This is a genomic window from Thermosyntropha lipolytica DSM 11003 (genome assembly GCF_900129805.1).
GTDB classification, from domain to species: domain Bacteria; phylum Bacillota; class Syntrophomonadia; order Syntrophomonadales; family Syntrophomonadaceae; genus Thermosyntropha; species Thermosyntropha lipolytica.
Genome location: NZ_FQWY01000013.1, coordinates 1 through 54,803, shown reverse-complemented (window position 1 = coordinate 54,803; position 54,803 = coordinate 1). Strand labels below are relative to the sequence as shown.

The following is a 54,803-nucleotide window of genomic DNA, read 5'->3' as shown; positions in this document are numbered from 1 at the left end:
GCATAAGTTGCCAGACGAACCCCTTTATCTTCATCAAATGTACTTATAGCCTTTATTAGTCCAATAGCTCCAATCGAAATCAAATCCTCCATATCTTCTCCGCTGTTTTCATATTTGCGCACCACATGAGCTACCAGCCGCAAATTATGCTCGATTAACCTGTCGCGAGCCTCCTCATCCCCATTCTTAAAACATCTTAAATAATCTCTTTCTTCTTCTTCCGTAAGCGGCCTAGGGAAAACCTGGCTGGTAAGGTAGCCAAAAAGTAAAATGCCTCCCTTTATCAATGCCAGTAATCCTAAAACCAAACTTAGAGTGCTCATAATTCCACCTCCATAAATAGTACCGCTTTATACTATATGAAGGCAGAATACAAATTGTGACTTTTGTTGACAGGTAAATTATGTTATTTTCTCAAAAAAAACTTAACAAAGATTAAATCTATTAGGTATAATAAACAAAAACCAAAAAGGAGAATGCCCTTTGTCCAATCAATTCCAGGTATTTTGGAAAATAATTAAAGCCTCCATCAGAAATATAATATTTTTTATCCTGGCTACAGCTGCCATAGCTCATTTAGCTTCTATACCTGGTCTCAAAAATCTTGCTCTCCTGGCTGCAGTTTTGGAAAGCTTTATTATTTTTATCACCCTAAGTGCTCTTATCTATTTTATTTACTATACGATAACTACCTACCCTGCTATGCGCAAAAACCATCCCGAGCGCACCTTTACTCAATTGTACGGTTATACCCTAGGGGCTTTTGTTTTTAGGCTGATAGAAGTATTTGTATATATTTATATACTCATTTTTCTTTATAACCTTTTTTTAGGTAATAAATAAGGCAGCTCAAAGCCTTAAGCCTCTTGCTGCCTATTCTGCCTATTAATTTATCTTATTACTCCTCGTCCATATATTCATCTCCTTAGCTGCTTTTACCAGTTCATCCCGAAAATCCGGATGGGCTATACTGATAAGCGCCTCGGCTCTTTCCCAGGTAGACTTGCCTTTAAGCTGTACTATGCCATATTCAGTCACTACATAATGTACCAGCGAACGAGGTACAGTAACAATCGACCCCGGGGATAAAGTTGGTTTTATCCGGGAATGGACTACCCCATTTTTATCGGTGTAAGTGGAATTAAGGCAGATAAATCCTTTGCCTCCTTTGGAAGCAAAAGCTCCAAAAATAAAATCCAGCTGCCCACCTGTACCTGAAATATGCCTAGTTCCTGAGCTTTCCGAACATACCTGGCTGAAAAGGTCTATTTCTACCGCACTATTCACGGCTATCACTTTATCATTGAGAGCAATTATGCGAGGGTCATTAGTATAATTAACCGGATAAATAGCGCACATAGGATTATTGTCTAAAAAGCTGTACAGTTTGGAAGTTCCCATAGCAAAAGTATAAACCATCTTATATTTATCAATATTTTTACGCGCTCCGGTAATCCTTCCCGAATTATACATATCAACAAAGGAATCTACCAGCATTTCCGTATGCACACCTAGATCTTTTAAATCGCTTTTGGCAATCTTCTCACCTATAACATTGGGAAGTCCGCCGATCCCCAGCTGCAAAGTAGCTCCATCCTCGATCTCTTTCATTATATACTCAGCAATAATATAGTCTTTTTCCGTAGGTTTAACTGGTGGCAGCTCGAACAGAGGCGAATTTTTCCCTTCCACTATGTAATCAACATTAGATATGTGGATAGATTCACTATTTCCTCCTAGGCAAACAGGGACCGAATTATTAACTTCCACAATAATCTTTTTCGCCTTACTTAAATAAGCAGGCGTAACTGAATTAGAGGTCCCTAAATTAAAAAATCCTTTAGGGTCAACAGGAGCTACCATTACAAACGCATAGTCTACTTCCTCATATTTCTTAACTATGCGTGGCCCTTGATGATAAGATATAGGAATATAATTGCAAAGGCCTTTATCATGCAAACTGCGGGAAATCCGGCTAAAATGCCAGTCTTCCATGATAACATGATTGCGTTCCGGGTCCAATTCAACTATTTTCGGCACCTTTGTGTAACATACACTTCTAATCCGCAAATTTTCCAGCTCATCTACCCTTTTGGCCAGGGCTTCATCTAAAGTCTCGGGAAACATAGCAAATTCGCTGTACCATATCTTATCTCCCGACTTTACCATCGACACTGCCTGGTCTGCCGTTATCAGCTTTTGTTTGTACTGCCATTTGACAATATCACTCATAATCCAAATTCTCCTTTCATCTTCAATTTGTATACCATTCTGGTTATTTTTATAAGATTGAATATTTGCGTCTTTAGTTTTATAATTAGAAAATAAAAATTAATGACAAAAGTTAATCAAGGGATTTATATCTGCTATATTTTTAGCGTATCATTTAAAAGGAAATAGAAAAATCTATCCCGTTCATCACCTCCATATTACAAATTACGATTTGTATATTTTTATGTTTTTTTATTCGATTCGTAATTAGTTGTCATCAATTATATCCTAGTTTGTTAACAAATGCTATACCTGTTTGTTTAATTACTGACTAAAAATCCGAAAAAAGTTTAAAAAATTTTTCTTAAGCTATTTAATCTTGACAACTAACCTGTATTTTTCGCATTATTAATAAGTGTTAACCAATAAATTCTTTAAGGAAGGGGTATATATGGAAGATTTCACAACTTTTGTTTGCTACCAGTTAAAAGCCACTATGAAAAAAGTAGAAAAATATATAACCCAGGAGATGAGCCAATTTGGCCTTAATATGGCTCAATCTTTCATCCTTTTCACCCTGCTGGAAAAAGACGGGTCAACTCTTACGGAAATCGGCAATCGGGCGCAGATTGAAAATTCTTCCCTGACTACTATGGTAGATAAGCTGGAAAAAGAAGGCCTGGTAGAAAGAAGGCTGTATCCCGAAGACAGAAGGGTGGTAAAACTTTATATCACCCCCAAAGGCAGGGAATTGGGGGAAAAAATACTGGCTGAAGGAAGCAAATTCAACAAATATTTGCGGAACAACATGCCGGGAGATGTAGAAGTCTTTTTCCAGAATCTTAATGCCATCTCGGAAAGCATAGACCGCCTAAATGAAGATAAAAAATAAATCAGGCAGAGAGCAGTTTCTCTGCCTGATTTATTTTAAAAAAACTATTTTATTGTTCATCAGCTGTTAATCCTAAAACATCAAGTACAGCAAAACAGAGGCTTAATATGATAGCTACAACTGTTGCCAGTCCCATTCCTTTTAAGGCTACTGCTCCTAGCTGCAGACTTATCCCGCTTATTCCTATAATAAGAACAATAGAAGTCAGGATGAGATTACGCGGCCTGCCATAATCAACATTTGCTTCTACCAGCATTCTTATACCCGAAGCAGCAATAATCCCAAAAAGCAGAAGTGATACTCCCCCCATAACCGGACTAGGTATAACCCTTATAGCCATGGCCAGTTTACCTATAAAGGAAAGTAGAATAGCAATAACCGCTGCTCCTCCAATCACCCAGGTACTGTAAACCTTAGTTATAGCTAAAACCCCGATATTTTCCCCGTAAGTTGTATTAGGCGTAGAGCCAAAAAACCCGGAAATCATAGTAGATAAACCATTACCTATGATGGAACGGTGCAAACCAGGATCCTCTATCATATTAGTCCCTACAATATTCTGGGTAACAAAGAGATGTCCGATATGTTCAGCAATCACTACTAAGGCAGCAGGTAAGATGATAGCTATAGCAGCAGGATTAAATTCTGGCCTATAAATAGTGGGCAGACTAAACCAGGGGGCATCTAAAATAGGTTTTATATCAACTATCCCCATAAACAGTGATAAGACATAACCAGCCAATATACCTAGCAAAACCGGAATTATAGCTAAAAAACCCCTGAACAGTACAGAACTAAAAACGGTAACCGCCAGGGTAAAAACTGAAACTGTAATCATCTTAGGATCAGGAACCCAGGTCCCCTCAAATCCGGAGGGAGGAATAAAACCTGCCATCTGAGCTGCGACCGGAGCCAGCTCCAAACCAATTACCGCTACAATAGCACCCATAGCTGCAGGGGGAAAAACTATATCAATCCATTTAGTACCCATTATTTTTATTATAAGCCCTACCAGGATAAATACTAACCCTACCGCAATAAAACCACTTAAAGCTGCACCATAACCATACTTAGGAAGCACTATTAGCACCGGGGAAATAAAAGCAAAACTTGAACCGAGATAAGCAGGTATCTTTCCTTTACATATAAAAATATAAAGCAGAGTGCCAATACCGTTAAACAAAAGCACCGTAGCCGGATCTACCCCAAATATTATAGGAACTAAAACCGTAGCCCCAAACATAGCAAAAAGATGCTGCAGACTTAAAGGCAGTGTGTGCAGAAACGGCAGCCTTTCCTGTACCCCTATTTCCCTTTTGGCCAATTTTTATCCCTCCAAATAAATATTAGCTTATAGCCGGTAATACTAATACAGATATAATCTGTCTCCTGCATCCCCTAATCCCGGCACAATATAGCCTTTGTCATTCAATATAGGATCTATTACGGCCGTTATTATCTCTACCCCGGGAAACTTGTTCAGAACCTGCTTAATACCCGGTTCAGCCGCAAAGGCACAAACATATATTATCTGTTCAGGCTTATACCCTTTTTCCACTACAAATTCAAGGGCTTTAACCCCACTGTTGCCGGTTGCCAGCATAGGATCCAGAACAATTACCTGATCAATTCCTCCTTTATTAGGGGGAACATTATTAAGATAAGGTTTAGCTTCCAGGGTTTCGTGATCCCTGTACATACCCACATGCGCTACCCGTGCTGAAGGAAGAAAGGTAAGAAAGCTCTCTACCAGCCCCAATCCGGCTCGCAAAACCGGAACCAGAAGTATCCGGCTGTCATCAACATAACTGCAAACTGCTTCCACCTCTAAAGGCGTAATTACCTTATCTTCTTTGGTCTTAAGCTTTTGACAGGCTTCCACCGCCAAAAGATAACCTAAAGTGCGCAAAGCCCGGCGAAAATCAGAAGTTTTAGTTTCCTTATCCCTTAAGGCCTTAATGCAGTTCCCCGCTATGGGATTATTTAAAACCGTTACATGTTCCATTTTTCCGCCTCCTTTTTTACTCTCAAGCCCAAACTTTATTTTAATTCGACAGCAAATTAGATTCTCCTTTATTTTTCATCTTTTTTAATAATTTTGGTTCCATCTTATTTAAAATCAAAATATCTGCACATTTCATCCCCTATCTCTTTAAAAACAGGGGCTGCCGATGTACCCCCGGTTTTCCCTTCCTCCACCAGGACTACTACGGCAAAACGAGGATGGTCAGCCGGGAAAAAACCTCCAAACCAGGCATTTAATATTTCCTCCTCCTCTTCATTAAATCTTCCTGTCTGGCTGGTTGCAGTTTTGCCTGCTGCATTGACCGCCATTAATTCCGCATTTTTCCCGGTACCTTCAGTCACAGCAAGCCTCATCATCTTCCTTATTTCTTTAGCTGTTTCCTGGCTTATAACCTTCTTCCTGGGTTCAGGATAAACAATATTTTTTCTTCCTTCTTTATCTATCCAGTATTTTACCAAAACCGGCGGTGCAAAATAGCCATCATCAGCAATTGTAGCCACAAGAGAAGCTATATTAAGGGGTGACAGCATAATCCCTTGCTGCCCTAAAGCCGCATTAGCTACTGCCATATCAGCTTTTTCTATCTTCACATAAGCATCTTTTACAGGCTGATAGCCTATTATTTTCCCTTCATCAATATGCATCCTTTCAGCCATTTCCATTATTTTATCTCTTACTAACCTTAAGGCCAGGTTTATAAAAAAAGGATTACAGGAATAAGCAAAAGCCTCTCTCAGATCCAACCATCCATGCCCTTCTTTTTTCCAGCAGGAAATAGTCCTACCATTATTGAATCGGTATCCCCCCTCACAATAATACTCCTCCTCTTTAGAGGCCACATCATATTCTAAAAAAGCAGCTGCCAGCAATATTTTAAAAAGCGAACCAGGATGATAAGGAGTCAGAGCTCGGTTAATGAGAGGGCTGCTTTCATCATCTTTTATTTTTCCTATCTGATAGGGATCATATTTAGGGCGGCTAACCATAGCCAATATCTCTTTGCTGTGTACGTCTAGAACTACCACCGCTCCTTTTTTTATGTACTTATCGGCTGCCTCTTCCGCTATTTCCTGCACCCTTTTATCAATAGTCAAAACTACGCCTGCTCGATTTTCATTCTCTTTTTTACGCACCCTAAACATAAGGCCGGTTATGACCTTTCCTCTAGCATCGAGCACGGAAGTAAGCTCTTCGGAATTCGGATACTCGCTTAGCACATCATTATAAAAATATTCTATCCCGCTTACCCCTCTATTTTCACTGCCATTTATATACCCCAAAACATGACAGCAAAAGCCATCACTTCTATACCTTTTGATTACCGGAGCTACCACCATCCCTGCTGGAGCAGAACGGTTTATCTTTTCCCTTTCAGCTTCCGATAAATCATCAAATAGGCGTATAAAAGTATCCTGGCGTTTAATTCCCTTTTCCAGTTTATTGTATATGTCATCATAACTCCTGTCTTTAAGTATATGGGCTAAAATTCTGGCTGCCGACCCTACTGCACGTTCCTGGTCAGAATAAGGTGAATTGCTGATTATTTCTCGCGGCAAACAGTATAAAGCTTTACCGGTAGAAATACTGGTAAGAGGGAGCATATGGCGGTCAAATATCTCTCCCCGGGCATATTCCTTCAATTCTATACTCCTTTGCCGCATATAGCTGGCTTCTAAGGCCAAGGTATAACCTTTAACCAGCTGATAGTAAGCAATCTTTACGGTCAAAGCAGAAAAAACAAACAAAAAGAAAAACATAAGCATATAGATGCGGTGAATTCTCATACACACAAAAACCCTCCTCTAAAGCTTTACTATCTCTATAATTCGCTTTAAAGGAGGGACTTATTCTATTTTTCTTCTACAATCTCTACCCGAAACGGCATATTAAGCAGTATCCTTTTTAATTCCTCATAAGTATCCGCTGTTCCTCTTATAATTACCAGTCCATTCTTCCGGTCAGCAGTAGAAACTATCCCTACATTTTCATAAGCTTCGATAATCCTAGTTATGCGGTCAATATTTTCCGGAGCAATTTTAGCATATATATCACCTTTAAGCACTCAAGTTCTCCCCCTTGCGCAAAATAGAATAAGGAGGTACAGGAACATCCACCTTAAAAAACACCTTCTGTTTAGCATGGCGGGCCCGGTCAATAGCTTGACCTTCTTCGTCATAAAGTTCAGTTAAAGTAAACTGGTAAACATCACCTGCCGGCAAGAGTATTTCCATTTCATCTCCTACACCGAAATTAGCTCGCTGCTCCACCTTAACCATCTGTTTTTTCTCATCATAATCTATCACCATGCCACAGAAAGCAACCCGGTCTTTTAAGACAGTTTTATTTATATCCTGGATAAAAGGGGATTCCCCTTCAATAAAGCCATTGGTAAAAGGCCTGCTGGCTGTCCTGGAAAGTTCCTTTAGCCACCTTGCCAGTTCTTCCTCTTTATAAGCTTCTCCTGTTGCAATATATTCTTCAATAGCTTGGCGATAAACAGATGCCACACTTGCTATATAAAGGGGGCTTTTCATTCTCCCTTCTACCTTAAAAGCATCCACCCCTATGTCTATAAGCCGGGGAATATACTCGATAAGGCATAGATCTTTAGAATTTAAAATATAACTTCCCCTTTCGTCTTCCTCAATAGGGAAATACTGCCCCGGCCTTTTTTCTTCTTCCAAAACATACCTATATCGGCAGGGATGGGCACATTCTCCCCGGTTGGCACTGCGTCCTGTCATATAATGGGAGAGCAGACACCGACCGGAATAGGCTACACACATAGCCCCATGTACGAAAACTTCAATTTCCAGCCCTGTATCCCTTTTTATCTCCCCTATCTCCTCCAGAGTAAGTTCTCGTGCCAGTACAATCCGTTTGGCCCCCAGTTCTTTATATAAAAAAGCAGTCTCGGTATTAGTTACATTGGCCTGGGTACTTATAGTTTTCGGGATAGAGGGAGCATACCTGTTAGCCATCCTTAATACGCCCGGATCAGAAACTATTATGCCATCCACCTTCATCTCTTCTAGCTTTTCCAGATAAGACGGCATTTTGGTTAGATCACGGTTATGGGCAAGTATATTTACGGTAACATATACCTTTCTACCATGCAACCGGGCAAAATTCAGGCCTTTCCTCATCTCTTCCAGGGAAAAATTACCTGCGTAGGCCCGCAGGCTGAATTCTTTGCCCCCGATATAAACAGCATCAGCTCCAAAAATTATCGCGGTTTTTAGCTTTTCCAAATCTCCAGCGGGAAGTACCAGCTCCGGTCTTTTCAACATATACACCAACCTTTTCTACCTCTTTTGATACCTGGCAATAGCTGCTAAATGTTCGGCATAAGTCCGGGAAAAATGATGGCTTCCATCCCCGCGCGCTACATAATAAAGATAATCATGTTTTTCCGGATTAAGCACCGCCTTTATGGCCTCCCTGCCCGGACAGGCAATAGGCCCTAAAGGAAGTCCTGTTATTTGATAGGTATTATAAGGAGAATCCACTTTTAAATCATCATAAGTAACTATTTCCTTGTGTTTGCCCAGAGCATACAAAACCGTAGCATCTATCTGCAGCGGCATGCCAGCTCGCATCCGGTTAAAAATTACCCCGGCAATTCTGGCCCTCTCCGAAGGGACTACCGCTTCCCTTTCTACCATGGAAGCTATAGTAACTATCTGGTAAATGCTCTTTCCTTCCGCTTCCCTGGCAAAATCTCTCTCCCAGATATTGGCAAAATTTTGCAGCATCATGGCAACAAGTTCAGAAGCTGTTATCCCTTCCCCTACTACATAAGTATCAGGAAAAAGAAACCCTTCCAGGCGGTTTTTTACCCCTGATGGTACCTCAGCCAGAAAAGGATAATCATAATCCTTACGCAAAGCTTCTTCCCATTCTTCCCGGCTACAAAGGCCTTTTTTTACTACTATATCGCCAATCTGCTCAACAGTATATCCTTCCGGTATGGTAAAAGTAATCATCACCACTTTTCCTTCCGCAATATCCCGGGCTATTTCCTTGAGGGACTGGCTGCGGCTGAAGCGGAAATGTCCGGCCTTTAACCTGCTATCATAGCCTGTTTTCTTGCAGTAATAAAGAAAAGCTTCACGGCTCCGAATAAGCTTTTCCTCATATAAAATCCCGGCTATATCACGCGCCGTGCTGTTTTCAGGTATAAAAACATCTATATAGTTCTTATCATGGGGATCTACCGGCATATACTGCAGATGAAGCCAGTAAAAGCGGCCCAGGATAAGCCCGCCAACCAGGACTAAAAATAACAGAAGCAAAAGTTCCTTTTTAACTTTCATCATCCTTACAATTTCACTCATTTCCTCACCTTTTCTGTCATCTCGTCATTATAGCTGGTCTTCCGGAAATATATCCTGGTTATTATTCATTTCCGGAGGGTTTGCTCCACTATCGGCATTATTCTCTTCATCAGCAGTTGCTCCCTTCTTATCCCCAGGAGGGGCAATATTTTTCTTCGGTCCCACATAAACCAGCCGGTTAAGCGGATTATAAACATCACGGGCCAGCATTTCGGTTTTTATAAGCTTGCCACTGTTATCATAGAAATGCCGAAAACTGCGCACTATATACCCGGGATTCCCTTTAGTTTCTATCTTTTCCTCTCCGGCCTTCAAATCAGGCTTAAACTCCCTTATCTCCTTAAAATCCATTACTTTATCTATAACATGGCTCGTTTTTACATTACATTTATAATCCATATTCCCATAAATATAAACCGTCAGGCTGCCATTTCCTATTTCCGATCTTATATAAAGGGGATCAGGAGTGCTGTTTTTAAACTTAAAATCCTGCAGTCCATACGCGACCGTAGCATCAAACCCTAAAGGAACATAGGCTACTGCCAGGGTATGATTATGCCTCTCTACTACCGGTAATCCTGCCAGCAAAACAGCATTATAGAGGGTGGAAGAAACCTGGCATACTCCCCCTCCTGTTCCCGGCATAAATTTTCCTCCTATTATTACCAGAGCATCGCGATAGCCATTGGCAAAAGTTCTTTCCCCTACCACCTCATTAAAAGAAAAAACTTCACCTGCCAGGATTACCTTCCCATCTATAGCTTTAGCCGCCATAGCTAAATTGTGGGAACGGTCAAGCAGAGAAACATCATACCAGGTAGTATAAGAAGATAAAAGCCCGATATTTTTAAAATCTTCGGCTTTAACCCGGGGAGAAACCTTGTTGACTACTAACGGTACATTATACTTTTCCTCAGCAATTTCCTCCAGCCTGCGCGGCAGCCCCGTCTTAGTCTTTTCCTCATCAACTTTTCTTCCTTCTTCATCCGGTACTATAACTAGTCCCCGGAGCGGCTTTATTTCTAACCTGGCATCTCTGGGGTATATATCTATATCCCGTCTCCATTCTTCCGTTATTTTTTCCCAGATATCAGGATTATACGCCAGAAGGACAGGATAATCTATTTTCTGGCTACCATCCATATTCAATATTTTCGACTTAAGGCTCCTTTTTTTCTCTTTTTCCCATATTTCCTCCACTATCTTGTGGCTATCTAAAGGATAAACTAGATCCTTCAAGCGATAAACATACTGGTAATCCTTATAGGAAAACACTATATTTTTTTCCATGGCTCTTTTTATGTATTCATCCATTTTATAACTGGCATCGGCAGTTGTAAGACCTGCTACGGGAAGGCCGGCAACATGCACTCCAGGCAAAAATACCTCACTATGATAAAAAACATTATAAAAATACAAAAAAACCGCCGCCACTATACCTAAAAATATGGCTAAAGCAACCAGTAAAACACCTTTTACTCTGCTTCCCAACTCCCTTATCCCCCAACCGACTTATATATTTAACATCAAAATATCAGCTTTCATTATTATATTATAATATCGGCCTATATTTATAGAATATTAAACCAAAATAATGCAAAAACCCGGGAAATCTCCCGGGTAAATGTCGAGAAATTAAAACTCTTCGCTTTCCATCAGCTCCTGCCAGGCATCGGCTACTTTTTCCCATTCCTCATCATCTTCAATGTCGCTTAAGAATTCATTGCCCTCTTCATCATAAACTACTTTCAGTATTATTACCTCCAGCTCATCAGATTCCTCATCTTCTTCAGCCAGTAAAGGTACTAATACACGGTAAGTAGCATCATCAATTTCCAGCTCAGCTAAAAGCTCAAATTCGTGTTCGACTCCTTCTTCATCAACTAATACCAGAACGGGAATTTCTTCTTCAAAAAATTCTTCGTGGCTCATCAAGTCACCTCTTTTTCCTAAAACTAAAGTCATTGTATTATTTTCTCTTCACTTTGTCAAACTTAACCATCAAAAATATTTTTTATGCCCGATTAATATAATCAAGATAATTCTGCAAGATATTTACAGCTGCCAGTTTATCTATTACTTCCTTGCGGCGGCGGCGGGAGACATCAGCCGCAAGCAAAACCTTTTCCGCACTTACGGTAGATAAACGCTCATCCCAGTAGGTAACTTTAATTCCGGTATGCTCCATCACCTTGCTTCCAAATTTTTGCACCTCTTCTGCCTTAGGGCCTAAAGTGCCATTCATATTACGGGGAAGTCCTATCACAATCTCCTCTACTTCTTTTTCTTCACATATTTTTTTAATCTCTGCCAGATCATGTCCCAGATCTTTGCGGGTAAGCACAGAATATCCTTGTGCTGTCCAGCCCATCGGGTCACTCAAAGCAATTCCAATCCTCTTTTCGCCTACATCTAATCCCATAATCCGCATATAATTTATCCCTATCCCTTCCTGGCCAAAAGCCTCATGCCCTGGGCATGAGGCTTTTTACTCCTTATTTTTCATTTAAGTAATGGCGCAAAAGAACCTCCAGTATCTCATCCCGTTCAATTTTACATATAAGGCTGCGGGCATTATTATGGCTGGTTATATAAGCAGGATCACCGGATATCATATAGCCTATAAGCTGATTTATAGGATTATATCCTTTCTCTTCCAGAGCTTCATAAACAGTTTGCAAAATAATTCTTACCTTATCTTCACCATCTTTATGCAGGCTAAAATTTACCGTCTGATCAAATCTCCCCATACTTCTCTCCTCCCCTTGGCCAGGACAACCGTAAACATCATAAAGCAGACTCTATAACACTTTTAGCTACTGTCAGGGCCTCATCAAGTTTGCTTACTTCCTTGCCACCTGCCTGAGCCATATCCGGACGTCCGCCACCACCTCCACCGGCTACCCGAGCCGCTTCGCCTACAATCTTACCGGCATGAAGCCCTTTGGCTACTAAATCCTTGCTTACAAAACAGACAAAAGCCACCTTATCCCCTACTACTGCTCCCAGAAGAACTACACTGCTTCCCAGTTTATCTCGTAAAGTTTCGGCATTTTGCCTTAAAAGATTAATATCTTCACTCTCCACGCGGGCAACCAGTATATTTACCCCATTTACCTGATAAGCTGTCTTCAGCAAGTCTTCAGTTGAGGATCTGGATATTCTGGCCTTAAGCTGTTCTATCTCCCGTTCTTTTTCCTTCAAAGTCCGGCTTAATGTTTCTACCTTTTCCGCTATATTGTGTGGGCTGGTTTTCAAAACAGCAGCTGTCATCTCCATTTCTCTTTCCATCTTATTTATATAATCTAATACGGCATGTCCGGTAATAGCCTCAATACGTCGCAAACCTGACCCAATACTGCCTTCACTTATTATCTTAAATATTCCAATCTCCCCTGTATTCCTTACATGGGTCCCCCCACAAAGTTCCATACTAAAATCTCCGGCCTTCACTACCCTTACAGTTGCACCGTATTTTTCGCCAAACAGCGCAATCGCTCCCATTTCTCTAGCCTTATCCAGGCTCGTTTCTTCTGTGGAAACCGGATACATGTGCCATATAGCCTCATTTACTATCTTTTCTACTTTAGCAATTTCTTCCCCGCTTAAAGAAGATAGATGGGAAAAGTCAAAACGCAGCCTGTCTGGCTCCACCAGCGAACCTTTTTGCTGGGCATGTTCTCCCAAAACCTGCCGCAAGGCCCGGTGTAAAAGATGAGTAGCTGTATGGTTGCGAGCAGTAGCCATTCTTTTTTCCTCGTCTACCTTAAGCTCTACTTCTTCACCCTGCGTTAAAAGTCCCTTAACTATCCCGGCATGGATTATAAAAGGTCCTATTTTACGCACATCTCTTACTTCCATATAGCCATTCTTGCCTTCTATAATCCCGGTATCAGCTACCTGCCCACCACTTTCGGCATAAAAAGGAGTTTGTCTGACAACCAGCATAGCCTCACTATCTTCTACCCGCTCTTTAAGAGTTTCATCTTTGATAAGAGCTATTATCTCTGACTTATCAAGTAACCTTTCGTATCCGGTAAAGACGGTGGCAGGCAAATCGCCTAAAAGCTCGGTAAGCAAGAGTTCTTTTTTAAAAGCATCTTCTCCTTTATTAGCCTGTCTTGCCCGTTCTTTCTGTTCTTCCATCATCCTGTTAAATCCAGCCCGGTCTACTGTAAAGCCGTTTTCTTCCGCCATATCTTCGGTAAGGTCCATGGGGAAACCATATGTATCATAAAGCATAAAAGCTTCTTCCCCGGTAATAATATTCCTTCCTTCCTGCTTAGCTTTAGCAATAATCTCCTCTACTTTTCTTATACCCTCATTGAGGGTGACAAAAAATCTTTCTTCTTCCCTTTTAATAACTTCTTCGACAAAACCTTTCCTTTCCTCAAGCTCAGGATAGGCATCTTTCATTATATCAACTACAATCGGCACCATTTTATAAAGGAAAGGTTCTTCAATACCCAAAAAACGTCCAAAGCGAACTGCCCGGCGCAGTATACGCCTTAAAACATAGCCTCTCCCCTCGTTGCTTGGCAAAACTCCATCAGCAATAAGGAAGGTGCAGGCCCGGCTGTGATCGGCAATGACGCGGAAAGGAAAACCCTGTTCATCCCAAGCATATTTTTTCCCCGTCAGTTCTTCTACCTTTTTTATAAGGGGCACAAAAAGGTCAGTATCATAATTGCTTTCTACCCCCTGCATAACAGCCGTAATCCGCTCTAAGCCCATACCCGTATCGATACTGGGACGCGGGAGGGGAGTCATATTGCCTTCTTCATCCCGGTTATACTGCATAAATACCAGGTTCCATATTTCAAGCCAGCGATCACAATCACATCCCCCTATACGGCAATCATCTCCGCAGGCATACCTTTCTCCCCGGTCATATATAATTTCACTGCAGGGTCCGCAGGGTCCTGTATCTCCCATACTCCAGAAATTATCTTTTTCCCCCAGCCTTATTATGCGTTCCGGCTTTACTCCTGCCACTTCCTGCCATAAAGAAAAAGCTTCTTCATCATCTTTATATATGGTAATCCATAGTTTCTCTTCCTCAAGTCCCAATCTTCCGGTCAAAAATTCCCAGGCATAGCCAATAGCCTCCCTTTTAAAATAATCGCCAAAAGAAAAATTGCCCAGCATTTCAAAAAAAGTATGGTGCCTGGGAGTTCTTCCTACAGTATCTAAATCATTATGTTTGCCTCCTGCCCGTACACACTTCTGAGCCGTAGTTGCCCGGGTATAGGGTCTTTTATCCAAACCCAAAAAAACATCCTTAAACTGATTCATGCCGGCATTAGAAAAAAGCAGAGTAGGGTCATCGGCTGGTACCAGAGAAGAACTGGCTACTACTGTATGTCCATTTTCTTTAAAATAATCCAGAAACATCTTGCGTATTTCGCTGCTTTTTAACACACCTTAAGCCTCCCTTTGCGTGCAAAAACTTTACTAATCTATTTTCTTTTATATTGAGAATTATGTCAACAAATCACCTTGATCCCTCATCATGCTATAATTTTACCATAAAACCAGGAGAAAATTACGCGCAAAACTGCCGCCAGAGGCACCCCTATCAGCATACCCCATATGCCTAATAAATTGCCGCCGGCTAAAAGAGCAAAAACTATCACCAGAGGATGCAGCCCTAATCTATTTCCTATTATTCTGGGGGTTATAAAATTGCTCTCCAGCTGCTGGATTATGACTATCCCCAGTGCCATATACAAAGCCAGCCGCCAGGAATCGGTCAAAGCCAGTAAAACTGCAGGTATCCCCCCCAAAAAAGCTCCCAGAAAAGGTATCAGATTAGTTATTCCCGCTAAAATTCCTAATAATAAAGGGAACTTAACACCTATAAAATAAGCCGTGACACCCGTTAACCCGCCTACTATACACGCCACCAGAAAATAACCTTTTATAAAACTTATCAATACCTCATCTATATCTTTAAAAAGCTGTTTAATTTCCAGGCGAACCGGAGGAGAAAATAAATGGAGAAAACCATCTCCTATCTTTTCCCAGTCCATCATAACATAAAAAGCTAAAATCGGAGCAAATATCAAAAAAAGAGCTGTTTCCAGCACATCATAAATCCCTTTTACCAAACTGTTCAAACCTTTATAGATAAACTCCTCTATATCTCTTACATTTTTCCAGAATACTTCTTTCAACTTATGCGGCATATCTATATGGTCAATCTTACTCATAATTTCCTCGGTTTGGTCGGCATACCGAGGTAGGAGATGAGCAAGAGCAGTCATTTCCTTTATTATCCCGGGAAGGGCAAAATACAGAAATAAAAAGGATAAAGCCAAAACCGAAGCATAGACTAATAAAATCGCCCATAGCCTTCTTATCCCCCGCCTTTCAATATACCTGACCGGCCGAAAAAGAAGATAAGCCAAAAGGAACCCTAAAGCAAAGCTAAAAAGAACACTTCTTACCAGGTATAAAAAATAAATAGTGGCTAAAGCCACCACGATAAAAAACAGCCACCTCTGCCATACCCTGACAGTCAAATCCACCTTCATCCCTGCCTTCGATCCCGTTAAATCATATTATATTCAAAACCCGCCGCCTGTTGCGTTCCGGCTTAACAAAAGGGGTAGTGCTTTCCGCTTTCCTATCCTGCCAGTATATAGCTGCTGCTGCTCCCAGCATAGCTCCTATCAATACAGCATTAAGATAACTCCGCAAAAGCCCTGTCCCTCCTTTATAAAAGCTCACTGCTGTCGATAGCCAAAAGGCTTCCATCTTCTTCTACCTGATAAAGATTGACCCGTCCCTTATTGTAATTAAATTCCAGAAAACAGTTCCAGCAATAATACTGGTCGCTTCCCACTTTTCCCACCTGTAAACCTTTACAAACCGGACATTTGATTACCACTAATCTTTACTCCCTTCTTTGACAAAAAGACTTGATTTATTCTGCCACCTTATCTGCGTAAGAGGCATTTGAAAACGGCCTTTTAGAATATCTGGCAAAACTCCCGCTGCAACTTCTACTCCCCATACTTTACCATCAGCTGCTGAAATTAAAAAATCACTTACTACCCCTAATTCTTCACCTTTCTCATCAAAAACCTTATCGCCTATTTTCTTCTCATATATAGATAATTCTTCCCCACCAGCATAAGATTTAATACCTTTTAAGTTTTCAACCAGAACCGATTTTTCCGTCAGAATAAAATCTCCTTTTCTAACCATATACAGTCTTCCTTTTTCACTCTGCCAGACAATATAAGCAATCTCGTAATCATCCCCAATCGCTACTTTTTCTACATAACCTAATACCCTGGCATTCTTACGGTAAAAAACCGGCATCCCGCATATATGCTTGACTTTCAGCATAATAACTTCCCTTCCTTGGCTCCTTTATATATTTTGCTTTGCTTTAAAAAATATATACCAATAAAAAAACAGCCTTTTCATATGACCTGTTCATAGAAAAGGCTGCTGCTTTTAATATAAACTCACCTTTAAACAATATCAGCTATTATCCCGCCTCCTAGCACATATTCACCCTGGTAAAAAACTACCGATTGTCCCCGGGTAATAGCTCTCTGGGGCTGGTCAAACTCTACCTTCAACCTGTCTCCTTTTTTAGAAACGGTTGCCGGAGATAAAGCAGAGCGGTAGCGCACCTTGGCTAAAACCCTTATATCTTCTTCTAATTCCTCAAACATTATAAAATTATAATCAGCTGCATATAAAACCCGGCGGAAAAGATGAACCTCTTCATCAACTATTATGCGATTATTTTCTACATCTAGATCTAAAACATATACCGGCTTACCCATACTAAGTCCCAGTCCTTTTCTCTGTCCCACCGTATAAAAAGGAATACCTTTATGGGTTCCAATGACCCTGCCTTTTAAATCCACAAAATCACCCGGCTTAAGGCTCACTTTATCCCGCAAAAAATCCCGGTAATCACCAGCAATAAAACATACTTCCTGACTTTCCTTGCTTTCCGCTACCTCTAACCCGTAAGCCCTGGCCATCTCCCTCACTTCCGGCTTCGTAAAATCCCCTAAAGGGAATAGAATGCGTTCCAGCTGTCTTTGCTTTAAGCCATAGAGAAAATAACTCTGGTCCTTATTCTTATCTCTCCCCTGGCGCAAAAGATAGCGGTTTTTTTCTTCATCATATTCCACCCGGGCATAATGACCGGTAGCCACCTTTTCACATCCCAGATCAAGAGCTATGTCCAAAAGCTTCCCGAACTTTATATACTTATTGCATTCCACACAGGGATTGGGTGTTTCTCCCTTCTCATAAGACCGGCAAAAATAAGCGACTACTTTTTCCTGAAAGATTTCCTTCATATCTACAACAATATGTTCTAATCCTAATGCCGAAGCTGCCTTCTGGGCTTTTTCCCCTACTCCCGTATCCCAGTTGACCATAGTAAGGCCTATAACTTCATATCCTTTTTCTTTTAAAAGACAAGCTGCCACGGTACTGTCAACACCGCCACTCATCAGAACTGCTACCTTCATATCCACTTCTCTCCTAACTTCAACTGGCTATTCTGCCTGATTTATTTTATAATTACTCCAGTTTTAAAAAACCCTTAAAGGAGGGGGAAATATGGATCTCTTTTCTTTCCAGGCAGAGAAAAACTTAAAAAATTTACCCCTGGCCTATCGCATGCGTCCCCAAACCTTAGATGAAATAGCCGGCCAGGAACACATAATAGGCAAGGATTCGGTATTAAGAAACATGATTGAAAAAGATGAGCTGCACTCGTTTGTGCTCTACGGCCCTCCCGGTAGTGGCAAAACGACTATTGCCCGTATTATTGCCCAAACTACCCGGGCTCATTTTGAACAGCTACAAGCTGTAACCGCCGGGGTAAATGATATACGCAAAATCGCTTCTGATGCCAGGGACCGCTATAAATATTATGGCCAAAAAACTGTACTTTTTGTCGATGAAATCCATCGCTTTAACAAAAGCCAGCAGGATGTGCTCCTGCCCTTTGTAGAAGACGGCACCCTTATACTTATCGGCGCTACCACCGAAAATCCGCTTTATGAACTGAACAATGCCTTATTATCCCGCCTCAAGCTTTATGTATTAGAAGCTCTTAAAGAAGAAGATATACACAAGCTTATTATAAGAGCACTGACCGATAAAGAAAAGGGATTGGGAGAACTAAATCTGAAAATAGAAAAAGAAGCCCTGCATCTTATAGCCAGTATAGCCAAAGGCGATGCCCGCATGGCATTAAATATATTAGAAACCGCCGTAAATTCCTATTTAAAACCAGGGGAAACCATCACTCCCGAAATTATAAAAAAAATAACCACTATCCCTCTTATAAAATATGACCGCTCGGGAGATTACCATTATGACACTATTTCCGCTTTTATAAAAAGTATCCGCGGATCTGACCCAGATGCCGCCGTATTTTATCTAGCCCTTATGCTGGAAGGCGGAGAAGATCCTAAATTTATTGCCCGCCGGCTTATAGTCCATGCTGCCGAAGATATTGGCCTTGCTGATCCTTATGCCCTTTCCATCGCCGTAGCTGCCTTTCAGGCCGTGGAATATGTTGGTATGCCGGAAGCCAGAATTCCTCTGGCAGAAGCTACCATTTATCTGGCTGCTGCTCCTAAAAGCAACAGCAGCTATGTGGCTATAAACCAGGCCATCAAAACCGTAAGAGAACTTGCCCAAATAAAAATACCTCCTCATTTAGCCTCGGCCGAACACAGTCAAGCATCCAAGCTTCTTGGCAAGGGGCAGGGCTACAAATACCCCCATGACTACGGAGGGTATGTAAAACAGCAATATCTGCCTGAGGAACTAAAAGAACACAAGTTTTATAACCCTTCCTCTAATGGCCTGGAAGCTAAAATTGCTGAATTTATAGAAAAAAGAGCGCGTTCATAAAAGATGCGCTCTTTTTAAAAAATTCTATTTACATGGCAGCCACTTCATCTATGAGCTTTTGTAGCTGGGCTTTGCTCTGCACTCCTACCACCCTTTTTACCTCCTGTCCATCCTTGAAAAATATAAGGGTAGGTACTCCTCTTATGCCGTACTTAATAGCCAGTTCCCGGTTTTCATCTACATTTACCTTGCCGACTACTATCTTACCCACATTCTCTTCTGCTACGGCATCAACAATCGGCCCTAACATCTTGCAGGGACCACACCAGGCTGCCCAGAAATCTACCAGCACCGGTTTTTCTGCGTTTAAGACCTGATTTTCAAAATTTCCCCCATTAAGAGTCAATACAGCTGACATCATATCTCCTCCTTTATAACATAAATTTCATGACGCATAAGCTTTTCCAGAACCTTTACCACTTCTTTAAGCCCTGCTTCTTTATTTTCTTCTTCTATAGCCCGGCAAATACATTCATAAGCATGGTTTTCAAAAATAAGCAGTCCGACACTGCTCAAAGCTGATTTTATAGCTGCAATCTGGTTCAGTATTTCGCCACAATCATCGCCTGCTTCCACCATTCTCTGTACTCCTCTTACCTGTCCTTCAATCTTCCTGAGCCGGGTTAAAAGCCTCTGTCTTACCTCATCCATAGTCTGCCTCACCTCTCTATACCCCTATACCGTATATGTTTCAGTATATACCTATTTCCTTCATATGTCAAATACAGCAAAGCAAAATTTTGCGTTTTTTAATCTTTTTTAAAACTTCATTTCCTATAAAGATTTCTAAAATTTAAGGGGATAAGCTATAAAGCCTTATCCCCTTTCTAGAGCACCTCTTATTTAACCAGAAGAGTATAATAAACCAGAGCTCCTGCTCCACAGGCAATTATAAGCCATATTAAAGTGCGCAGCATTTCCATTTTAACCTGTTTTACCAGTTCTTCCATCAAAATTCCTCCTTGCCAGCTAGTATTTCCATCCTTAAAAATCGGCCAAAGCTTGCGTCGTATTGATTGACAGTCCTTTAGCCATCATCAGTTTTTCTACCCGGTCAATATCTGAAGCCAAATCCCCTTTGCTCTTTATTCCTTTAAGCTCCCACAGCTTATTATAAAGCCCAGCTATCCCCAGATACTGCAGGGCCAATTCCTTTATAACCCGGCTTTCAGCATTATGCTGTTTAGCATAAATATGCAAAGCCTGGTTATAAATATCTACCAGCCTGTAGAGAGAAGAAAGAAGATAGCTTTCTTCAGTTGTTTGCAAGTTAAATTTTCGTTTCTGCAGCACCTGTTTTAAGCCTTGTTCCATAAGCTGCAATTTTTCTTCCATCTGTTCAAGCAGATAATATTCCAGCCTCTGCTGGCGCCCTTTTTCTTTATAAAAAGCGAAAAGATTTTTAATAAGTTCAATATCCCCCTGTAAAATAGCCCATTTAGTTAAAGGTTTTTTATGATCTTCCTGTTCGCGCCAAATCTTTTTATAAAAACCTTCTACTATGCTTATCAACCTTCCCGGTATAAAGCCAGCCGGCAAAACCTGAATATCTTTTCCCCCGTTAAAATCAATAAGCATTTTATGCATTTCCATAAGGATCTTGCCGGCCAGGCCGTTTATTATTATATAAGCCTCCTGGTCAAGCAGAGTAGGCGCATTGTTGATAATATCCAGCTCCTCAAAGGATAAAGGAAAACTGTTGATAGGAGAAACTGCCAGGCTGGAACCTACCACTAGCACCACCTGGGGGAAATGGTTAAAGATTTCTGCCATCTTGACGGCATACATGTAGTCCTCAGGCATAGCATCCCCAAAAAGTATTACATCCGGCTTCAATACCCCGCCACAATCAGCACAACGGGGAACCACAACCCCCGTTTCCTGCTCCTTTATTATTTCCTGCATATCCTGCACCGTCTTCCCACAACGGCTGCAGGTAGCCGTCCTTATATGCCCATGCACTTCATATACCCAGAAGGCTCCTCCCTTTTGATGCAGGTTATCTATATTCTGGGTAACAATAGGTCCGATAATCCTCTTTTGCTGCCATTCTCCCAGCACATTATGGGCAGCATTGGGCAAAGCCTCCAGAATAGTTCCAAAAACTTCCTTGCTGTGCTGATAAAGCTTTTCCGGATGGTGTTTAAAAGCCCAGGCGGAAAAAACCTCCATCGGATCAATTCTTTCCCATAAACCGCCACTTCCTCGAAAATCCGGAATCCCGCTTTCGGTCGATACCCCGGCTCCGGTCAGTATAAAGGGACGCGGATAAAGAAAAATCTGCTTAATCAGGAGTTCAGTACTCACCTTTATCTCCCCCCAGTTGGCAACCTCATTTATTTATAAAGGTTCCCCTTCCATAGTATATAACCTTTGCTCTAGGCTCTTTCTTCTCCTGCCAGAGTAAAATCTTCTCTTTAACTTCTCCATCTATCAGTACCAATTTATAATTATAAACCATTTCTCCTCTAGTTCCTGCCTGTTCCCTCTTCTCACCAGGTGCCAGCCTCTCATCAACCTTTATTACTACTGGAGGTTCAAGGGGCTTCTGCTCTTTTTTAAAAATCACTTTTTTTTTATGGTCATCTATCCCCCAAACCCTTACTACCACAACATTTCCTTTTTCGCTATGCAAAGTGATCCCTACCGGACCACTGCTGTTATTTACCAGCTGGTATCCATCCCTTATAAGCCCGGCTCCTTCCCATGCCTTTTGCAAACTTTTAAGAAGTATCTCCCGATCGCTCTTTAATACATACCGGGCTGCCCTTATATTCTCCATTTCCTTGTCCAGGTCCCAGCTTTCACCAGTTAAAATTACCCTTCCGTTCAACCTATCCAGCATTTCCTGCCAGGAAGGGTAAGAAGCTTCTGCTTTAAAAGCTTCTATGTTTAAAAGAGCTTTAATCTCTTTTATCTTTTCTCGCGTTATCTCCGGAGTAAGGGGAACTGTTTTTATATCTATATCTTTTATAATCCCCTTCTCAAGGTTAGCTGTCAGATTTTTATATGTAGCTACAGGATCTACTTCATATCCATATCTTTCCTCCATAAACCGCAGACCTTGCTTATCATCCCAGTACAACCTGGCATTTTCCGGGTCCTTTGCCTTAATCTCCTTTAAAGCTAAAGCCATTACCTTAAGCTGCAAATCTTTTTCCTGCCAGGTGAATACCGGGAAAAGTTCCCTTTTTTCTCCCCGTATGGTTATATGGGGCAAAAGGCTTTTTTCTCTCTCCTCCTGCATCACTTCAACTGCTTTTTGCAGACTGGCCTGGGTATCATAGGCTATATTCCACTCCTCCAGAGGTATGGTAAAATTTTTTTCCGGCCCTTGCAAAGTCAAACTATCTCCCCAGGCTTTTTTTACCTTATCCGGCCATATCCTCTCCGCTTCTTCCCTGGTCATCCCAGCTAAGGGTACTCCACCTAGGACCAGAGAAGAAGGGTAAAATTTTTGATCATGCCAGGCTAAAAGGCTTTCGACTACATATAAATTTAAAATTATAGCTATTAACGGCAACCCTAATATTATCAGCATTTTCTGGTTATAAGATTTCATTACTGGCCATTCTCCCCGGGATTTAGTGCTCGGCTATTTTACACACTGTGACAATTCTACAAATTTATTGTGGGCTTCAGCTAAAGCAATAATCTCTTCATTTACTACCGTTCCCGCTGGAATTAATACTTCTCCCTGACTGTCCTTAATATCTTGAATTACTTTTTTCCCTAGCAGAAAAGCCTTCTGTCTCTCCCGGAAAAATAAGGCTCCTTCGCTCATGGGTGTTTCCTTTACTTCCCCTTCCGTTTCAGCCCTGGGTACATCTTTCTTTACATACGAAGACCCTTTTTCCCTTACTACCACCACTTCCGTCCCATAGGTTAAAACATCTTCAGCTTCAATGATCTCGGTCTTCATTTCATCCTGGGCCGTTTTATATTCTAAACGGGATAAAACCCCCGTTTCCGTATCAATTTCAAATTCGCTTATAACCCCGATGAGGTTCCCTTTATTCGTCAAAACCCGGGTGCCTTTAATCTGAATATTGCGTTCCAAAAGTCTCTTAGCCTCTTCTGAGGCATCAATCCCCAGCAGCATAGCCTGACTTTCCGTAGTTACGGCATGTTCTCCAATCCCTACTACATTTTTGAAGGGTAAAACCCTGGCCCCCTCATACCAGCTGCTGTTAGCCACCATAATAAAATCAACCTTGCCCTCATCAGGATTAATTACCAGGTCTTTGACCTGTCCAATCTTGGCCCCATCAATGATAGAAAAAACAGGCAGACCAATAATTTCCTGGCTTTTCTTCATCTCACTTGCTCCCTTCCTTTATGTGTAAAGCCTTCGCAGTTCATCCTCCACTTTTACCTTTAACAGCCTGGGCAGCCTGGCAAAAGGCACTTCCTCCAGTTTTAAATACCTTATTTCCCGCCTTATAAGCTGGATAAAAGCAAGTTTTCTGGCTAGTTCTCTCCGCATCGTTTCATTTAAAACATATTCATTCATACATTTTACAATAATTTCTTCTCCCTGACTATACCAGCCTAATATTATGCTTATATCCGCCATCTCCAGAGTCAGCATATATTTTAAATCTATATCCCCGGTAAGTTCCCAGGCTTTGCGAAAATAGACAAAAGCCTCTTCAAAATCTTCGTTCATCTTGGCTTTAAAAGCCAAATCCAAAAACCTTACTACCTGGGAATAAACCATATCTTTCTCTTTCTCAATATACCCGCTTTCTTCTGATTCAGCATCTGTTATCCCTGTTTTTTCGTCCTCTTTCTCTATCTCTTTTTCTCCCCCCCGGTCCTTCTCACTTGCTATCTCCCTTTCGCAATATCCAGCTTCTGTCCCTTTTTCTTCAGAAAACCAGGTAGTATCTCCATTAATCTGTTTTGTAGGCTCTGCTATCATCGCTGCTTCCTTTGTTTCCTCATAAACACATATCTTTTCATTTTCAACTATGGCATATTCCTCCTCTACTTTTCTCTCTTCATCTATCCCCATGACATTATCATCGTTAACTCTTTCTACCTCGTTTTTTAAGGCTTCAAACTCAGGTTTTTCACTCCCTATCTCAGCTCCAGAAAACTCATTTTTTCCAGCAAGAAGCATTTGTATTTTTCCCGGTTCAGGAAATTGCGACTCCACAATTTCACAACCATAAATTTCTATTTTTTCTTTCCTGTTCTTATCTGTTTCCAATGAATATTCAGCATCATACTGCAGCAAGTATAGAGTTATTCCCCCCAGAACTATAATATAAACAACCAAAGTAAATATAGATCCTATTTTAATTATGCTGAAAGGAAAAGTTATTATTATCACAAAGGTTAAAACCAGTATAGCCCAGATAGCAGAATAAGAAAGCCGGTAGCTCTTCAAAATGTAAAATATAACCGCAGCAATCGGCAAAAAAACAAGTGAAGTATAAAGCAGATATTCCCTCATATTTATATTCCCCTTTAGCCCAACAGGATACTTTATTAACTTTCGACAGTATTTTTTTATTTCCTTCCCTTATAATTTTAAAATAACGGATTTTAAAGAAAAATAGCAAAAAACCAGGGACTAACTTATCCCTGGCTTTATTTTAATATATCTTAACTAGCCTAAAAATCCCTTAATCAAAATTAACGGCGTCCCGGCATCAGCTGAACCGCTTACCAGGTCAGCCAGGCTGGCCATAAGGTCTTCTACCTTACGGGGGGTCGTACCTTCAGTTTCGAAGCAATCCTTTTCATAACTGTCCCGTTTCATAGCCTTAAGTTCTTCTTCAATTCGTTCCTGTTCTATACCTTCTTCCAGCATCTTGTCTACCAGATACTTGTATTTAAGCCCCTCTCTGTACCTTCCCCTTAAGCCTTTAGTCATACCAAAAGCCGGCTGGGGATCTGCCAGTTCATATATGCCGGTTGAAGGGTCTTTATAGGCACCATCACCATAAACTATAACCTCAATATGCTTGCCCAGTTCTTTTTTTACCCAGGCCTGTACCGCATCTGCCACTTTATCAGCTTCCCGGGGTGCAAGTTTAAGCCTATCTCCGGAAGAAAGGTTGCTGCCCAAGAGTCCCCATTCGGACCAGGCTTCGCCTTCATTGCATATATCCTGCAGAGTTATGCAGTTATACCCGTTTTCCTTGAATTTTTGTGCTGTACGATAGCGGGCATGAATATTAGCTACAATAACCCCATCTGGCTTATAATCCATTATTTTTAAAGGGTCATTGCATAAAAATACCCTGGCCCTGGCCCCGGTTTGTTTTATTACTTCTTCATAAAGAGCAATATAATCTACATTGGTTATGGGATGCAGAAATCTTTCCTCGCCTATTTCTTCTAAAGTTATTATATCTCCATTAGTCTTGCCCCGTTTTTCGGCAAAATCATAGGGCAATATCTGATTGCCTACTTCATCAGCAGGATAGGAAAGCTGAACCACAACCTCTCCTTTAGGAACCGCAGCGGCTATACCTTTTAAAATCAAAGAAAAGCGATTGCGGCTCAATATAGGAAATACCACACCGATGCGGCTGTCCTCTTCTAGCTTAAGCTTCCTTCTTACATCAGCAGCAATATCCTGTATAGTAACATAATTGTTTTGCGCTCTGGCCACTACCGATTCGGTAATGCAGGCCGTATCCCCATCATCGAGAAGTCCATCGGCATTACATCTGGCCAGGGCTTCACAAACCATGCCCACAATATCAGTTCCCGGTACAATAACTCCCATTTTAATGCCAAAAGCAGAAACCCCAACATAATCCGGTATCCTTGTCACCTGATCATCCCTCTTTTACTTTTTTGTAAAGGTCAACTAACCTTCCTGCTAAAATATACTTTAAAAAAATTTTTTTCGCAATATCTCTTTTTCCTTGGGCTAAAAGTATACAAAACACTGTATTTTTATATCCTGGCTTCCCTTAACTACATATACTGGTTTAAAAATGCACTCTGTTTATTCCTTCCTGTCCTTACAAAAAAGCCTTCACTTCTGCGGGAAGCGAAGGCCTATGCCGGTATAAATTTCTGCTACCTTTTGGCTAATACCCATTTTAAATTGTTTTCTTCCGTAAATATCCTGGCCTTTTTATTATTGCACAGGTAAGCAAGATAAGCGGAAATCGTGCCGGAAATAAGTATGTACTGGTTGCGGTTATCGGGCAACGCCATTTCTTTTATGACATGAGCTACAATTTCTTCCCGGCTGCGGGGACTTAGGATAAATTTTTCAATCACCGCTAATATATGTTTTATTATCTCTTCATTTTTACTTAAAGTCTGCTCTACCTGCTCTAATATTCCTCCGTGCCCTACTACCGTATAGGGATAAATATTTTCCTTCAGATATTGCAAGGTGGTCATATGTTTCTCCAGGTCAGCCATATAAACAAAAGGGAACTTGTCTAAATTATGTTCGGTTATTATCGCATCCCCGCTGAAAAGAACTCCATCCGGGGTAACCAGTCCTGCCTGTTCCATAGCATGTCCGGCCAGGTCTAAAACTTTAAAGCCGGTCTCTTTAATAATAAGATCTCCCGGCCTTATCCGATGGGTAACCTGGCTGGGCTCCGGCATTAAAAACTTATTGCGCAGCATATCAACCGGACTAGCAGTATAAAGGCAAAAAGGCCCTAAAAGGGCATTTTCCATAAAAGCAGCTTCAAAGGGGGTAGCATAAATATCGCATCCATATGCTTCCTGCCAGAATCTATTTCCCCCGCTGTGGTCAGCATGGGCATGGGTATTAAATATAGCCTCTACCCTTAATCCTTCATCATCCAGCACCTTTTTGGCCTTTTGGGCAAAAGCAGAGCTGGCCCCGCTATCAATAAGCAGACATCCCCCATCCGGGAAAACATAAACCCCGATCAGGCTGGGAAAGTTTATATAGTAAGTGTTGCCGGCAACCTGCTCCAGTTTCAACCCCTTTAGCCTCCTTAGAACAAAACCTTTAAAATATCTTCCGCGGTAGCAGCCGGCAGATAATCGGCTACTTTCACCGCTTCCAGTTTGGCTTTTATATCTTCTTCCTCATAACGTGTCCCGGTAAGCAGCCTTTCCAGTTCCTCTATATCCCGGGCAGCAAAAAAATCCCCATATATCTTGCACCCTTTGATAATCCCTTTTTCTACATCCAGCCTTATATCCAGGCTTCCCCAGTCAAAACGCATCTTTTTTTGCACATTAAAATGAGGAGAGGTTCCATAAATCCACTCCCAGGTTTTAAACTTCTTGTCCCTGAGTTCATTTATAGCTCTTAAATCTTCCTCCGTCAATGCGTATTCCTGGTTAAAATCTTCTTCCTCCAGGATGGTTGCGGTCAGGATCTCTTTAAATTCCTCTAGGGACAAAGGTGAAGTCAGATGTTCACTTATGTTAGTAACCCGGCTGCGTACCGATTTTACCCCTTTGGAAACTATTTTGTCCGGGTCTACATTAAGAGCCTGTACCATGTCTTCTATGTTAACAGCAAAAAGAATAGTTCCATGGTGCATCACCCGGTTCTTATAGCGGTACTGGGCATTGCCGGAAAATTTTTTTCCGGCGATAGTTATATCATTGCGCCCGGTATGTTCAGCCTTAATGCCTATTTTAGCCAGAGCTTTTATTACCGGCCGCGTAAATTTTACAAAATCAAAACTGGTATAAGAACCAGCATCAGCAATAAAGGTAAAATTCAGATTGCCCAGATCATGATAAACAGCTCCCCCGCCTGATATACGCCTTACTACTTCAATCCCTCTTTCCCTTACAAAATCAAGGTTTACTTCTTCAAAAGCGTTCTGATGTCGTCCGATAACTACTGTGGGTTTATTCTGATAAAAATAAAAAACCGTCCCCTTTAAAAAATTTTTGGTCGCATACTCATCCAGGGCCATATTAAAATAAGGGTCCTGGGAGGTGTTATTTATTTTTATCATGTTAAAAACTCCTCCTTATCAGCAAAAATCCTTTAGCAAAAAAGACCAGTACAAAATATACTGGTCTTTTTTAAAAAGTAGATTACGCTATTAATCATCAAGCATAAAGCGGGAACTTTTCGCACAGCATGCGTACCTGTTCTTTAATATAATCAATATGCTTGCCTTCTTCAAACAGAGCTTTATAGAAAAGATCAGCGATAATGAGCATCTCTTCTTCTTTCATGCCCCGGGTAGTAAGGGCAGGAGTTCCTACTCTTATACCACTGGTTACAAACGGGCTTCTCGTTTCTCCCGGAACCGTATTCTTATTAACCGTTATTCCTACTTCTTCTAAGAGCTGTTCTGCTTTCTTGCCTGTCATGCCTTCAATATTGGTAAGGTCTATAAGCATAAGATGGTTGTCGGTTCCCCCGGATACCACCTTAAATCCTTTTTCCATCAGCGCATTAGCCAGTACGGATGCATTTTTTACTACCTGCTTCTGATACTCTACAAAGGAAGGCTGCAGAGCTTCATAGAAACATACCGCTTTGGCAGCGATGACATGTTCCAAGGGCCCTCCCTGGGTTCCCGGGAAAACTGCCTTATCTATATCTTTGGCATACTTTTCTTTGCACAGGATAAGTCCGCCACGCGGCCCTCTCAAGGTCTTATGCGTAGTTGAAGTAACAAAATCAGCATATTCTACGGGAGAGGGATGCAAACCTGCAGCTACCAGCCCTGCAATATGAGCCATATCTACCATAAGATAAGCTCCTACTTTATCGGCTATTTCTTTAAACCGTTTAAAATCTATAATTCGCGGATAGGCCGAAGACCCTGCCAGGATCATTTTCGGCTTATATTTCAAGGCCTTTTCTTCTACATCATCATAATCGATAAATCCCTGTTCATTTACGCCATAAGATACTACATTAAAATATTTACCGGATATATTAACCGGAGAACCATGGGTTAAATGTCCGCCATTGGTAAGATCCATGCCTAAAAAAGTATCCCCGGGATTCATTATGGCCAGAAAAACTGCCAGGTTGGCATTGGCCCCGCTATGGGGCTGAACATTGGCATGTTCAGCCTTAAAAAGCTCTTTCGCTCTATCTATGGCCAGCTGTTCGATTTTATCAACTACATAACAGCCTCCATAATACCTTTTGCCTGGATAACCTTCAGCATATTTATTATTGAGGATACTCCCCATGGTTTTGATTACTTCCATACTGGCAAAGTTTTCTGAAGCAATCATCTCCAGGCCATTTTGCTGTCTTTCCAGCTCCTCTTGAATATACTGGGCAACAAGCTTGTCCATCATAACAGAATAACTCCTCCTTTGCTAGGTTTATTTTTTACGCGGAGCTAAATGTATAGCTTCGCCGTGTACATCGAGAACAGCCTCCATAATAGCTTCTCCTAGGGTAGGATGAGGATGGATAGTACCTATTACATCCTTTATCCGCATACGGTTTTTGACCATCATCGTTCCTTCCAGAATAAGGTCACTGGCATGGGGGCCAATAATATGTACCCCAATAATTATATCATTTTGGTCGGCTAAAATCTTCACCAAACCTTCTGCCTCACCCATAGTCATAGCCTTACCATTAGCAGCAAACTGGAACTTGCCTACTTTATAGGTTATCCCTTTCGCCTGGGCTTCTTCTTCACTCATACCCACGGTGGCAATTTCCGGGAAAGTAAATATACATCCCGGTACCGCATGATAGTGTACACAGGAATTCAGTCCTGCCATTTTTTCCACGGCTACTATGCCTTCTTCTGACGCCTTGTGGGCAAGCATCTGCCCTCCGATGACATCACCAATCGCATATACCCCTTTTACGCTAGTTTGATAGTTCTCATCTACTTTTATAAAATCCTTTTCCGTCTCTATTCCTACTTTATCAAGATTTAACCCTTTTATGCAAGGCCTTCTTCCTGTTGACATCAAAACCAGATCAGAAGCCACGGTAAAGGCTTCTTTCTTCCCCTCTACATGTACCAGCACTTCGCCATCTTTCTTCTCTATTTTCGTTACGGCTGCACCTGTATGCACATCGATATTCTGCTTTTTAAGAAATACTCCCATACGCTTGCTTATCTCTTTATCTAAACTGCCCAGTATATTAGGCATATATTCTATAACCGTAACTTTACTGCCAAAATGGCTAAAAATACAGGCAAACTCAAGGCCAATAACCCCCCCGCCGATTACCGCCAAACGACTAGGGACTTCCGTAAGCTCCAAGGCTTCATCACTGGTTATAACTTCCGGTAAGTCGGCCCCTTCTACCTGTAAACGCGCAGGAACAGATCCGGTAGCTATAAGTATATTCCTGGCCTTGATTTCTTCGCCATTTACAGCCACTGTATCAGGCGCAATCAGGGCAGCTTCTCCTTTTATCAGTTCCACCCCGTTAGCTTTAAGAAGCTGTTTTACCCCGGAAACCAGCTGGTTTACTATACTGTCCTTGCGGGCTTTAGCCTTTTCTAAACTAAATTTGAAACCAGAAACTTCAATATTAAATTCTTCAGCTCTTTTTATCGTATGAATAGCCTTGGCATTTTGAAAATAGGCTTTAGTAGGTATGCACCCGCGGTTCAAGCAGGTGCCTCCTACCTCATCCTTTTCAATCAAAACAGTTTTCATTCCCAGCTGGGACGCCCGGATGGCTGCTACATAGCCACCCGGCCCCCCGCCTATTATTACCAGATCTCTCATTTTCCCGCCTCCCATTTGACAATCGGATTGCGGGCTGCTCCTACCTCATCAATCCTCTTTACTACGGTAGTATGCGGAGCATTTTTGACTTTTTCCGGCTCTTCCTCGGCTTCCCGGGCAATTTCCGCCATAGCCTTTATAAAACCATCTAATCTTTCCTTGCTTTCAGTTTCCGTAGGCTCAATCATCAACGCTTCATTTACTATAAGCGGGAAATAAACTGTTGGCGGATGATAACCGTAATCTAAAAGCCTTTTAGCTATATCCATAGTGGTAATACCGCTTTTATCCAGCTGGAATTTGGAATTAGCTATAAACTCATGCTTGCAAAGCCGGTTATAAGGTATATGGTAATACTTGCTCAGGTGATGCCGCAGATAATTGGCATTGAGCACCGCATTATAAGCTACATCTTTCAAGCCATCCCGTCCCAAAGCCTTAATATAGGTATAAGCTTTGACGACTACCCCAAAATTGCCATAGAAATTTTTTACTTTACCGATCGACATAGGCCGATCATAGTCTAAAACATATTTATCTCCTTTTTTTTCTATTACCGGCACCGGCAAAAATTCAGCCAAATGGGCTTTTACCCCTACCGGTCCGGCCCCTGGCCCTCCGCCACCATGCGGGGTGGCAAAAGTTTTATGGAGATTTAAGTGTACAATATCAAACCCCATATCTCCAGGCCGACATACTCCCATAATAGCATTCAGATTGGCCCCATCATAATAGAGGAGTCCGCCTCCTTCGTGAACAATGGAAGCAATAGTTACAATTTCTTCTTCAAATAAGCCCAGGGTATTAGGGTTGGTCAGCATAAGCCCGGCTACCTCATCATTCATCTTAGCTTTCAGATCTTCAATATCTACCAAGCCGCGGCTATTAGATTTCACTTCTACTACATCAAAGCCTACTACATTAGCCGTAGCCGGGTTAGTACCATGGGCAGAATCAGGCACCAAAATTTTGGTCCGCTTTTCATCTCCCCGTTTTTTATGATAAGCCTTTATTATCATTACGCCTGTCATTTCCCCATGGGCACCTGCAGCCGGCTGCAGGGTAAATCTATCCATGCCTGCAATTTCACAGCACATTTTTTCCATCTCATAAATAAGCTCCAGGGCTCCCTGCACAGTTTCTTCCGGCTGATAAGGATGAATATTGGCAAATCCGGGAAGACGGGCTGCCCACTCGCCAACTTTAGGATTATATTTCATAGTACATGATCCTAAAGGATAAAAACCGCTATCAACGCCATAGGCTTTTTTCGATAGTTCCGTAAAATGCCTTACAGCTTCTACTTCACTTACTTCGGGAAGTTTTAATTCCTCATTGCGCATAAAATCGGCAGGTATTTCTAAAGTTTCCTGAACTTCACAGGAGGGAAGGCTAAAAGTATTGCTGCCCGGCACACTTTTTTCAAATATAAGCTTACTCATCATTTTCCCCTCCTAACACCGCAATCAGCTTATCAATTTCATCTTTAGTCCGCTTTTCGGTAAAAGCAAGAAGCATAGCCCCTTTAAGTTCATATCCACCAATAATCCCATGCTGGAGCAGCCGGCGGTTCATCTCCCGGGGATTATCCATCTTCACCGCAAACTCGCGGAAAAACGGTCCTTCATACTTTAGTTTAAATCCTTTTTTTATAAGTTCATTTTTGGCATATACCGCCATCTGATGAGAGCGCACCGCAATATCTTTCAAGCCTTTGGGCCCAATTAAACTGAGATAAATAGTAGCCGCCAGCGCACATAGAGCCTGATTAGAACAGATATTGGAACTTGCTTTTTCTCTTCTTATATGTTGTTCTCGGGCCTGCAAAGTCAGAACAAAAGCTCTCTTTCCTTCACTATCTACCGATTGTCCCACAATCCTTCCCGGAATCTTGCGCAGGAGTTTCTCGGTCGCCGCAAAAAATCCCAGATAAGGCCCGCCAAAACTTAAATTATTTCCTAAAACCTGGCCGTCTCCTACAGCTATATCGGCACCATATTCAGCAGGAGATTTGAGGAGAGCCAGGGAAATAGGATCAACGCTCATGATCAGAAGTCCTTTATTTTGATGTACTTTTTCACCCAACTTTTCTATTCCCGATTCCAGCAGGCCATAAAAATTAGGCTGTTGAACAATCACTCCGGCCGTATCCTTATCTATCCTGCCCAGCATAGCTTCTACGTCCATAAAGCCGTTTTGTCCTGGCACTACTTCCAGGGAAAACTTTCCTGACCAGGCATAAGTCTTCAGTATAGCCAGGTTTTCCGGATGAATGGTGTCCGGTACTATTATTTTTTTGGCTTTACCGGAAGAGGCTACCTGACAGGCCTCGGCCAGAGCTGTTCCCCCATCATACATGGAGGCATTCGAAACCTCAAGGCCGGTAAGCTGACATATCATCGTTTGATATTCAAATATCGACTGCAGTATGCCCTGGCTTATCTCCGGCTGATAGGGAGTATAAGCTGTATAAAACTCGGATCTTAAGAGAATCTGGTCTACTGCTGCCGGAACAAAATGATCATAAGCCCCAGCTCCCAGAAAACAAGGATATTCATCTACCGTTATGTTCTTTCGCGCTTTGTTTATAAGCTCCCGCCTTACCTCTATCTCACTTAAACCGGCAGGAAGGTCAAGTTCCCTCTTAAGCTTTACTTCCTCCGGAATATCAGCAAATAAATCATCAAACGAATTTAGGCCTATGCTCCTCAGCATTTCCTCGGCCACCTGCGGCGGATTAGGAGTATATTTCATCATATCTCCCCCCTAAACCCTACTCTTCCTGTTCAGCGCAAAAAGCTTCATAAGCTTCAGCATCCATAAGTTTATTAAGCCCATCCATATCCTTTATGCTTATCAAAGCAATCCAGTTAGCATAGCAATCTTCATTTAGAAGCTCGGGCGCTCCTTCCAATTCTTCATTCACTTCCAGAATAGTGCAGGCTACCGGTGTATAAACTGAAGAAACAGCTTTTACCGATTCAATCACAGCGATTCCTTCATCCGCATCAAATTCAGCATCTACTTCCGGCAATTCCACAAAAACTATATCTCCCAGATGTTCCTGGGCATAATCAGTTATACCTATATAAGCCTTATCTCCTTCCACTTTTAACCATTCATGATTTTCCGTATAGAGCAAACCTTTTTCTACCCGCATTCTATATCCCTCCATTTTTATTTTTTATTTCTGGTTCTTTTTTGATAGAAAGAATTTTTCATTACCCGGGCCTTAACCGGCTTATTGCGGATCATGATGTCAATCTCCATACCTTCAGCACTGTACTCCTTCTTTATTAGTGCCAAACCTATACTCTTGTCAAAAGTAGGAGAATGGGCTCCACTGGTCACCCAGCCTATCTCTTCTCCTTCCTTGTATACGGGGTAACCATGACGTGGTATGCCTTTCCCTATCATTTCAAATTCTACCAGAATCCGCTTCAACCCTTCTTCTTTTTGTTTCAAGAGGGCACTTTTGCCGATAAAATCATCTTCTGACTTAAGCTTTACAAAATATCCCAGACCCGCTTCCAGAGGCGTAATATCTTTATCTATCTCCTGCCCATATAAAGGAAGTTTGGCTTCAAATCTCAAAGTATCGCGCGCACCCAGGCCGATGGGAGCTACATCCTCACCTCCTGCCTTAAGTATCTCTTCCCATACATGTACGGCATGTTCAGGCTTTATATAGATTTCAAAACCATCCTCACCGGTATAACCGGTACGGGAAACTATACAGCTAACCCCCGCTATCTTCACATCAGGATTAAACCAGAAAAACTCAATAGTTTCCAGATCAGTATCAGTAAGTTTTTGTAAAATTTCCTGTGCTTTAGGCCCCTGCAGAGCCAGCTGAGCATAATCATCGGAAACATTTTTTACTTCTACCCCGGCAAAGGCATGTTCCTTTATCCAGGCAAAATCCTTTTCCACATTAGCCGCATTCACTACCAGGAAGAAATGGGTAGGATCATATTTGTAAACTAACAAATCATCTACTATACCCCCATCTTCATAACACATCAGCGAATACATAACCTGATAGTTGTTAAGTTTTTTCGCATCATTGGTAACCAGATACTGGACAAAATCCTGGGCTCTTTCCCCTGTTACTTCAATTTCTCCCATATGGGAAACATCAAAAAGTCCGGCTTTAGTTCTTACCATATGATGTTCTTTAATGATGCCTGCAAACTGTACTGATAATTCCCAGCCCCCAAAATCAATAAGCTTTCCCCCATACTTCTGATGCATGGGAAAAAGAGGAGTCCTTTTAAGACTCATAAAACCTACCTCCTTTAACCATGTTGAGCTGCTAACTGCCTTTTAAGTGCCGTTACCGTGTTTTTCATCAGATAAGCAACAGTAACTGATCCTACCCCCCCGGGTACAGGCGTTATATAACTGGCCCTTTTTAAAGCCCCCTCAAAATCAACATCACCAACAATATCCTTGCCTACTCTATTTATCCCTGCATCGATAACTATAGCTCCTTCTCTTATCCATTCTCCAGGAATAAGGTTAGGAACTCCGGCAGCTACTACCAGGATTTCCGCATTACGCACATGATGTTCAAGCATTCCCCGTTTGGAAGTCTGATAATGACATACCGAAACCGTGGCTTCTTCCTTGAGCAACATGGTAGCCACCGGTTTTCCTACAATAGAGCTGCAGCCCACCACGGTAACTTCTTTCCCTTTTAAATCAACTCCCGTTGCCTTTATCAAAGCCATTATCGATTCGGCGGTACAGGGATAAAGAGCTTCGGCCCCTAAAAAAAGCTTTCCCATATTATAAGGAGTTACCCCTTCCACATCTTTAAGGCTGTTTATACTCCACTGCACTTTGCGGGCATCAATATGTTCCGGAAGCGGCATATGCACCATAAGACCATTTATAACTGGATCACGGTTTATGCGGTCAATCATCTTAAGAAGTCTTTCTTCCGAGGTGTTTTTAGAAAGCTCAATAGTTTCATAATTTATGCCAATCTGAGCTGCTAGTTTGCGCTGTGATTCTTTGTAAACAGCAGTTGCCGGATCATTGCCGACTTCAATTGTCATAAGAAAAGGTGCTACATGCTGTTTTTTAAGCTCTTCTATTTCCGCTGCCACTTCAGATAAAATCTGATCTCTTATAACCTTACCGTAAAGCAGGTTAGGCTTCTTAACATCATAAAGTGCATTCATCCGTCATCTGCCTCCTCTGTGCTTTATTTTAGCTTTCCCTTTTAGACATGTGGTATGCAAAGATGTTTATGCCGGAGTAAAAATGGTGAGCCTATAAATTATGTGAAACATGTATACATAAAAAATTTCGACAGGGAAGAAAATGCGGCATTTTCTTCCCTGTCGAAATAGTTTCTTCAGGGGTTCGTCCGGATATGATCCTTTTGCCTGAAAGGTTCCTCCTTTGATTATGCCAGTCAAAGGTTTGCCTCTTCGGCGATTTTTTGACAAAATCCTCTCTCATATCCTTCATCCGAAAATATTCGCTTTTAGGAAGGCTATCAATAAAATACATAAAACAACTCACTATTTACATCTTTTGGACAATTATATAAAATTCTTCTCCCTCTTGACAAGCCTTTTACAAGTTAAAATTTTCACAGCTTTGTTTTTATTTGTAATATTCATAATTCAAATAATCTGACATTAAATCGTTCTCTTTCCCCGTCTATAACCATATAAGTCCCCTTGTTTCCCTTACGGGGTTTGGATGGGCTCCCCGGATTCAAAAAAAACACATCATCAATGCGGTCACAAAAAGGTATATGGGTATGACCGAATATAACTACATCTGCTTCTACTTCCAGGGCCCTATAATAAAGAAGGTTTAACCCTTCTTTTACCCGGTACTGATGTCCGTGGAGAAGATAAACCTTTTTCCCGTATATATTGATACATTCTTCTAAAGAGGCTCCAGTTTGCCCGCTTAGCAGATCACAGTTACCTAAAACCCCGGTAAAACCGACTTTAAGCTCGCGGGACAATCTTACGGCATCATCATAATAATCACCAGTAAACAGAAAATATTCAACTCCCTGCCCTTTAAGAGCTGAAACCAGCCGTTCCGTATTATGATGGGTATCACCCAAAACCGCAATTTTCTTATATTTTAAATCTTTTTCCATTTTATCCATCCCTGCTTATAAGTTCTTTGATAATCGGCACTGCCTGAAGCAAAGCCTTTCCCCGGTGGCTTATGCGGCTTTTTTCTTCCCCGGAAAGCTCGGCAAATGTAACCTGATAGCCGCAGGGAATAAAAAGAGGATCATAACCAAACCCTTTTTCTCCTCGGGGATAAAAAGCTATCCTCCCTTCACATTCCCCTCTTACCGTAAAAGTTTCGCCTTCCGGAGTACAGATAGCTATAACACATACAAAACGTGCTGTCCTTCTCTCTTCCGGAATTCCCTTAAGCAGTTGCAAAAGCTTGCGGTTATTTTGCTCATCAGTTGCCCCTTCACCGGCAAAACGGGCAGAATAAACCCCGGGTTTGCCATCCAGAGCATCTACAACCAGGCCTGAATCATCAGCCAGACATATATATCCAGTAAGAGCTGCGGTTATAGAAGCTTTTTTTACTGCATTGGCTTCAAAGGTAGTGCCATCTTCTTCAATCTCCGGCACTTCTTTCTCTATCTCTTCTAAAGTAATAACCTGAACATCTAAATCAGACAGGATCTCCTGCAGTTCCTTCTTTTTCTTCTGATTCCTGGTGGCCAAAAGCAGCTTCTTCACCTTTTTCATATTTTATCTCTCCTATAATATCCTTTTGCATCTGTATAAGTTCATTTATCCCTTTCGCAGCCAAAGCCAGCATTTTATCAAGCTCTTCCCGGCTGAAGGGCCTTCCTTCACCAGTTCCCTGCACCTCAACAAACTCTCCCTTTCCCGTCATTACTACATTCATATCCACTTCAGCTGCCGAATCTTCTGCATATTCCAGGTCTAAAATCGGAACCCCTTCATAAAGGCCCACACTTACTGCGGCTACATAATCTTTAATCGGTATAGTATCGATAATACCTGCCTCTTTTATCTTCTGCAGAGCTAAAAATAAAGCCACAAAACTGCCGGTTATGGAGGCCGTTCTGGTTCCTCCATCAGCCTGAATAACATCACAGTCAATCCATACGGTTCTTTCCCCTAAAGCATTAAGGTCTACTATACCGCGCAGCGCTCGGCCGATAAGCCTTTGAATTTCGGAAGTACGCCCGCTTATCTTTCCTTTACTTACTTCCCGTGGAGTCCTGGTAACGGTAGAGGCAGGGAGCAAAGAGTATTCGGCTGTGACCCATCCACTGCCGGTTCCTTTGAGAAAAGGCGGAACCTTATCTTCCACAAAAGCTGAACACAATACCCTGGTATCACCTACCTCAATAAGCACCGACCCATCAGGATATTTTACAAAACCCGGGATGATCCTTACCGGGCGCATTTCATCAGCAGCACGATTACTAGGCCTCTGCATAAAATACCTCCATAAAATTTATTTTTCCATAAGTTTCTATCATCTATTATAAATATTATTGCCCGCAGCATCTATAGCTACGATACAGGGGAAATTTTCTACCCTGAACTTGCGCAAAGCTTCCGGTCCCAGATCTTCATAGGCTATCGTCTCCACCTCTTTCACCTTGTGGGCCAAATAAACCCCGGCTCCTCCTATCGTTGCCAGGTAAACAGCCTTATATCTTTTCATGGCTTCCACCACTTCAGGCGAGCGTTCCCCCTTGCCGATCATCACCTTAAGGCCCCGGCTTAATAGAGGAGGAGTATAACTGTCCATCCTTCCACTGGTAGTAGGCCCGGCCGATCCTATGACCTTGCCCGGAGGTGCAGGGCAGGGACCTACATAATATATAATCTGTCCTTCGATAGCAAAAGGAAGGGGCTCTCTTCTTTGCAAGGCTTCTACCATGCGCTTATGGGCAGCATCCCGGGCTGCATAAACAATACCTTCTACCAGTACCTCTTCGCCTGCTTTGAGGCTTAATATATCTTCATCACTAACCGGTGCTTTAATCACTTTCATACTCTCACTCCCTAAATTACAAACCCTGCCCTTCTGGTAGCATGACATCCCAGGTTTACCGCTACCGGAAGGCTGGCTATATGCGTAGGATAAGTTTCTATATTTACGGCCAGGGCGGTAGTTTTGCCTCCCAAACCCTGGGGGCCAATATTTAAGGCATTAATAGCATAAAGAAGTTCTTCTTCCAGCCTTTTAATATCTTCTCTCTCATTTCTTATATCAACAGGCCTCATAAGCGCTTTTTTCGCCAGATAAGCCGCCTTTTCCATATTACCACCCACACCTACCCCTACAATGAGGGGCGGGCAGGGATTAGAACCTGCTTCTTTTACCGCCTGAAGGACAAACTCTTTTATTCCTTCTACCCCCTTAAGCGGTTTTAACATAGCTACCCGGCCCATATTTTCACTCCCCGCTCCCTTGGGCAAAACAATTATCTCTATATTTTCCCCGGGCACCATCTCCATATGAATTATACCCGGAGTATTATCACCGGTATTTTTTCTTAAAATAGGGTCATTTACTACCGAAGCTCTAAAATAGCCCTTCCGGTATCCTTCCCTTATCCCTTCATTTATCGCCTCTTTAAGGCTTCCTCCGGTTATCTCTACTTCCTGTCCCAGCTTAACCTCTACCACTACCATTCCTGTATCCTGACATAAAGGCATCCTTTCTTTTAAAGCCATATCTGCATTGGTGAGTAATATCTCCAGTATCTTGCGGGCCGTCCCCTCTTCTTCTTCCCGAGCCTTTTCCAGAGCCTTTCTTATATCCGGAGGCAGCTTGATATTAGCTTCTATCACAGCTTCACATACCCGGTTCTTTATATCTTCTGCCTTTACCTTGCGCATCCCATCATCTCCATCTATCTATATCTCGATTTTAAAACCTGCCTGGGCCATAAAAAGGCTTCCCTTATATCCCTCTTCTATTTCCCCTTTAAGTTTTTCTATCTGGTATTCCGGCCAAAAGTGAGTAGCCAGAAGCCTCCTCGCTTTTAAATGCTCAGCCAGGAGGGCTACATCGCAGGTAGTCATATGCCCGGTCTGGGCCGCATAAGAAGTCTCCCCCTTAAAAAGGGTACACTCTGCTACCAAAAGGTCTATACCCTCTTTTCCCTGGTAAAGACCAGGAAACAAAGAAGTATCACCGGTATAAAAAACCTTTTTCCCTTTACTCTCTGCCAGTAAACCATAAGCAGGCAGGGCATGCCTGGTGGAGAAAAATTCAAGATCTATACTTCCCAGTCTGCACTTCAAACCGTTTTCTACCTTTATGACCTCGAATTCTGGAACCTGCTTAAAGTATGCATACTCCCTGTGCGGTTCATCCGGCATAAAAACCTTAAGCTTTTCTATACGCCTTTTCAGCATAAAAGCCCCCCTGAGGGCATGTCTTAAAGCATATAAATCCACATAATGATCAGGGTGAAAATGGCTTATAAAAACTCCTGTAAGGAAATTATAGTCTATATACCGGCCCAGAGAGGAAAAAACCCCGTGTCCGCAGTCTAAAAGCAAAGCCGTATCCCCTTCCTGCACCAGGTACCCTGAGCAGGCCTCTCCTATCCGGGGATAAGGTGCCCAGCAACCTACTACTGTAAACTGCATAGCTTTTCATCTCCATATACACAGCATCCGATAGCCCCGTTAAGCTGAGGATAAGAAAGCCTTATTACCTTAGCTCCCGTTTCCCTGGCGGTTATATCAAGAAGGGCCTGATTAAAAGCTCCTCCCCCGGAAAAAAGCAGCACCTCACTTGCCATCTTCTTTAAATAAGAAGCAAAGCGACGGTAAAGTGCATAATTAACCCCGGCTGCCAGTTCCGGTACCGAGTAGCCCTCTACTATTCTGGCAATTATTTCTGTTTCCCCAAAAATAGCACAGGTGGAATTAAGCTCTACCGGATGTTCGCTGTAAGAAGCAAGTTCAGCAAGGCTTATCCCCAGAATAGAGGCCATATTTTCCATATACCTGCCCGAGCTGGCCGCACAGCGGTCATTAGTCATAAAATCCACCGCTTCTCCTTCCCGCACCTTTATAACCTTGGTATCCTGCCCCCCTATATCGATAAGGGTAAAATCTTTTAGCCCGCTTTGCCACAGGGCTCCTTTTACATGAGCCTGAATTTCAGGTATCTTAATAGCTCCAGCAATCTGGATAGTAATCTTGCCATACCCGGTAGCTACTATCCTGTCATCACTAAAACCTAATTCTTCTACATTTACTTTAAGAGCCCCTTTTCCTTTACCCGCATAACGGCGGTAAAACCAGATAGTATCATACACCTGGCTCTTAAAGATTTCTCCTTCTTTCATCTGCACTATTTTTACACTGCGGGACCCCAGATCTATTCCCAGCATCAACATCACCCTGTCCTTATCTCTTAAGCATGTTTATAAAAGCTTCCAGCCGCATACGGCTGCGGGCATCCAGCTTTCCCGGCTTGTCTCCTTCCAGCGTTAGAAAAGGCAATTTTATCTTTTCCCGATAAATCAAGTCCTCAATCTGCCGGAAGCAGAAGGTCTGGGTATAGTGAATTACACCATCTACCCCTCTCCTTTCTATTTCTTGCTGTATATCTTCCAGCCGGGCAAAAGCCCCATAAGGATAAGTATATTTAAGGTATTGTTCATATATATCATCAGACACAAAAGGCATAGCAAACTGCCTTTGCACTTCATTGTACACCACGCGGGCCCCCATTTCTTCCAGTACCTGATAAAGATCGGTAAATATAGGCGGAACACCTATGTAAGCCAGCCGCAGTGTATCTTTATAAGGCTGGCGCCTGGAAGCTCTGGCTATAAAAGCTTTAATCTCCTCCTCATATTTTTCCGGATCACCGTTAAAATCGCTGGAAGAAACCAGATAATAATGATTTTCAAAACCTGATACCAAGTTGTCCTTCCAGGTCATTTCATCTATCTTATGACAAAGCCTTCTTACGGCATCCAGCCTTTTCCTCACCTGTTCCACCTGTTCACTACTTACACCAAAATAGTTCATAAGGCGGTTTATATTATGTTCTATCATCTCTCTTTCCCTGACATAGGGAAAAGCAAAAGGTATTATCTTTATCCCCTTTATCTCCAGGGTTTCCATAAGGGCCAGGGTATTGCTACAGTCCCCATGCATAACAGCTATTACCGCTTCCAGATCATTTTCCAGAGCAGCTGCATAAAGCCCTTTTATCCACCCACAGGTATTGCGGGGATATCCGGCCTCTTCCGCCATTTCTACCATTTCCCCTGCTCTGGTAGAAGTTATAAATACATTGTTCAAATCCACCGGCTCCTTGCCGGCAGCCAGAATAATCTCCACCGGTATAGTAGTAGTAAATCCTATTCTGCCCATTTTCCCTACCTCATGCTAAATTTATTCTCTCTACCTTATCTATGACCTCTCCTATAAGCCTTCTCCCCACCTTAAAAAAAGAGCAGTTATCTCCACTTACATAAAACTGGTGCCAGGGAGAAGCAAGTTTATCCTGTATTAGATTTTTCGCCTGCAAAATCCCCTTTACCTCGGCTACCGTTTCCCAGGCCGGATCTACCAGTATAACATCATCTCCTACCAAATCTTTTATTACCCCGCTTAAAAAAGGATAATGAGTACAGCCTAATATAAGGGTATCAATATCTTTCTTTAACAGAGGAGTTATATATTCAGCTGCTACTCTCCTTATCTCTTCTCCTTCCAGATAACCTCCTTCAATCAAGGGAACAAAAAGCGGGCAAGCCTTTTCATATACCTCCAGGCGATAATCTATCTCTTTTATGTTTCTGGTATAAGCCAGGCTATTGACCGTAGCCTGAGTAGCAATAACCCCAATCTTTCCCTTGATGCTTATTTTAGCGGCCGCCCTCGCTCCTGCCTTTACCACCCCTAAAATAGGGAAAGGGTATTCTTTTTCCAGCCTGGGCAGAGTCACAGCTGAATGAGTACCACAGGCGACAATTACTGCTTTTACCTCGTTTTTTTGCATAAAATCAAGAATACGGTAGGCATAACTAAACAGCTCCTCCCTGGTTTTATCTCCATAAGGGAGATGAGCTGTATCGCCAAAATAAATAAAACTCTCGCTTGGCATCTCTTCCATAAGTGCCCTTACTACCGTAAGCCCCCCCACCCCGGAATCAAAAATCCCTATAGGCTTTGTTTTATCCACTAAAAAAAACACCTCTTTAGCAAAATTAAACAGAAACAAACTCAATAAATAATTTATCATTTTTGTTAAATATATTCTACATAAACTTGGGCTGTTATACAAAAACCCCCTTTTTAAAAAGAGGGGGGTTGATTTTACATATTGTAATCAGGAGTTATAGCTTCCGGCCATTTTACATAACCGGCTACCGTATCTACCTTTTTCCCTTCCACTCTTATAGCTACCTGATCGATAGTTGGAAACTGGGCTAAAGTATTGACCAGGGCATAAACCATCAGTTTTTCTTCCCGGCTGTTTCTTACCCCTGCCACCTCAGAACTCAAATCAACTATACAAACCCCATCAGGCTTTACATTTATATCTAAAAGCCGGCTCCCGGGCGGAAAAATATTTATAAAACCTGGATCCTCTGGCCCCTTAATAAGTTCTCCCACCGTAAGCCGGGCAATACCTTCCCGGCGCTCTATATATCTTTCTTCTATTTCCAATCCGCTTTTATCACTTTTTACAAAATAGAGGTCTACCTTTATAGTATCCTCTGTCCCTTTCCCTTCTCCTTCAGGAACTTCATTATCTTTAACATTTTTATTCTCCTTGGTTTTTTCTCTGATCTTTTCCAGAATATCTTTCCCATAATCATCAGTACGGGAAATCTTTATAAGCTCTTTTAAAGTAGGTACATCCTTATCCTCTGTAATACACCCCCCGCTCAGGAGACAAACAGCTAAAATAACCAGAATCATTATAAAACCAAATTTTCTAAGCATATCTCCCATCCCCTTCAGGTACTTCTTCTCTATAAAATACTTAAAAAAGGACAGAAATATGCCTTAAAAAATAAGACAGGCCATAAAAAAGAGAGCACCACATGGTGCTCTACATGAAGGAGGAGTTATTAAAGCAAACTACAGGTTGTACCAACGTGCAACAGTATTCGGTTACTTTGTATTGTATACTATTATACAGAATCATGTCAATAATAATTTTAAATGTCTTTTTTAAATTGATACTCTTTTTTATGCCATCTGCCTGCCTTTTAACATCTCTTTTTTCTCATGTCTTACAATATTTATCAGATTATCCCGGTTAAGATCATCCACAAAATATAAAATCCCTTCCCCTTTTTCCGCCACCTTTTCTAAAAAGCTGCGGTTAGAGGCTACCCCTATGCATACCAGCCTTATATCTTCCTTCGCAATAAAAGAAGCCGCCCGCAAAGTATCCGCTTTGGCATCCAGAGTCCATAAAGGAACATTGGGCACCCCATCCGTAATCAAAACCAGAAGAGGATTTTTTATCCGGCTCTCCTTAATAAGCTCTAGAGCCTTCATGATTCCATGCGCCATTGGGGTTAAGCCTGCTGGATTTATCGTCGCCAGCCCCTTTTTAAGCTCACTTTCCTTGCGGGTAAAAGGTACAACTACCCGGCTGCTCCTTTCCTGAAAAGTTACTACTGCCACTTTTTCTTTACCTGATAGCAAAAGATGCTGAGCTAAATAACAGGCAGCCTGCCTTTTTTCTCCCGCCATACTGCCTGAACTGTCAAGAAGTATACATACATTAACAGGCACATAAGTCCTCTTTTTGTAATAATGAAGGTCTTCCTTTCTTATAGTAAAATCACTATCGCCTCTAAAGAAACTATTTTTTTTAGCCTGGACAATACTCTCCGGTACGGCCAGATCTCCTGTCCAGTTTTGAGGATTATTTACGGTTTTATTGCGATTGATATATTCAATGCGGTGGCTTTTAAAATCACAGCTCCCCAGTTTATTAAAGCGTCCGCTTCCCCCGGCAGGCATTTTGCGGATACTTCTCCTTATTTCCGTTTCCAGTTCACATTTGTGATTTATTATATACTCTTTTAATTCCTGCCCTTTGCGGGTTAATATCTTGCCGGCCGGAGTATCTTTTAAAATTCCTAGCTCTTCCAGCTGCTCAATATAGTGTTCTACATCGCCCCATTTTTTCTTCTGCTGGTCTATCCCTTTACGCTTAAAAATATTGGTAGAATATGATTCCATAAACTCTTCGATTTCTTCAACCCCACCGAATTTTTCCGCCAGTTTCACGATAAGCTGATTTACATTCTCTTTTTCCGGCAAAGAAGCAGCCTTCTGCCCCTTAAACCGCTTCCACGGCAGTTTAATATATCCGGCAAAACTATCCTCCTTTTGCTTTTGCAGACCGTGTACTATATTTCTGACCCGGGCCAGTTTCACTTCCGAAGCTAATATTACCTCCTCCACCGCTTCAGCTATTACATATACCAGATAGTATTCATCACAATTCAGCCGGGCCAGAATATGCACATGATCATATCCTTCTTCTCCTGCCACCACTGGAGACACCTTATCCTGCAAGAGGTCATATAATAGGCCTTTTCCCTGGTTGGTTACAATATATATCTTGTGGTAATAAACAGCCACCATTTTGTAAAGTTCATCTTCCGCATATTTAAGCTGGGGATCCCGCTCGAGAAAATATTTGTAAACCGCCTGGTAGATGCCGCGCGCCACATCTTCGGCATAAACATCTCCCGGCTTATGATATACATCTATGTGTACCACCTGGTTTTCTTCTACAAAATCCAGGTAGGTTTTGCCGGCATCCCGGTTGGTTAATATTTTTATCTGCCCCTTTATTTTCTTTTCCGGCATCCGGCTGTGAGCCTTACGGCTTACCACTACGCTTTCTCCCAATCTTACCCCTTGATTCTGGCCCAGGTAAAGGTTTAAATAGTTGCCCACCGAAACCGCCTTATCCACATGTGCATTATCACCCATATGCTCCTCCTCCTAAAAATCCGATGGGGTTAGGCTCTTTTCCGTATTTATAAGTTCACTCCTGGTCATATCTTTAAGAGGGCGGCCTGTTTGTTTAAAATAATCGACATCTACCTCTTCACTTTGCTTTTTCTTGCGCCCTTTAAAATTAAGAATGCCATCCCTTACCCCCCGCGCATCAACCTCATTCATAAGCCGTACCAGGGCATCCCCATCAATACGATGTTTTAATACCAGGGGTATCATGTAAGTTACATCATTAACAATAGGAGTATTGCGTCCTTTTATAATACTGTGCAGAACTGCTCCCTGCTGCATAGCCTCAATAGCCCTTATACTTTCCAGATTATGCTTAATGTAAAGCCGGGCAATAAAATTGCGCAGGAAATCAGGCAAATCAGTCTGCATATAAGTTTGTGCCCATTTAATTATATTCTGCCGGTATTTATCATTTTGCTGCCTGTCATATTCGGGATCAGTTTTGCGGAAAGATTTATTTAATTTACCGCAGTGAGAATTTTCTCTTAAAATATTAGCCAGAATATCAACTGAATTAGGCCTTCCCATATAACAAACCATGTCAAAACGGTCGGAAAGCTGTCTTCTTATTTCTTCCAAAGGCCCCGGTTCTTCATCAGGGTTAGAAGCCGCCCATACCGAAACATTTACGGTAATATCAACTACCGGAAGCCCTGCTTCTTCAATTTGAATATGCCCTGGTTTATTTCCCATAACATCAAGTAAAATATCGGTAATTTCTGGAGAAGTATCTGCTAGGCGGTTTATCTCATCAACAAATATTATTCCTCGATGGGCTTGAGGTATAAGTCCTGGCAAAAGACGTGCTTCAGGGTGAAGACGATCTGTAAGCTGGCTTAAGTCAATACTACCGGCTACTGTGCCCACTTTTGCTGAATGCGAAATTTCTAAAAAAGGCATGGGTATCTCTTCGGTGCCAATTCTCATGATTTCTTCTTTGGTCATATTTCGGTGCTCCGGACAATGAGGATTTTCCGGATCACAATTATAAATACAGCCTTTTATACGGGTTATGTTGGGCAAAATATCTTTAGCTGCCCGCATTATAGTAGTCTTACCCGTCCCGCGCAAACCTTCAGCATGAATATGCAGCGGCTCCCCTGCATAGGTAGATACTATAGACATAAGTACCATGTCAAAAAGGGCTGCATTGCCATCATACCGTTCCAATCTGTAAAAGGGTACCATAAATCATTCCCCCTATCAAAAACTTTCCGAAGCTTATACTCTGTTATAATTGATCTCCTAGCTAGAAGCAAGAACCTTTATTTGCCGCTCTTCCTCCTTCCTTTATATGATCCCCGTTCCTCGCCTCTATTTTAACTATATAGCATCTTGTGATTTTTTTCTCTATTCTAGTCATAATCAGCAGGTAAACGGGAATATTTGGTCCTACCTTGTTATTTTAATAACAAAATTACATTGCAAGTAAAAAAAAGGAGATTTTAAAGGTATTCCTTTCCGCAAATCTCCTGAAAATAGCCTTTTTGTTCTTTTCTGATATTTCAGACAACTAGTATAAATGGTATAAAAAAAGGTATAAAATGCTTTTTTTAGCTATTAGCTGCCCGTTTTATTTATCAGTAAATATTTCGCTAAATCCCCATCCTCTGCCGCAAAACTTTAGCCCGGGATCGGCTTAAGATAATATTTTTGGGGCAGCCATCCAGTTTTAAAATATAAGACCCTTCCCCAAAGTTTATTATTTCTTTTATATAGTTGAGATTTACGATAAAAGCCTGATGAGCCCTGAAGAAATGAATATCATCTAACCTGTTTTCCAGCTCTCCCAATGTATAACTGCTGGCATAAGTCTCATCTTTAGTACAGATGATAACTTTCTTACCCTGGCTTTCGCAGTAAATAATATTTTCCTGAGGTACCAGGGTAATTTTGCCTTTTTCCCTTATCGGGAGCTTGTTAGCATATACTTCATGGCTTTTATATCTTTCCAGCATAAAATCAATACGCTCTTTTAGCTTATTCCGCACTAACTGATCAATGATATCTTTATGGGCCATCCTGTATTTAGCCCGTTCAATAGTCTTAGCCAGCCGGTTCTGTTCAATCGGTTTTATTATATAATCCAAAGCCCCCAGTTCAAATGCTTCTACCGCCATCTCCCTTTTAGCGGTAACAAAGGCAAAAAGGGGCGGCTCCTTTAAGGTCTTAAGCTTGGAAGCTGTTTCTAAACCTCCCATCTCCGGCATCCCGATATCTAAAAAAACCAGATCGATCTTCTTTTCCTGGCAAAAAAGCAAAGCTTCTAGCCCGTGTACAGCTTCACCTACTATTTCTATTTCACTGAACTGTTCTAAGACATAGCGCAAAACTATTCTTTCTCTTTGGTCATCATCTACGATAAGTACCTTTATCATACTTTTCTTTCCTCTGCCTGATTATTCATAATCTTGTTTATTTTGTGCCTTTTAGAACTAACTTCAGTTTTTTTTATCATATAATTAATTTTAAAACAAAACAACCTCTAATTTTCCTTTATATTTAAAACTATCCCATTATGTAGTAATCTAAATAAAGAAAGGAGGTTTTTATAAATGCGGTATGAAGGAACTATCTATCGCCCGCCCAGTGAAGCAAACAGCTTATTAATCCAGGCTACTATCGGCTGTCCGCATAACAAATGCACCTTTTGCGCCATGTACAAGAATACAAAATTCCGCATAAGGCCGGTAGAAGAAATAAAAGAAGACCTTCTGGCAGCACGCCACTACTATGGCGACATAGTAGAATCCATCTTTTTCCCCGATGGTAATACCATAATTATGAAAACAGATCAGCTGGTGGAAATATTCAGCTATGCCCATGAGCTTTTTCCCCGCCTCAAACGCATAACTGTTTACGGCTCGGCCCGCTTTGTAGATAAAAAAAGCGAACAGGATTTATTAAGGCTGAAAGAAGCAGGGCTTACGCGGGTACATACCGGCATGGAAAGCGGTGATGATACTGTACTGGCTAATATATGCAAAGGAACTAGCTCCGAACAGATTATTCGTGCCGGCCTTAAGCTGAAAGCAGCCGGTATCGAAGTCAGCGAATACTATCTGGTAGGAATCGGGGGCAAAGAACTCAGCACCAGCCATGCCGTTAACAGTGCCCGTACCTTAAACGCTTTTAGTCCCGAGTTTATCCGCCTGCGTACTTATGTACCGGTACCTTTTACTCCTCTTTACGAAGATTATAAAAAAGGCATATTCAAACTCTTAAGCCCGCATGAAGCCTTAAAAGAAGTACGCCTGCTCATATCCCATCTGGAATGTGAAGGAAGCATAGTACTAAGCGATCATGTATCCAACTACTGGAATATACAGGGAAAGCTGCCGCAGGATAAAGAAAAAATGCTCCACCAGATCGATGAAGCATTAAAAATAGATGAAAAATATTTTCGGCCTCCCCATATAAGCAGGCTGTAAGATTAAAAATTAATCATCAAACCGCCTTCTCCCGCATAGGTGCCAACTGTAGCACTCATATCTGATACTATCATTTTTCGCGGGTTAAAGCGGTTTTTTATCTGTTCCGCAAGCTGATGGGCTTCCTCCAGGCAGTTTACATGGCTTATCCCTACTATTTTGCTCCCCATAACCTGACCTGCTATCTCTTCCACCATTTCTACCATTCTCTTTATTGCCTTTTTACGTCCCCTTACTTTTTCTACGATTTCAGGCACCCCTTTAGCATTTCCCCGCAAAATAGGCTTTATGTGCAAAAAGTCAGCTGCCAGGCCTTCCAGGCGGCTGAGCCTTCCGCCTTTAACTACATTTTCCAGGGTATCCAGGGTAAAAATCACTTCTCTTTCCTTTCTTATTTTTTCCATCTCTCTAACTATGGTTTCCAGACTTAATCCCTTAAGGCCCATTTCACAAGCCTTAATCGCCATTATCCCGGTTCCCAGAGAAGCAGTAAGGGTATCAAATATTTTAATCTTATCAGTTTTAAGCATATCTTTAGCCAGACAAGCAGCCTGATAGGTGCTGCTGAGCCCTGAAGATATGCTGACAAAAATAACTTCCCCCGCTTCCTTAAGTCCCCGTTCAAAATATTCTATCAAGGTATGAGGATCAGGTGCTGCCGTTTTGGGTAAAATTTTCGAACGGCGCATTTTTTCCACAAACAGGCGAGGATTAAGTTCAAAGCGATCCAGGTAAGTCTTGCCATCATCAAAAGTAACCTTTAAAGGCACCATCTCTATACCGTATTTTTCCAGTTCTTCCTCGGGCAAATCGCAGGAAGTATCGGTGATAACCTTTAGAGCCACTTTTTTACCTCACTTTCTAACATTTATTAAGGCCGGGAGGCACTATATAGACATCTTCACCCCGAAAATCAAAATAATCGCTCAATTTCCAATAAACTCCCCGGCTCAGACGGGTATCCCCTTCCCACTTAAAAGTAATATAGGGAACATCGCCTTTAAATATTATTTTCATCTCCTTATCCAGCAGCATCTCTTGCAAATCATGAAACACCAGTTTAATCTTTCCCGCTTCTTCCGTTATGCCGATAGCATAAAAAGGGACATCTTCCACAATCAGAGGGTTTCTTTCTTCGCCCATTTCTATATAGTAATTACCCTTATCATCTCTTTTTATATGGCTAGCCAGGATATTAAGTATGTTGCGTCTAAACATCTCAGCCTGCCCGTAATACCACTTGCCATTTTTGCGAATAGTTATAGGTTGAGCTTCCACCTCTATTCCCCCTCACATTTTACCTGTTTCTTTATAGCTTACATCAGTCCCAAAAAAAGTAAAGCCTGTTTAAAGCTTTACCTTAAATTATATCTTGCTATAATTAAATACTTTCTGCTTTTTTCATGCGCAGGGCATTATTATAAATCCTCTCTATATCTTCATCGGTTACTTCCCGTCCTCCCATTACCAATCCTGCCAGCTTAAAGCCATGCTTTTCGCCCAAACCTCGCAAATAAGCCACCGTTTCCAAAGAAAGCTTGCTTCCTATACTGTAATCATTATAATCACCTTCCAGAGCCAGAAGAACTGTTTCCGAAAGACAGGCCAGGCTCACACCATCCCGATAGCCAAAATTAGGCCCGAAAACTACCGGGTCAGGATACTCAACCAGCCCTCCTTCCAAAATCAGCACATCATCCCTCTTATCCAGGACTTCAGGAGAAACATCAGCCGGTCTTGCTACATCGCAAACTACCGCTCCCGGTTTAAGGTGATGAGGATAAATTATATAGTCCGGAGAATTGCTGGCCGCAATTATAAGATCACACCTGGGCAAAGTATTTTCAATATCCAGGCTGAAGTTTACCGGTAAGCTTATCCCCAAATAATCGCAGATTTCCTGCAGAAGCTCCATACTAAAATCATTGTTCATCTCCCATTTATTCTTCAGTTCGCGTGCTTTTTCATCATTTTTGCGCTCCAAGAGGCTTAACACCTCATCCAGCCAGGCACTCAAGCCTTTTATCTTCCCTTCCTTTCTTCGGCGGTAAGCATAAGCCAGCATCTCATTAAGCAGAGAATTGAGCCGGTTTTTGCTGCTCACTGGATGTTCCGGATTACCAAGGAGGGTAATATATCTTACCTCTTCTGACATAATAAGAGCACAAGCCCGGCCAATAGAGCCAGTAGCTCCCACTACTGCCCCCCGGGATTTCGGCACATCTATATGCATTTTCCCGGCTCCCAAGAACAAAGCTTCCAGCGCCATTATCGTCGTAAAACTGTTACCGCTGGTAACTGCTACCCCTCTTCCCTGTACCGCTCTTCCGCCTCTGGTAACTACGGATGACAAGGCTCCTAATCCTACTATCCTGGCCCCCAGGTCTCTTCCCAGATCAACTGCTTTCTGTACTGCCTCTACCGTAACTTCACGCGGCAGACTCATTATTTGCTTGCCGCCGTAAGGTATACCTATAAGCCAGCCCTGCGCAATTTTTCCTGTCTTAGACCTTATAGCCGGCATATGGCATACTACTCCGGGTTCATCATAAGAAGTCTGCCAGTCCATAAACCGGTAAAGCTCTTCCCGGCTAAAAGAAGCAAAAGAAGGATTATTGATCACCACATCTTCCGGTCCCGGATAATGGATGATAAAGGCAAATTTTTCTGTAGCCTCTTCTCCTTCCTGCAAAGAAGAACCTTTAATCTTCCTGCTTATCCCCCGATAATCATCTATTTTTTCCGGTTTGGCATAATCTCCCAATAGATAACGGTAAAGTTTGGCATAATCCCTCTTTTCTAGTATCTGGCAAACCTTTTCTAAAGCCTCCATCACATAATCTATCTCGCTGTAGGTTACCGTAAGAGGAGGCTCCAGCCTTAAAGTCATGGGATTATTAAGAAACGGGGCCAGCCTTATATTATAAACATTCAGCAAAAATCCAGCTAAAAGAGCGGTAAATCCTTTAACATCAGCCAGATAGGCCATATCAAAAGATCCGCAATCACAAAATTCATAAAACTCTATCCCTACCATAAGGCCTTTGCCCCGGACCTCTTTGATAACCTCGGGATATTTCCTTCCCAGCGCATAAGCCTTTTCTAAAAGATAATCTCCTTTAGCCTTAACCTCTTCTATAAAACGGCGGTTATCCCGGGTAAGATAGTCCAAAACTGCAAGACCTACCGCACAGGTAAGATTATTATTGGCAAAGGTTGAGCTGTGTAAGGATCCAAAATCATCATTATATACGCGGGGGGAGCTTAAACATACCCCCAGAGGAACCAGCCCCCCTCCCAGCGCTTTAGCCAGAAGCATCACATCTGGCTCTACCCCTTCTTCCTCACAGGCAAAAAGATAGCCCGTACGTCCCAGTCCCGTTTGAATTTCATCCACAACAAAAACAACCCCGTATTTTCGGCATAACTCTTCTGCTTTCTTTAAATATCCCGGTTGGGCAGGAATCATCCCTCCTTCTCCCTGTACCGGCTCTACAATAAAACCGGCTATTTCTCCTTCATACTCGCGCAGCACCTTTTCCAAAGCTTCTATATCATTATAAGGTATATGCACAAAACCAGGAACCGGCGCTCCAAAAGGAGTCTGATAAACCTCCCTTCCAGTAGCCGAAAGCGCTCCCAAGGTTTTCCCATGAAAACTTTTTATAGTCGAAACTATTATCTTCCTTCCCGTAGCTGACCTTGCCAGCTTAATAGCCGCTTCTACTGCCTCCGCTCCGCTCTGGCAGAAAGTAGAATAAGTAAGATCCCCCGGAGATAGTTCCATAAGTTTGCGAGCCAGCCGCAAAGCTTCTCCCGGCAGTGACGGCTGGGTGAGGCTGGGTATTTTATTCCGGCGCACCCTGTCCAGAGCTTCCCATATAAATTCCGGGTTATAGCCAAAAGGTATAGCTCCATACTGCGCAATAAAATCAAGATAACGTACCCCATCCTGATCGGTAAGATAATTGCCTTCTCCATATACATAATCTTTATCTAACCTGAAAGTCTTTAAAAGCCTAGCTACAGTCGGATTAAGCAGCTCATCATATCTAATCTCCATTAGACTCCTCCTTTTATATGTGCACATTATTGTGCAAGTTCGCTGGCTACCTATATTGTATGGATTTACGCCTGATTGTCAAATTTTTTAGCCTGCATAAAAAAGCGTTTTTGGGGGAAATAGTAATAACAGGCAAATCATAAATAACAAATTTTACAAATTGAAAGGAGGAGCTGATTTGAACGGCGAAAATGCTAATGGCAACAATACCATAAAATTTGAAAAAACCGAGACCGGCTACGATCTTGGAACTTTTAATTTTCTAAGAGCCGGCTGGTGGATCTGGCACATCATAGCTATACTGGGCATTTTTTATCTAGGCTGGGTATTTGGAGGTGCTATTTTTTAAAAAACTACCCAAACAAAAAAGGGAATATTTACTTACTTGAAACAAGTAAATATCTCGTCAGGCTGTCAACAAAGTCATTGTTGGCAGCCATTTTTACTGATAATGGATCACAGTTTATGTTAGCTAAATTTGATAAAACTTGCCAGGAATTAAAATTGATACATGAGAGAATACCCGTAAAAACTTCTAATATGAATGCGCATATAGAGGCATTTCATTCCGTTTTGGAAGAAGACTATTCCCCTTTATCTGGCAATAATCTTATTCCCAGGATTCACCAATACCACTAATGCTATATTTCTGTTCAAGTCGTGCAGTAGAGGCAAATTCCCCTTATAAAACAGCAAAAAAAGTTTTCCCGAGTCATTTTTAACCTTTTTGCTAACAACCATCCCCTGTACTCTTTAATTCAAATTTTTCTTTAACTCCTCTATTCTCTCTACCGAAAGTCCCGTCAATCTAGAAATAAGTTTTACATCTAATCCTTCTCGCAAAGCATTCAGCGCCGCTTTTTCTATACCTTTTTCTATACCTTTTTCTATACCTTTTTCTATACCTTTAGCTATACCTTGCTCTATACCTTTCCTTATCCCTTCCTCCATACCCTCTCTTCTCCACTTCTCCGCTAAGGTCATTAAATCCTCCCTCCTCTCAGGCAGTATTTTCTCTATACATTCTATAAGGATTTCCTCATCTATTTTTTCTACCGCTCCTAATATATATTCTATTATACTCACCTGCAGATAGCTATATCCCCTCTCCATCTCTCTCATCTGCCAGAATATCTTTTCTACCTCTACCTTTATTCTTCCCTCGTCTAGGCCTTTCTTTAACAACAATAATTTAAGAAATATTTTCAGCATTATATCATTTATATCCTCTATATCCGTCTCTTCCC

55 protein-coding genes, 2 pseudogenes and 1 riboswitch are annotated in these 54,803 nt (G+C 41.8%); of the genes and pseudogenes, 6 read left to right on the top strand and 51 right to left on the bottom strand.

What is annotated here, in order from left to right; translation table 11 throughout:
• The coding region (locus BUB92_RS05195; protein ID WP_143156869.1) for a sigma-70 family RNA polymerase sigma factor at window positions 1-323 on the bottom strand (323 nt) is incomplete at its 3' end.
• A 160-nt stretch (window positions 324-483) separates the two neighbouring features.
• Here BUB92_RS05195 and BUB92_RS05190 point away from each other — a divergent pair.
• Window positions 484-843, top strand: a complete 360-nt coding sequence (locus tag BUB92_RS05190; protein ID WP_073091041.1) for a hypothetical protein — start codon at window positions 484-486, stop codon at window positions 841-843.
• 42 nt (window positions 844-885) lie between these two features.
• On the opposite strand, the gene BUB92_RS05185 is transcribed toward BUB92_RS05190, so the two are convergent.
• Window positions 886-2,232: an acetyl-CoA hydrolase/transferase family protein gene (locus tag BUB92_RS05185; RefSeq protein WP_073091039.1), complete on the bottom strand. Its 1,347-nt coding sequence runs from the start codon at window positions 2,230-2,232 to the stop codon at window positions 886-888.
• Window positions 2,233-2,662: 430 nt separating this feature from the next.
• Here BUB92_RS05185 and BUB92_RS05180 point away from each other — a divergent pair, with 430 nt between their 5' ends.
• A complete protein-coding gene (locus tag BUB92_RS05180; RefSeq protein WP_073091037.1) occupies window positions 2,663-3,103 on the top strand; it encodes a MarR family winged helix-turn-helix transcriptional regulator in 441 nt (146 codons plus the stop codon).
• A 49-nt stretch (window positions 3,104-3,152) separates the two neighbouring features.
• Here BUB92_RS05180 and uraA read toward each other — a convergent pair whose 3' ends face one another.
• The 16 genes from uraA to mnmA all read right to left on the bottom strand — a co-directional run bounded on the left by uraA (window position 3,153) and on the right by mnmA (window position 17,973).
• Window positions 3,153-4,427 carry a uracil permease gene (gene uraA, locus BUB92_RS05175; RefSeq protein ID WP_073091034.1) on the bottom strand — a complete coding sequence of 425 codons (1,275 nt, stop codon included), beginning with the start codon at window positions 4,425-4,427 and terminating at the stop codon, window positions 3,153-3,155.
• A gap of 42 nt (window positions 4,428-4,469) precedes the next feature.
• Window positions 4,470-5,108: a uracil phosphoribosyltransferase gene (gene upp, locus BUB92_RS05170; RefSeq protein ID WP_073091032.1), complete on the bottom strand. Its 639-nt coding sequence runs from the start codon at window positions 5,106-5,108 to the stop codon at window positions 4,470-4,472.
• A gap of 104 nt (window positions 5,109-5,212) precedes the next feature.
• Window positions 5,213-6,913, bottom strand: a complete 1,701-nt coding sequence (locus tag BUB92_RS05165) for a peptidoglycan D,D-transpeptidase FtsI family protein (protein ID WP_073091028.1) — start codon at window positions 6,911-6,913, stop codon at window positions 5,213-5,215.
• 65 nt (window positions 6,914-6,978) lie between these two features.
• On the bottom strand, window positions 6,979-7,191 hold the full coding sequence (locus BUB92_RS05160; RefSeq protein WP_073091026.1) for a DUF4911 domain-containing protein: 213 nt from the start codon (window positions 7,189-7,191) through the stop codon (window positions 6,979-6,981).
• Complete coding sequence (locus BUB92_RS05155; RefSeq protein WP_073091051.1) at window positions 7,184-8,419, bottom strand: U32 family peptidase C-terminal domain-containing protein; 1,236 nt, start codon at window positions 8,417-8,419, stop codon at window positions 7,184-7,186. The genes BUB92_RS05160 and BUB92_RS05155 overlap by 8 nt, the downstream gene beginning before the upstream one ends.
• A 15-nt stretch (window positions 8,420-8,434) precedes the next feature.
• Window positions 8,435-9,466 carry an endolytic transglycosylase MltG gene (gene mltG, locus BUB92_RS05150; protein WP_073091024.1) on the bottom strand — a complete coding sequence of 344 codons (1,032 nt, stop codon included), beginning with the start codon at window positions 9,464-9,466 and terminating at the stop codon, window positions 8,435-8,437.
• A gap of 27 nt (window positions 9,467-9,493) precedes the next feature.
• Window positions 9,494-10,957: a VanW family protein gene (locus BUB92_RS05145; RefSeq protein ID WP_073091021.1), complete on the bottom strand. Its 1,464-nt coding sequence runs from the start codon at window positions 10,955-10,957 to the stop codon at window positions 9,494-9,496.
• Window positions 10,958-11,101: 144 nt separating this feature from the next.
• Window positions 11,102-11,431: a DUF1292 domain-containing protein gene (locus BUB92_RS05140; RefSeq protein ID WP_423230197.1), complete on the bottom strand. Its 330-nt coding sequence runs from the start codon at window positions 11,429-11,431 to the stop codon at window positions 11,102-11,104.
• 49 nt (window positions 11,432-11,480) lie between these two features.
• Window positions 11,481-11,897 (bottom strand): Holliday junction resolvase RuvX, encoded by a 417-nt coding sequence (ruvX, locus tag BUB92_RS05135; RefSeq protein WP_073091002.1) that lies wholly within the window; start codon window positions 11,895-11,897, stop codon window positions 11,481-11,483.
• Between the two features lie 64 nt (window positions 11,898-11,961).
• A complete protein-coding gene (locus BUB92_RS05130; protein ID WP_073091000.1) occupies window positions 11,962-12,216 on the bottom strand; it encodes an IreB family regulatory phosphoprotein in 255 nt (84 codons plus the stop codon).
• A 37-nt stretch (window positions 12,217-12,253) separates the two neighbouring features.
• Window positions 12,254-14,887 (bottom strand): alanine--tRNA ligase, encoded by a 2,634-nt coding sequence (gene alaS / locus BUB92_RS05125; RefSeq protein ID WP_073090998.1) that lies wholly within the window; start codon window positions 14,885-14,887, stop codon window positions 12,254-12,256.
• Window positions 14,888-14,976: 89 nt separating this feature from the next.
• Window positions 14,977-15,996: an AI-2E family transporter gene (locus BUB92_RS05120; protein WP_073090995.1), complete on the bottom strand. Its 1,020-nt coding sequence runs from the start codon at window positions 15,994-15,996 to the stop codon at window positions 14,977-14,979.
• A gap of 28 nt (window positions 15,997-16,024) precedes the next feature.
• The gene (locus tag BUB92_RS11525; protein ID WP_159432308.1) at window positions 16,025-16,168 is read right to left on the bottom strand and encodes a hypothetical protein; all 144 of its coding nucleotides are present in this window, start codon (window positions 16,166-16,168) and stop codon (window positions 16,025-16,027) included.
• Between the two features lie 16 nt (window positions 16,169-16,184).
• Entirely contained in the window at window positions 16,185-16,358 is a 174-nt protein-coding gene (locus tag BUB92_RS11705; protein ID WP_200774207.1) for a hypothetical protein, read from the bottom strand.
• Window positions 16,358-16,822, bottom strand: coding sequence for a PRC-barrel domain containing protein (locus BUB92_RS05115; protein WP_073090993.1), 465 nt, complete (start codon window positions 16,820-16,822; stop codon window positions 16,358-16,360). Before BUB92_RS05115 ends, BUB92_RS11705 begins: the two co-directional genes overlap by 1 nt.
• A gap of 128 nt (window positions 16,823-16,950) precedes the next feature.
• Window positions 16,951-17,973 carry a tRNA 2-thiouridine(34) synthase MnmA gene (mnmA, locus tag BUB92_RS05110; RefSeq protein WP_073090990.1) on the bottom strand — a complete coding sequence of 341 codons (1,023 nt, stop codon included), beginning with the start codon at window positions 17,971-17,973 and terminating at the stop codon, window positions 16,951-16,953.
• A 91-nt stretch (window positions 17,974-18,064) separates the two neighbouring features.
• Here mnmA and BUB92_RS05105 point away from each other — a divergent pair, with 91 nt between their 5' ends.
• A complete protein-coding gene (locus BUB92_RS05105) occupies window positions 18,065-19,372 on the top strand; it encodes a replication-associated recombination protein A (protein ID WP_073090987.1) in 1,308 nt (435 codons plus the stop codon).
• 28 nt (window positions 19,373-19,400) lie between these two features.
• Here the strand turns inward: BUB92_RS05105 and trxA are convergent, their stop codons facing one another.
• The 29 genes from trxA to BUB92_RS04960 all read right to left on the bottom strand — a co-directional run bounded on the left by trxA (window position 19,401) and on the right by BUB92_RS04960 (window position 48,440).
• Window positions 19,401-19,730 (bottom strand): thioredoxin, encoded by a 330-nt coding sequence (gene trxA, locus BUB92_RS05100; protein WP_073090985.1) that lies wholly within the window; start codon window positions 19,728-19,730, stop codon window positions 19,401-19,403.
• A complete protein-coding gene (locus BUB92_RS05095) occupies window positions 19,730-20,035 on the bottom strand; it encodes a metal-sensitive transcriptional regulator (protein ID WP_084728343.1) in 306 nt (101 codons plus the stop codon). The genes trxA and BUB92_RS05095 overlap by 1 nt, the downstream gene beginning before the upstream one ends.
• Before the next feature lie 321 nt (window positions 20,036-20,356).
• The gene (locus BUB92_RS05090) at window positions 20,357-21,679 is read right to left on the bottom strand and encodes an SIR2 family NAD-dependent protein deacylase (RefSeq protein ID WP_073090982.1); all 1,323 of its coding nucleotides are present in this window, start codon (window positions 21,677-21,679) and stop codon (window positions 20,357-20,359) included.
• Window positions 21,680-21,704: 25 nt separating this feature from the next.
• A complete protein-coding gene (locus BUB92_RS05085) occupies window positions 21,705-22,934 on the bottom strand; it encodes a G5 domain-containing protein (RefSeq protein ID WP_073090979.1) in 1,230 nt (409 codons plus the stop codon).
• A gap of 33 nt (window positions 22,935-22,967) precedes the next feature.
• Window positions 22,968-23,690, bottom strand: coding sequence for a PRC-barrel domain-containing protein (locus BUB92_RS05080; protein ID WP_073090976.1), 723 nt, complete (start codon window positions 23,688-23,690; stop codon window positions 22,968-22,970).
• 18 nt (window positions 23,691-23,708) lie between these two features.
• The gene (locus tag BUB92_RS05075) at window positions 23,709-24,833 is read right to left on the bottom strand and encodes a hypothetical protein (protein WP_073090974.1); all 1,125 of its coding nucleotides are present in this window, start codon (window positions 24,831-24,833) and stop codon (window positions 23,709-23,711) included.
• A gap of 156 nt (window positions 24,834-24,989) precedes the next feature.
• Complete coding sequence (locus BUB92_RS05070) at window positions 24,990-26,165, bottom strand: coenzyme F420-0:L-glutamate ligase (RefSeq protein WP_084728341.1); 1,176 nt, start codon at window positions 26,163-26,165, stop codon at window positions 24,990-24,992.
• Window positions 26,166-26,416: 251 nt separating this feature from the next.
• Window positions 26,417-27,310, bottom strand: coding sequence for an MBL fold metallo-hydrolase (locus BUB92_RS05065; protein ID WP_073090971.1), 894 nt, complete (start codon window positions 27,308-27,310; stop codon window positions 26,417-26,419).
• Window positions 27,311-27,324: 14 nt separating this feature from the next.
• A complete protein-coding gene (gene lplA / locus BUB92_RS05060; RefSeq protein ID WP_073090968.1) occupies window positions 27,325-28,308 on the bottom strand; it encodes a lipoate--protein ligase in 984 nt (327 codons plus the stop codon).
• A 97-nt stretch (window positions 28,309-28,405) separates the two neighbouring features.
• Window positions 28,406-29,620: a serine hydroxymethyltransferase gene (locus BUB92_RS05055; RefSeq protein WP_073090964.1), complete on the bottom strand. Its 1,215-nt coding sequence runs from the start codon at window positions 29,618-29,620 to the stop codon at window positions 28,406-28,408.
• A gap of 27 nt (window positions 29,621-29,647) precedes the next feature.
• Window positions 29,648-31,027 carry a dihydrolipoyl dehydrogenase gene (gene lpdA / locus BUB92_RS05050; protein ID WP_143156866.1) on the bottom strand — a complete coding sequence of 460 codons (1,380 nt, stop codon included), beginning with the start codon at window positions 31,025-31,027 and terminating at the stop codon, window positions 29,648-29,650.
• Window positions 31,024-32,469: an aminomethyl-transferring glycine dehydrogenase subunit GcvPB gene (gene gcvPB, locus BUB92_RS05045; protein ID WP_084728340.1), complete on the bottom strand. Its 1,446-nt coding sequence runs from the start codon at window positions 32,467-32,469 to the stop codon at window positions 31,024-31,026. The genes lpdA and gcvPB overlap by 4 nt, the downstream gene beginning before the upstream one ends.
• Complete coding sequence (gcvPA, locus tag BUB92_RS05040) at window positions 32,462-33,781, bottom strand: aminomethyl-transferring glycine dehydrogenase subunit GcvPA (protein WP_341372073.1); 1,320 nt, start codon at window positions 33,779-33,781, stop codon at window positions 32,462-32,464. Before gcvPA ends, gcvPB begins: the two co-directional genes overlap by 8 nt.
• A 19-nt stretch (window positions 33,782-33,800) precedes the next feature.
• The gene (gene gcvH, locus BUB92_RS05035; RefSeq protein ID WP_073090953.1) at window positions 33,801-34,187 is read right to left on the bottom strand and encodes a glycine cleavage system protein GcvH; all 387 of its coding nucleotides are present in this window, start codon (window positions 34,185-34,187) and stop codon (window positions 33,801-33,803) included.
• 17 nt (window positions 34,188-34,204) lie between these two features.
• Window positions 34,205-35,311, bottom strand: coding sequence for a glycine cleavage system aminomethyltransferase GcvT (gene gcvT, locus BUB92_RS05030; RefSeq protein ID WP_073090950.1), 1,107 nt, complete (start codon window positions 35,309-35,311; stop codon window positions 34,205-34,207).
• A 14-nt stretch (window positions 35,312-35,325) separates the two neighbouring features.
• Entirely contained in the window at window positions 35,326-36,216 is an 891-nt protein-coding gene (locus tag BUB92_RS05025; protein WP_073090948.1) for a bifunctional 5,10-methylenetetrahydrofolate dehydrogenase/5,10-methenyltetrahydrofolate cyclohydrolase, read from the bottom strand.
• Between the two features lie 185 nt (window positions 36,217-36,401).
• Window positions 36,402-36,508: riboswitch (glycine riboswitch) on the bottom strand.
• Window positions 36,509-36,659: 151 nt separating this feature from the next.
• The gene (locus BUB92_RS05020) at window positions 36,660-37,160 is read right to left on the bottom strand and encodes a metallophosphoesterase family protein (protein WP_073090946.1); all 501 of its coding nucleotides are present in this window, start codon (window positions 37,158-37,160) and stop codon (window positions 36,660-36,662) included.
• Window position 37,161: 1 nt separating this feature from the next.
• Complete coding sequence (locus BUB92_RS05015) at window positions 37,162-37,779, bottom strand: XTP/dITP diphosphatase (protein WP_073090943.1); 618 nt, start codon at window positions 37,777-37,779, stop codon at window positions 37,162-37,164.
• Window positions 37,703-38,503 (bottom strand): ribonuclease PH, encoded by an 801-nt coding sequence (gene rph, locus BUB92_RS05010; RefSeq protein WP_073090939.1) that lies wholly within the window; start codon window positions 38,501-38,503, stop codon window positions 37,703-37,705. The genes BUB92_RS05015 and rph overlap by 77 nt, the downstream gene beginning before the upstream one ends.
• Window positions 38,504-38,542: 39 nt before the next feature.
• On the bottom strand, window positions 38,543-39,067 hold the full coding sequence (locus BUB92_RS05005) for a Fe-S-containing hydro-lyase (protein ID WP_073090936.1): 525 nt from the start codon (window positions 39,065-39,067) through the stop codon (window positions 38,543-38,545).
• A gap of 11 nt (window positions 39,068-39,078) precedes the next feature.
• Complete coding sequence (locus BUB92_RS05000; protein WP_073090933.1) at window positions 39,079-39,918, bottom strand: fumarate hydratase; 840 nt, start codon at window positions 39,916-39,918, stop codon at window positions 39,079-39,081.
• An 18-nt stretch (window positions 39,919-39,936) separates the two neighbouring features.
• Window positions 39,937-40,677, bottom strand: a complete 741-nt coding sequence (locus tag BUB92_RS04995; protein ID WP_073090930.1) for an MBL fold metallo-hydrolase — start codon at window positions 40,675-40,677, stop codon at window positions 39,937-39,939.
• Window positions 40,662-41,429 (bottom strand): acyl-CoA dehydratase activase, encoded by a 768-nt coding sequence (locus BUB92_RS04990; protein WP_242939006.1) that lies wholly within the window; start codon window positions 41,427-41,429, stop codon window positions 40,662-40,664. Before BUB92_RS04990 ends, BUB92_RS04995 begins: the two co-directional genes overlap by 16 nt.
• 16 nt (window positions 41,430-41,445) lie before the next feature.
• Window positions 41,446-42,423 (bottom strand): 2-hydroxyacyl-CoA dehydratase family protein, encoded by a 978-nt coding sequence (locus tag BUB92_RS04985; RefSeq protein ID WP_073090924.1) that lies wholly within the window; start codon window positions 42,421-42,423, stop codon window positions 41,446-41,448.
• A gap of 10 nt (window positions 42,424-42,433) precedes the next feature.
• On the bottom strand, window positions 42,434-43,237 hold the full coding sequence (gene murI, locus BUB92_RS04980) for a glutamate racemase (RefSeq protein WP_073091044.1): 804 nt from the start codon (window positions 43,235-43,237) through the stop codon (window positions 42,434-42,436).
• A gap of 134 nt (window positions 43,238-43,371) precedes the next feature.
• Entirely contained in the window at window positions 43,372-44,004 is a 633-nt protein-coding gene (locus BUB92_RS04975) for a GerMN domain-containing protein (RefSeq protein WP_073090920.1), read from the bottom strand.
• Window positions 44,005-44,253: 249 nt separating this feature from the next.
• Window positions 44,254-46,023: a vWA domain-containing protein gene (locus BUB92_RS04970; RefSeq protein ID WP_073090916.1), complete on the bottom strand. Its 1,770-nt coding sequence runs from the start codon at window positions 46,021-46,023 to the stop codon at window positions 44,254-44,256.
• A gap of 12 nt (window positions 46,024-46,035) precedes the next feature.
• Window positions 46,036-47,250 carry a magnesium chelatase ATPase subunit I gene (locus BUB92_RS04965; RefSeq protein ID WP_073090913.1) on the bottom strand — a complete coding sequence of 405 codons (1,215 nt, stop codon included), beginning with the start codon at window positions 47,248-47,250 and terminating at the stop codon, window positions 46,036-46,038.
• Window positions 47,251-47,657: 407 nt separating this feature from the next.
• Window positions 47,658-48,440 carry a LytR/AlgR family response regulator transcription factor gene (locus tag BUB92_RS04960; RefSeq protein ID WP_073090910.1) on the bottom strand — a complete coding sequence of 261 codons (783 nt, stop codon included), beginning with the start codon at window positions 48,438-48,440 and terminating at the stop codon, window positions 47,658-47,660.
• A gap of 177 nt (window positions 48,441-48,617) precedes the next feature.
• On the opposite strand from BUB92_RS04960, the gene BUB92_RS04955 reads away from it, so the two are divergent.
• The gene (locus tag BUB92_RS04955) at window positions 48,618-49,493 is read left to right on the top strand and encodes a radical SAM protein (RefSeq protein WP_073090907.1); all 876 of its coding nucleotides are present in this window, start codon (window positions 48,618-48,620) and stop codon (window positions 49,491-49,493) included.
• A 2-nt stretch (window positions 49,494-49,495) separates the two neighbouring features.
• Here BUB92_RS04955 and BUB92_RS04950 read toward each other — a convergent pair whose 3' ends face one another.
• The 3 genes from BUB92_RS04950 to BUB92_RS04940 form a co-directional block, all read right to left on the bottom strand.
• Window positions 49,496-50,338 (bottom strand): DegV family protein, encoded by an 843-nt coding sequence (locus BUB92_RS04950; RefSeq protein WP_073090904.1) that lies wholly within the window; start codon window positions 50,336-50,338, stop codon window positions 49,496-49,498.
• 16 nt (window positions 50,339-50,354) lie between these two features.
• Window positions 50,355-50,771, bottom strand: coding sequence for a DUF1285 domain-containing protein (locus BUB92_RS04945; RefSeq protein WP_242939005.1), 417 nt, complete (start codon window positions 50,769-50,771; stop codon window positions 50,355-50,357).
• Between the two features lie 103 nt (window positions 50,772-50,874).
• The gene (locus BUB92_RS04940; protein WP_073090899.1) at window positions 50,875-53,556 is read right to left on the bottom strand and encodes an aminotransferase class III-fold pyridoxal phosphate-dependent enzyme; all 2,682 of its coding nucleotides are present in this window, start codon (window positions 53,554-53,556) and stop codon (window positions 50,875-50,877) included.
• A 178-nt stretch (window positions 53,557-53,734) separates the two neighbouring features.
• Here BUB92_RS04940 and BUB92_RS11520 point away from each other — a divergent pair, with 178 nt between their 5' ends.
• Both BUB92_RS11520 and BUB92_RS11810 read left to right on the top strand, forming a co-directional pair.
• Window positions 53,735-53,905, top strand: a complete 171-nt coding sequence (locus tag BUB92_RS11520; protein WP_159432307.1) for a hypothetical protein — start codon at window positions 53,735-53,737, stop codon at window positions 53,903-53,905.
• An 80-nt stretch (window positions 53,906-53,985) separates the two neighbouring features.
• Window positions 53,986-54,141, top strand: a pseudogene (locus BUB92_RS11810) (IS3-like element ISHahy4 family transposase); the annotation flags it as partial.
• Between the two features lie 168 nt (window positions 54,142-54,309).
• Here BUB92_RS11810 and BUB92_RS11515 read toward each other — a convergent pair.
• Window positions 54,310-54,803, bottom strand: a pseudogene (locus BUB92_RS11515) (Rpn family recombination-promoting nuclease/putative transposase); the annotation flags it as partial.

Bases quoted from the DNA above. Each gene is read 5' to 3' on its own strand.
- BUB92_RS05105 (WP_073090987.1), top strand. From the start codon at position 18,065: ATGGATCTCTTTTCTTTCCAGGCAGAGAAAAACTTAAAAAATTTACCC.
- lplA (WP_073090968.1), bottom strand. From the start codon at position 28,308: ATGATAAAAATAAATAACACCTCCCAGGACCCTTATTTTAATATGGCC.
- BUB92_RS05140 (WP_423230197.1), bottom strand. From the start codon at position 11,431: ATGACTTTAGTTTTAGGAAAAAGAGGTGACTTGATGAGCCACGAAGAA.
- BUB92_RS04965 (WP_073090913.1), bottom strand. From the start codon at position 47,250: ATGGTACCCTTTTACAGATTGGAACGGTATGATGGCAATGCAGCCCTT.
- mltG (WP_073091024.1), bottom strand. From the start codon at position 9,466: ATGAGTGAAATTGTAAGGATGATGAAAGTTAAAAAGGAACTTTTGCTT.
- BUB92_RS05020 (WP_073090946.1), bottom strand. From the start codon at position 37,160: ATGGAAAAAGATTTAAAATATAAGAAAATTGCGGTTTTGGGTGATACC.
- BUB92_RS04995 (WP_073090930.1), bottom strand. From the start codon at position 40,677: ATGCAGTTTACAGTAGTAGGTTGCTGGGCACCTTATCCCCGGATAGGA.
- gcvPB (WP_084728340.1), bottom strand. From the start codon at position 32,469: ATGAGTAAGCTTATATTTGAAAAAAGTGTGCCGGGCAGCAATACTTTT.
- BUB92_RS05180 (WP_073091037.1), top strand. From the start codon at position 2,663: ATGGAAGATTTCACAACTTTTGTTTGCTACCAGTTAAAAGCCACTATG.
- BUB92_RS04955 (WP_073090907.1), top strand. From the start codon at position 48,618: ATGCGGTATGAAGGAACTATCTATCGCCCGCCCAGTGAAGCAAACAGC.
- BUB92_RS04940 (WP_073090899.1), bottom strand. From the start codon at position 53,556: ATGGAGATTAGATATGATGAGCTGCTTAATCCGACTGTAGCTAGGCTT.
- ruvX (WP_073091002.1), bottom strand. From the start codon at position 11,897: ATGCGGATTATGGGATTAGATGTAGGCGAAAAGAGGATTGGAATTGCT.
- BUB92_RS05115 (WP_073090993.1), bottom strand. From the start codon at position 16,822: ATGCTGAAAGTCAAGCATATATGCGGGATGCCGGTTTTTTACCGTAAG.
- BUB92_RS04960 (WP_073090910.1), bottom strand. From the start codon at position 48,440: ATGATAAAGGTACTTATCGTAGATGATGACCAAAGAGAAAGAATAGTT.
- BUB92_RS05055 (WP_073090964.1), bottom strand. From the start codon at position 29,620: ATGATGGACAAGCTTGTTGCCCAGTATATTCAAGAGGAGCTGGAAAGA.
- lpdA (WP_143156866.1), bottom strand. From the start codon at position 31,027: ATGAGAGATCTGGTAATAATAGGCGGGGGGCCGGGTGGCTATGTAGCA.
- BUB92_RS04975 (WP_073090920.1), bottom strand. From the start codon at position 44,004: ATGCTTAGAAAATTTGGTTTTATAATGATTCTGGTTATTTTAGCTGTT.
- BUB92_RS05000 (WP_073090933.1), bottom strand. From the start codon at position 39,918: ATGCGCAAGGTAAAGGCAGAAGATATAAAGAACCGGGTATGTGAAGCT.
- BUB92_RS05155 (WP_073091051.1), bottom strand. From the start codon at position 8,419: ATGTTGAAAAGACCGGAGCTGGTACTTCCCGCTGGAGATTTGGAAAAG.
- BUB92_RS05005 (WP_073090936.1), bottom strand. From the start codon at position 39,067: ATGAAAGTGATTAAAGCACCGGTTAGTGATGAAGATATATTAAGCCTC.
- trxA (WP_073090985.1), bottom strand. From the start codon at position 19,730: ATGTCAGCTGTATTGACTCTTAATGGGGGAAATTTTGAAAATCAGGTC.
- upp (WP_073091032.1), bottom strand. From the start codon at position 5,108: ATGGAACATGTAACGGTTTTAAATAATCCCATAGCGGGGAACTGCATT.
- BUB92_RS04985 (WP_073090924.1), bottom strand. From the start codon at position 42,423: ATGGGCAGAATAGGATTTACTACTACTATACCGGTGGAGATTATTCTG.
- BUB92_RS05075 (WP_073090974.1), bottom strand. From the start codon at position 24,833: ATGAGGGAATATCTGCTTTATACTTCACTTGTTTTTTTGCCGATTGCT.
- BUB92_RS05080 (WP_073090976.1), bottom strand. From the start codon at position 23,690: ATGAAGAAAAGCCAGGAAATTATTGGTCTGCCTGTTTTTTCTATCATT.
- BUB92_RS05165 (WP_073091028.1), bottom strand. From the start codon at position 6,913: ATGAGAATTCACCGCATCTATATGCTTATGTTTTTCTTTTTGTTTGTT.
- mnmA (WP_073090990.1), bottom strand. From the start codon at position 17,973: ATGAAGGTAGCAGTTCTGATGAGTGGCGGTGTTGACAGTACCGTGGCA.
- BUB92_RS05015 (WP_073090943.1), bottom strand. From the start codon at position 37,779: ATGAAAAAGGTGAAGAAGCTGCTTTTGGCCACCAGGAATCAGAAGAAA.
- BUB92_RS05085 (WP_073090979.1), bottom strand. From the start codon at position 22,934: ATGAAATCTTATAACCAGAAAATGCTGATAATATTAGGGTTGCCGTTA.
- BUB92_RS04990 (WP_242939006.1), bottom strand. From the start codon at position 41,429: ATGCTGGGAATAGATCTGGGGTCCCGCAGTGTAAAAATAGTGCAGATG.
- BUB92_RS05130 (WP_073091000.1), bottom strand. From the start codon at position 12,216: ATGGGGAGATTTGATCAGACGGTAAATTTTAGCCTGCATAAAGATGGT.
- BUB92_RS04970 (WP_073090916.1), bottom strand. From the start codon at position 46,023: ATGGGTGATAATGCACATGTGGATAAGGCGGTTTCGGTGGGCAACTAT.
- rph (WP_073090939.1), bottom strand. From the start codon at position 38,503: ATGCAGAGGCCTAGTAATCGTGCTGCTGATGAAATGCGCCCGGTAAGG.
- gcvT (WP_073090950.1), bottom strand. From the start codon at position 35,311: ATGAGTCTTAAAAGGACTCCTCTTTTTCCCATGCATCAGAAGTATGGG.
- BUB92_RS05185 (WP_073091039.1), bottom strand. From the start codon at position 2,232: ATGAGTGATATTGTCAAATGGCAGTACAAACAAAAGCTGATAACGGCA.
- BUB92_RS05025 (WP_073090948.1), bottom strand. From the start codon at position 36,216: ATGAATGCACTTTATGATGTTAAGAAGCCTAACCTGCTTTACGGTAAG.
- gcvPA (WP_341372073.1), bottom strand. From the start codon at position 33,781: ATGAAATATACTCCTAATCCGCCGCAGGTGGCCGAGGAAATGCTGAGG.
- gcvH (WP_073090953.1), bottom strand. From the start codon at position 34,187: ATGCGGGTAGAAAAAGGTTTGCTCTATACGGAAAATCATGAATGGTTA.